Origin of the sequence: Streptomyces sp. NPDC059785 (assembly GCF_042732375.1) — a bacterium.
Taxonomy (GTDB): Bacteria; Actinomycetota; Actinomycetes; order Streptomycetales; family Streptomycetaceae; genus Streptomyces.
Genome location: NZ_JBHWHV010000024.1, coordinates 56108 through 113101, shown reverse-complemented (window position 1 = coordinate 113101; position 56994 = coordinate 56108). Strand labels below are relative to the sequence as shown.

The 56994-nt window shown below is 71.7% G+C and carries 51 protein-coding genes and 1 pseudogene (2 of these 52 only partly in view); 36 read left to right on the top strand and 16 right to left on the bottom strand.

Annotated features, from left to right (window positions below; genetic code table 11):
• On the top strand, nt 1-285 hold the 3' portion of the coding sequence (locus ACFV6E_RS19915; RefSeq protein ID WP_385463109.1) for a DUF4188 domain-containing protein. It extends 207 nt beyond the left edge of the window; only the last 285 of its 492 coding nucleotides appear in the window; its start codon lies beyond the left edge, outside the window; the stop codon is at nt 283-285.
• A 130-nt stretch (nt 286-415) separates the two neighbouring features.
• On the opposite strand, the gene ndgR is transcribed toward ACFV6E_RS19915, so the two are convergent.
• Entirely contained in the window at nt 416-1132 is a 717-nt protein-coding gene (gene ndgR / locus ACFV6E_RS19910; protein WP_010984119.1) for an IclR family transcriptional regulator NdgR, read from the bottom strand.
• Between the two features lie 190 nt (nt 1133-1322).
• Between ndgR and leuC the strand changes: the two genes are divergently transcribed.
• From leuC to ACFV6E_RS19890, 4 genes are all read left to right on the top strand, one after another.
• Nucleotides 1323-2753 carry a 3-isopropylmalate dehydratase large subunit gene (gene leuC, locus ACFV6E_RS19905; RefSeq protein ID WP_385170007.1) on the top strand — a complete coding sequence of 477 codons (1431 nt, stop codon included), beginning with the start codon at nt 1323-1325 and terminating at the stop codon, nt 2751-2753.
• Nucleotides 2754-2758: 5 nt separating this feature from the next.
• Complete coding sequence (gene leuD, locus ACFV6E_RS19900; protein ID WP_385170010.1) at nt 2759-3352, top strand: 3-isopropylmalate dehydratase small subunit; 594 nt, start codon at nt 2759-2761, stop codon at nt 3350-3352.
• Nucleotides 3353-3674: 322 nt separating this feature from the next.
• The gene (locus ACFV6E_RS19895) at nt 3675-3905 is read left to right on the top strand and encodes a hypothetical protein (RefSeq protein WP_385170014.1); all 231 of its coding nucleotides are present in this window, start codon (nt 3675-3677) and stop codon (nt 3903-3905) included.
• Nucleotides 3906-4043: 138 nt separating this feature from the next.
• Entirely contained in the window at nt 4044-4739 is a 696-nt protein-coding gene (locus ACFV6E_RS19890; RefSeq protein ID WP_385170017.1) for an HU family DNA-binding protein, read from the top strand.
• Nucleotides 4740-4826: 87 nt separating this feature from the next.
• Here ACFV6E_RS19890 and ACFV6E_RS19885 read toward each other — a convergent pair whose 3' ends face one another.
• Both ACFV6E_RS19885 and cofC read right to left on the bottom strand, forming a co-directional pair.
• Nucleotides 4827-5030 carry a hypothetical protein gene (locus ACFV6E_RS19885; protein WP_385170020.1) on the bottom strand — a complete coding sequence of 68 codons (204 nt, stop codon included), beginning with the start codon at nt 5028-5030 and terminating at the stop codon, nt 4827-4829.
• A 53-nt stretch (nt 5031-5083) separates the two neighbouring features.
• Nucleotides 5084-5737 (bottom strand): 2-phospho-L-lactate guanylyltransferase, encoded by a 654-nt coding sequence (gene cofC, locus ACFV6E_RS19880; RefSeq protein WP_385463106.1) that lies wholly within the window; start codon nt 5735-5737, stop codon nt 5084-5086.
• 142 nt (nt 5738-5879) lie between these two features.
• On the opposite strand from cofC, the gene ACFV6E_RS19875 reads away from it, so the two are divergent.
• The 3 genes from ACFV6E_RS19875 (at nt 5880) to ACFV6E_RS19865 (ending at nt 9120) form a co-directional block, all read left to right on the top strand.
• Nucleotides 5880-6650 carry a lysophospholipid acyltransferase family protein gene (locus ACFV6E_RS19875; protein ID WP_385463103.1) on the top strand — a complete coding sequence of 257 codons (771 nt, stop codon included), beginning with the start codon at nt 5880-5882 and terminating at the stop codon, nt 6648-6650.
• The gene (locus ACFV6E_RS19870; protein WP_385463100.1) at nt 6647-7657 is read left to right on the top strand and encodes an NAD(P)H-dependent glycerol-3-phosphate dehydrogenase; all 1011 of its coding nucleotides are present in this window, start codon (nt 6647-6649) and stop codon (nt 7655-7657) included. Before ACFV6E_RS19875 ends, ACFV6E_RS19870 begins: the two co-directional genes overlap by 4 nt.
• Before the next feature lie 305 nt (nt 7658-7962).
• Nucleotides 7963-9120: a D-alanine--D-alanine ligase family protein gene (locus ACFV6E_RS19865; RefSeq protein ID WP_385170031.1), complete on the top strand. Its 1158-nt coding sequence runs from the start codon at nt 7963-7965 to the stop codon at nt 9118-9120.
• Between the two features lie 48 nt (nt 9121-9168).
• Here the strand turns inward: ACFV6E_RS19865 and ACFV6E_RS19860 are convergent, their stop codons facing one another.
• Both ACFV6E_RS19860 and ACFV6E_RS19855 read right to left on the bottom strand, forming a co-directional pair.
• A complete protein-coding gene (locus ACFV6E_RS19860; protein WP_385170034.1) occupies nt 9169-9663 on the bottom strand; it encodes a DUF3515 domain-containing protein in 495 nt (164 codons plus the stop codon).
• A gap of 20 nt (nt 9664-9683) precedes the next feature.
• Complete coding sequence (locus ACFV6E_RS19855; protein ID WP_030612688.1) at nt 9684-9917, bottom strand: Lrp/AsnC family transcriptional regulator; 234 nt, start codon at nt 9915-9917, stop codon at nt 9684-9686.
• Nucleotides 9918-10123: 206 nt separating this feature from the next.
• Between ACFV6E_RS19855 and ACFV6E_RS19850 the strand changes: the two genes are divergently transcribed.
• Entirely contained in the window at nt 10124-11089 is a 966-nt protein-coding gene (locus tag ACFV6E_RS19850; protein WP_385170036.1) for a thiamine-phosphate kinase, read from the top strand.
• Nucleotides 11090-11193: 104 nt separating this feature from the next.
• Here the strand turns inward: ACFV6E_RS19850 and ACFV6E_RS19845 are convergent.
• Together ACFV6E_RS19845 and rpmB are read right to left on the bottom strand one after the other, a co-directional pair.
• A pseudogene (locus tag ACFV6E_RS19845) lies at nt 11194-12012 on the bottom strand (BTAD domain-containing putative transcriptional regulator); the annotation flags it as partial.
• 260 nt (nt 12013-12272) lie between these two features.
• Nucleotides 12273-12458: a 50S ribosomal protein L28 gene (rpmB, locus tag ACFV6E_RS19840; protein ID WP_003993230.1), complete on the bottom strand. Its 186-nt coding sequence runs from the start codon at nt 12456-12458 to the stop codon at nt 12273-12275.
• Between the two features lie 261 nt (nt 12459-12719).
• Here rpmB and ACFV6E_RS19835 point away from each other — a divergent pair, with 261 nt between their 5' ends.
• Nucleotides 12720-14444 carry a DAK2 domain-containing protein gene (locus tag ACFV6E_RS19835; RefSeq protein ID WP_385463097.1) on the top strand — a complete coding sequence of 575 codons (1725 nt, stop codon included), beginning with the start codon at nt 12720-12722 and terminating at the stop codon, nt 14442-14444.
• A 103-nt stretch (nt 14445-14547) separates the two neighbouring features.
• On the opposite strand, the gene ACFV6E_RS19830 is transcribed toward ACFV6E_RS19835, so the two are convergent.
• Nucleotides 14548-17877: a tetratricopeptide repeat protein gene (locus ACFV6E_RS19830; protein WP_385463094.1), complete on the bottom strand. Its 3330-nt coding sequence runs from the start codon at nt 17875-17877 to the stop codon at nt 14548-14550.
• On the bottom strand, nt 17874-19748 hold the full coding sequence (locus tag ACFV6E_RS19825) for an HSP90 family protein (RefSeq protein ID WP_385170050.1): 1875 nt from the start codon (nt 19746-19748) through the stop codon (nt 17874-17876). Before ACFV6E_RS19825 ends, ACFV6E_RS19830 begins: the two co-directional genes overlap by 4 nt.
• Before the next feature lie 173 nt (nt 19749-19921).
• Between ACFV6E_RS19825 and ACFV6E_RS19820 the strand changes: the two genes are divergently transcribed.
• From ACFV6E_RS19820 to mutM, 8 genes are all read left to right on the top strand, one after another.
• Entirely contained in the window at nt 19922-23152 is a 3231-nt protein-coding gene (locus tag ACFV6E_RS19820) for a helicase-related protein (RefSeq protein WP_385170053.1), read from the top strand.
• 100 nt (nt 23153-23252) lie between these two features.
• Nucleotides 23253-23840, top strand: a complete 588-nt coding sequence (gene rsmD, locus ACFV6E_RS19815; RefSeq protein WP_385170056.1) for a 16S rRNA (guanine(966)-N(2))-methyltransferase RsmD — start codon at nt 23253-23255, stop codon at nt 23838-23840.
• On the top strand, nt 23837-24346 hold the full coding sequence (coaD, locus tag ACFV6E_RS19810) for a pantetheine-phosphate adenylyltransferase (RefSeq protein ID WP_385170059.1): 510 nt from the start codon (nt 23837-23839) through the stop codon (nt 24344-24346). Before rsmD ends, coaD begins: the two co-directional genes overlap by 4 nt.
• 110 nt (nt 24347-24456) lie before the next feature.
• Nucleotides 24457-25536, top strand: a complete 1080-nt coding sequence (locus ACFV6E_RS19805) for an ATP synthase F0 subunit B (protein WP_385463091.1) — start codon at nt 24457-24459, stop codon at nt 25534-25536.
• Between the two features lie 131 nt (nt 25537-25667).
• Nucleotides 25668-26321 (top strand): YceD family protein, encoded by a 654-nt coding sequence (locus ACFV6E_RS19800; RefSeq protein WP_385463088.1) that lies wholly within the window; start codon nt 25668-25670, stop codon nt 26319-26321.
• Nucleotides 26322-26323: 2 nt separating this feature from the next.
• Nucleotides 26324-26497 (top strand): 50S ribosomal protein L32, encoded by a 174-nt coding sequence (gene rpmF, locus ACFV6E_RS19795; protein WP_028802425.1) that lies wholly within the window; start codon nt 26324-26326, stop codon nt 26495-26497.
• A gap of 19 nt (nt 26498-26516) precedes the next feature.
• Entirely contained in the window at nt 26517-27347 is an 831-nt protein-coding gene (gene rnc, locus ACFV6E_RS19790) for a ribonuclease III (RefSeq protein WP_385463085.1), read from the top strand.
• Between the two features lie 68 nt (nt 27348-27415).
• Nucleotides 27416-28276, top strand: coding sequence for a bifunctional DNA-formamidopyrimidine glycosylase/DNA-(apurinic or apyrimidinic site) lyase (gene mutM / locus ACFV6E_RS19785; protein WP_385463082.1), 861 nt, complete (start codon nt 27416-27418; stop codon nt 28274-28276).
• 3 nt (nt 28277-28279) lie between these two features.
• Here the strand turns inward: mutM and ACFV6E_RS19780 are convergent, their stop codons facing one another.
• On the bottom strand, nt 28280-28690 hold the full coding sequence (locus tag ACFV6E_RS19780; protein WP_385463079.1) for a winged helix-turn-helix transcriptional regulator: 411 nt from the start codon (nt 28688-28690) through the stop codon (nt 28280-28282).
• Nucleotides 28691-28844: 154 nt separating this feature from the next.
• The gene (locus ACFV6E_RS19775; protein ID WP_385162546.1) at nt 28845-29819 is read right to left on the bottom strand and encodes a CAP domain-containing protein; all 975 of its coding nucleotides are present in this window, start codon (nt 29817-29819) and stop codon (nt 28845-28847) included.
• Between the two features lie 143 nt (nt 29820-29962).
• On the opposite strand from ACFV6E_RS19775, the gene ACFV6E_RS19770 reads away from it, so the two are divergent.
• The 4 genes from ACFV6E_RS19770 to ACFV6E_RS19755 all read left to right on the top strand — a co-directional run bounded on the left by ACFV6E_RS19770 (nt 29963) and on the right by ACFV6E_RS19755 (nt 36360).
• Nucleotides 29963-30244, top strand: a complete 282-nt coding sequence (locus tag ACFV6E_RS19770; protein ID WP_385162547.1) for an acylphosphatase — start codon at nt 29963-29965, stop codon at nt 30242-30244.
• Between the two features lie 382 nt (nt 30245-30626).
• Nucleotides 30627-30830, top strand: a complete 204-nt coding sequence (locus ACFV6E_RS19765; protein ID WP_385162549.1) for a hypothetical protein — start codon at nt 30627-30629, stop codon at nt 30828-30830.
• A 207-nt stretch (nt 30831-31037) separates the two neighbouring features.
• Complete coding sequence (smc, locus tag ACFV6E_RS19760; RefSeq protein WP_385463076.1) at nt 31038-34628, top strand: chromosome segregation protein SMC; 3591 nt, start codon at nt 31038-31040, stop codon at nt 34626-34628.
• 313 nt (nt 34629-34941) lie between these two features.
• On the top strand, nt 34942-36360 hold the full coding sequence (locus ACFV6E_RS19755; RefSeq protein WP_385162552.1) for a sugar porter family MFS transporter: 1419 nt from the start codon (nt 34942-34944) through the stop codon (nt 36358-36360).
• 98 nt (nt 36361-36458) lie between these two features.
• Here ACFV6E_RS19755 and ACFV6E_RS19750 read toward each other — a convergent pair whose 3' ends face one another.
• Nucleotides 36459-37439 carry an LLM class flavin-dependent oxidoreductase gene (locus tag ACFV6E_RS19750; RefSeq protein WP_385463073.1) on the bottom strand — a complete coding sequence of 327 codons (981 nt, stop codon included), beginning with the start codon at nt 37437-37439 and terminating at the stop codon, nt 36459-36461.
• Between the two features lie 135 nt (nt 37440-37574).
• Nucleotides 37575-39041, bottom strand: coding sequence for a cytosine permease (locus tag ACFV6E_RS19745; protein ID WP_385463070.1), 1467 nt, complete (start codon nt 39039-39041; stop codon nt 37575-37577).
• 275 nt (nt 39042-39316) lie between these two features.
• On the opposite strand from ACFV6E_RS19745, the gene ftsY reads away from it, so the two are divergent.
• Nucleotides 39317-40525: a signal recognition particle-docking protein FtsY gene (gene ftsY, locus ACFV6E_RS19740; protein WP_385463067.1), complete on the top strand. Its 1209-nt coding sequence runs from the start codon at nt 39317-39319 to the stop codon at nt 40523-40525.
• A gap of 192 nt (nt 40526-40717) precedes the next feature.
• Here ftsY and ACFV6E_RS19735 read toward each other — a convergent pair whose 3' ends face one another.
• Nucleotides 40718-41380 carry a bifunctional DNA primase/polymerase gene (locus ACFV6E_RS19735; RefSeq protein ID WP_385162558.1) on the bottom strand — a complete coding sequence of 221 codons (663 nt, stop codon included), beginning with the start codon at nt 41378-41380 and terminating at the stop codon, nt 40718-40720.
• Nucleotides 41381-41828: 448 nt separating this feature from the next.
• Here ACFV6E_RS19735 and ACFV6E_RS19730 point away from each other — a divergent pair, with 448 nt between their 5' ends.
• The 5 genes from ACFV6E_RS19730 to ffh all read left to right on the top strand — a co-directional run bounded on the left by ACFV6E_RS19730 (nt 41829) and on the right by ffh (nt 49609).
• The gene (locus ACFV6E_RS19730; RefSeq protein ID WP_385162560.1) at nt 41829-43313 is read left to right on the top strand and encodes a hypothetical protein; all 1485 of its coding nucleotides are present in this window, start codon (nt 41829-41831) and stop codon (nt 43311-43313) included.
• Nucleotides 43314-43650: 337 nt separating this feature from the next.
• Nucleotides 43651-45009 (top strand): ammonium transporter, encoded by a 1359-nt coding sequence (locus ACFV6E_RS19725; RefSeq protein ID WP_385463064.1) that lies wholly within the window; start codon nt 43651-43653, stop codon nt 45007-45009.
• Nucleotides 45006-45344: a P-II family nitrogen regulator gene (locus tag ACFV6E_RS19720; protein ID WP_385162563.1), complete on the top strand. Its 339-nt coding sequence runs from the start codon at nt 45006-45008 to the stop codon at nt 45342-45344. The genes ACFV6E_RS19725 and ACFV6E_RS19720 overlap by 4 nt, the downstream gene beginning before the upstream one ends.
• A gap of 35 nt (nt 45345-45379) precedes the next feature.
• Nucleotides 45380-47836 carry a [protein-PII] uridylyltransferase gene (locus tag ACFV6E_RS19715; RefSeq protein WP_385463061.1) on the top strand — a complete coding sequence of 819 codons (2457 nt, stop codon included), beginning with the start codon at nt 45380-45382 and terminating at the stop codon, nt 47834-47836.
• A gap of 222 nt (nt 47837-48058) precedes the next feature.
• Nucleotides 48059-49609, top strand: coding sequence for a signal recognition particle protein (ffh, locus tag ACFV6E_RS19710; protein WP_385162566.1), 1551 nt, complete (start codon nt 48059-48061; stop codon nt 49607-49609).
• Here the strand turns inward: ffh and ACFV6E_RS19705 are convergent.
• Entirely contained in the window at nt 49599-50168 is a 570-nt protein-coding gene (locus ACFV6E_RS19705) for a hypothetical protein (RefSeq protein ID WP_385463058.1), read from the bottom strand. The genes ffh and ACFV6E_RS19705 overlap by 11 nt on opposite strands.
• Nucleotides 50169-50274: 106 nt before the next feature.
• On the bottom strand, nt 50275-51132 hold the full coding sequence (locus ACFV6E_RS19700; RefSeq protein WP_385463055.1) for an SAM-dependent methyltransferase: 858 nt from the start codon (nt 51130-51132) through the stop codon (nt 50275-50277).
• Between the two features lie 259 nt (nt 51133-51391).
• Between ACFV6E_RS19700 and proS the strand changes: the two genes are divergently transcribed.
• From proS to lepB, 8 genes are all read left to right on the top strand, one after another.
• Nucleotides 51392-52807: a proline--tRNA ligase gene (proS, locus tag ACFV6E_RS19695; RefSeq protein WP_385463052.1), complete on the top strand. Its 1416-nt coding sequence runs from the start codon at nt 51392-51394 to the stop codon at nt 52805-52807.
• 271 nt (nt 52808-53078) lie between these two features.
• Nucleotides 53079-53675 carry a hypothetical protein gene (locus ACFV6E_RS19690; RefSeq protein WP_385162572.1) on the top strand — a complete coding sequence of 199 codons (597 nt, stop codon included), beginning with the start codon at nt 53079-53081 and terminating at the stop codon, nt 53673-53675.
• Nucleotides 53676-54071: 396 nt separating this feature from the next.
• Nucleotides 54072-54500, top strand: coding sequence for a 30S ribosomal protein S16 (rpsP, locus tag ACFV6E_RS19685; protein WP_385162574.1), 429 nt, complete (start codon nt 54072-54074; stop codon nt 54498-54500).
• Between the two features lie 2 nt (nt 54501-54502).
• Nucleotides 54503-54742 carry an RNA-binding protein gene (locus ACFV6E_RS19680; protein ID WP_003973401.1) on the top strand — a complete coding sequence of 80 codons (240 nt, stop codon included), beginning with the start codon at nt 54503-54505 and terminating at the stop codon, nt 54740-54742.
• Nucleotides 54743-54870: 128 nt separating this feature from the next.
• Nucleotides 54871-55434, top strand: coding sequence for a ribosome maturation factor RimM (gene rimM, locus ACFV6E_RS19675; RefSeq protein WP_385162579.1), 564 nt, complete (start codon nt 54871-54873; stop codon nt 55432-55434).
• On the top strand, nt 55434-56282 hold the full coding sequence (gene trmD, locus ACFV6E_RS19670) for a tRNA (guanosine(37)-N1)-methyltransferase TrmD (protein WP_385162581.1): 849 nt from the start codon (nt 55434-55436) through the stop codon (nt 56280-56282). Before rimM ends, trmD begins: the two co-directional genes overlap by 1 nt.
• A gap of 134 nt (nt 56283-56416) precedes the next feature.
• Complete coding sequence (gene rplS, locus ACFV6E_RS19665) at nt 56417-56767, top strand: 50S ribosomal protein L19 (RefSeq protein WP_013000407.1); 351 nt, start codon at nt 56417-56419, stop codon at nt 56765-56767.
• A 45-nt stretch (nt 56768-56812) separates the two neighbouring features.
• On the top strand, nt 56813-56994 hold the 5' portion of the coding sequence (gene lepB / locus ACFV6E_RS19660; RefSeq protein ID WP_385463049.1) for a signal peptidase I. The gene runs 535 nt beyond the window's last position; only the first 182 of its 717 coding nucleotides appear in the window; the start codon lies at nt 56813-56815; its stop codon lies off the right edge, out of view.

The following is a 56994-nucleotide window of genomic DNA, read 5'->3' as shown; positions in this document are numbered from 1 at the left end:
ACGTACTACGTCGTCCAGTACTGGGAGTCGAAGGAGAGGCTCTACGCCTACGCGGCGGCGCCCGACATGTTCCATCACCGGGTGTGGGCGATCGTCAACCGCAAGCAGCGGGCGGGACAGCTCAAGCAGCACGTGGGCATCTGGCACGAGACGTACATCGCGCCCAAGGGCTCGTACGAGTCGGTGTACGTGGACATGCCGCCCTCGGGCCTTGCGGCGGCGACGGGGGTGCTGCCGGTGGAGCGGCGGGGGAGCCGGGCGGCGGAGCGGCTGGCGCACCGCTGAGCGCCCCGCAGGGGCGCAGGGGCGCGGGGAACTGTGCGACCAGCCACGACGGAGTCGCAGACACCCCGGGGCCGGTCCCGTCGCGGCGTTGAGGCGGGACCGGCCCCGGGGTGTGAGGGGGGAGAAAGGTTCAGCCCGTGCGCCGCAGCGCCTCGGACAGGCGGCCCGCGGCGTCGATGACCGCCTGGGCGTGCATCCGGCCCGGGTGGCGGGTCAGCCGCTCGATCGGTCCGGAGACCGAGACCGCGGCGACCACGCGGTTCGAGGGGCCGCGCACCGGCGCGGAGACCGAGGCGACACCCGGCTCGCGCTCGCCGATCGACTGGGCCCAGCCCCGGCGCCGTACGCCCGACAGGGCCGTCGCCGTGAAGCGGGCGCCCTGGAGGCCGCGGTGCAGGCGCTCCGGCTCCTCCCAGGCCATGAGGATCTGCGCGGAGGAGCCCGCCTTCATGGTGAGCGTGGAGCCCACCGGGACGGTGTCCCTCAGGCCCGACAGGCGCTCGGCCGCGGCGACGCAGATGCGCATGTCGCCCTGGCGGCGGTAGAGCTGGGCGCTCTCGCCCGTCACGTCGCGCAGATGTGTGAGCACCGGGCCCGCGGTGGCCAGCAGGCGGTCCTCGCCCGCCGCTGCGGCCAGCTCGGCCAGGCGCGGGCCGAGGATGAACCGGCCCTGCATGTCGCGCGCCACCATGCGGTGGTGTTCCAGTGCCACGGCCAGACGGTGGGCCGTGGGTCGTGCGAGCCCGGTGGCCGCCACCAGCCCTGCGAGGGTGGCCGGACCGGACTCCAGGGCGCTCAGGACAAGGGCTGCCTTGTCCAGGACGCCGACGCCGCTACTGTTGTCCATGAAACGATACTCGCGTCTCACTCTGTGAAACGCAAGTTCAATTTTCCGTGGAACGCGCCACTCTGGAACGCACGGTGCCCGCGGACCAACGGGCCCGGCGGACGACGTCCGGTACGAGGGGTACGTACGTCACCGCCCCCGAAATCTCGAGTTGGGCCGGCGCCACACGAAGCCGGCCGGAGGGAAAGCGATGGGTAGGACACTCGCGGAGAAGGTCTGGGACGACCACGTCGTCCGGCGCGCCGAGGGCGAGCCCGACCTCCTCTTCATCGATCTGCACCTGCTGCACGAGGTGACCAGCCCGCAGGCGTTCGACGGCCTCCGCAAGAGCGGGCGGAAGGTGCGCCGGCTCGACCTGACCATCGCCACCGAGGACCACAACACCCCGACCCTCGACATCGACAAGCCCATCGCCGACCCGGTCTCCCGGGTCCAGCTGGAGACGCTGCGCAAGAACGCCGCCGAGTTCGGCGTCCGGCTGCACTCGCTGGGCGACGTCGAGCAGGGCGTCGTCCACGTGGTCGGACCGCAGCTCGGCCTGACCCAGCCGGGCACCACCGTCGTCTGCGGCGACTCCCACACCTCCACCCACGGCGCGTTCGGCGCGCTCGCCTTCGGTATCGGCACCTCGCAGGTCGAGCACGTGCTGGCCACCCAGACGCTGCCGCTGGCCCGCCCGAAGACCATGGCCATCACGGTCGACGGCGAACTGCCCGAGGGCGTCACCGCCAAGGACCTGATCCTCGCGATCATCGCCCGCATCGGCACCGGCGGCGGCCAGGGCTACATCCTGGAGTACCGCGGCCCGGCCATCGAGAAGCTCTCGATGGAGGCCCGCATGACCATCTGCAACATGTCGATCGAGGCCGGCGCCCGCGCGGGCATGATCGCCCCCGACGCGACCACCTTCGACTACCTGAAGGGCCGTCCGCACGCCCCCGAGGGCGAGGAGTGGGACGCGGCGGTCGCGTACTGGAAGACCCTGAAGTCCGACCCGGACGCGGAATTCGACGCCGAGGTCGTCATCGACGCCGCCGCGCTCTCCCCGTTCGTCACCTGGGGCACCAACCCGGGCCAGGGCGCGCCGCTCTCCTCGGCCGTCCCCGACCCGGCCTCGTACGAGGACGCCTCCGAGCGCCTGGCCGCCGAAAAGGCGCTGGAGTACATGGGGTTGTCCGCGGGGCAGCCGCTGCGCGAGATCAAGGTGGACACGGTCTTCGTCGGTTCGTGCACCAACGGCCGTATCGAGGACCTGCGCGCCGCCGCCGGGATCGTCCAGGGCCGCAAAGTCGCCGACGGGGTACGGATGCTGGTCGTGCCGGGTTCCGCGCGCGTCGGTCTGCAGGCCGTCTCCGAGGGTCTGGACGTGGTCTTCAAGGAGGCCGGGGCCGAATGGCGGCACGCCGGCTGCTCGATGTGCCTGGGCATGAACCCCGACCAGCTCGCCCCCGGTGAGCGCTCCGCGTCGACCTCCAACCGCAACTTCGAGGGCAGGCAGGGCAAGGGCGGCCGCACCCATCTGGTGTCGCCGCAGGTCGCCGCCGCCACCGCGGTGCTGGGCCATCTGGCCTCGCCCGCCGACCTGTCCGACGCCCCCGCCGCCGTGCCCGCTGGAGTCTGAGAACCATGGAAGCATTCACCACGCACACCGGCCGGGCCGTTCCGCTGCGCCGCAGCAACGTCGACACCGACCAGATCATCCCCGCCCACTGGCTCAAGAAGGTGACCAGGGACGGTTTCGAGGACGGGCTGTTCGAGGCCTGGCGCAAGGACTCCTCGTTCATCCTCAACCAGCCCGAGCGCCAGGGCGCCACGGTCCTGGTCGCCGGACCCGACTTCGGCACCGGCTCCTCGCGCGAGCACGCCGTCTGGGCGTTGCAGAACTACGGCTTCAAGGCCGTCGTCTCCGCCCGCTTCGCCGACATCTTCCGGGGCAATTCGCTCAAGAACGGCCTGCTCACGGTGGTTTTGGAGCAGAAGATCGTGGACGCGCTGTGGGAGCTCACCGAGCGCGACCCGCAGGCCGAGGTGACGGTCGACCTGGAGGCCCGCGAGGTGCGCGCCGAGGGCATCACCGCCGCGTTCGAGCTCGACGAGAACGCCCGTTGGCGGCTGCTGAACGGGCTGGACGACATCTCCATCACGCTCCAGAACGAGGACGACATCGCCGCGTACGAGGCCAAGCGGCCCTCGTACAAGCCGAAGACGTTGCAGGTCTGACGCGGTGCCGGACCCCCGGTCCGGCACGCGCGCCTGACGGGCCTCCGGCACGGGTAGCCGACCGGCGTCAGGCAGGGGCTGTTTTCGGCCACCGCCGCATCACTCTGTACCCCCAATCGTGGACGGTTGGGGGTACAGCCATGTCTGGTCCCAAAACCGCGACCGAAGCCCGGCGGCAATGTCAACTCCGCAGGTTAAAGCGGTGGTTGAGGGGGTACGCGACCTTGGCGGCCGTGCTGTGCCGAGGCGTCCGGAAGGCCGCCGGAGGCCGCAGTTGCCCCCTGCGCAGGCGACAACTCGCCCCAGATGGCACAATCTGTGCATGGAACACGACGGCCAACTCGAGCTCTACGCGGCGGTCGCGGCCCAACTCAAGGAAGCGCACACACAAGTGCGCACACTGCAAGTCCCGGAGGGCGTACGGATGGCGCTGACCCGGAAGCTGCTGGTCATTACGGCCGCGGCCAAGCACGATCTCGCCGGTGCGACAAGGCGACTGGAGCGGTTCATGACGGACCTCGACGAGGGGCGATTCCCGGAAGAGGAACGCTGAGGAACTCCGCGACAGTCCGCGTTCGTTGCGGCACAAGGGTGATTAGCCCGTTTCGTGTTTGATTTGCGGTATATATCTGCCTAACGTGCGAAAAAGCTTGAACACTTTCGTTCTGGCAATGTCTCCGAAGGGGAAGACGTGAACAAGGCGCAGCTCGTAGAAGCGATTGCGGACAAGGTCGGTGGCCGGCAGCAGGCCGCCGACGCGGTCGACGCCGTACTGGACGCCATCGTCCGTGCCACCGTCGCGGGTGAGCGGGTGTCGGTCACCGGTTTCGGTTCTTTCGAGAAGGTGGAACGCCCGGCCCGTTACGCCCGCAACCCGCAGACGGGAGAGCGCGTTCGGGTCCGCAAGACCTCGGTGCCGCGCTTCCGTGCAGGTCAGGGCTTCAAGGACCTGGTGAGCGGCTCGAAGAAGCTCCCGAAGGGTGGCGAGGTGTCGGTCAAGAAGGCGCCCAAGGGCAGCCTTTCGGGCCCGCCGCCCACCATCGCGAAGGCCGCGGGCAAGAAGGCCGCCGCCAAGAAGACGACGGCGGCGACGGCGAAGAAGGCGGCCACGAAGAAGACGGCCGCCGCGAAGAAGACCACCGCGGCGAAGTCCGCGACCGCGAAGAAGACCACGGCCACCGCCGCCAAGAAGACCGCCACGGCGAAGAAGGCCACGCCCGCGGCGAAGAAGAGCACCGCGAAGAAGACCACGGCCACCGCCGCCAAGAAGACCGCCACGGCGGCGAAGAAGGCTCCGGCGAAGAAGGCGACGGCCAAGAAGGCCCCCGCCAAGAAGTCGACGGCGCGCAAGACCGCCACCGCGAAGAAGAGCACCGCCCGCAGGTAACGGGGCGTACGGGCAACTCACGCGCCGGGCCGGGCTCCCCTCGGGAGCCCGGCCCGCGGTGCGTCCGGGGGCGTGCCCGGACCCGCCTCAGAACGTCTGGAGCGTGACCAGGGTGATCCGGCGGGCCGCGCCCTCGCCCTCGACCTCGATGCGGACCCGCTGCCCGGGCCGCAGCAGCCGCAGGCCGCCCGCGTCGAACGCGGGTGCGTCGAACGGGACCGGGGTGCCGTCGTCGAGCAGCACCTGCCCGCTGCGGGTTCCGGGGTCGTATGTGTACGCGGTCGCTTGCATGAAGCGAAGGGTAGGCGCTTCGCGCCCCTGCCGGGGTGTTGCCCCTCGGGCCCCTACAGGGTGCCGCCGCTTGCGTCCGGGGTCAGTAGGCGGGCCGCGGCTTTCGCCGTGCGCGGGCCCACGCCCAGGGCGAGGGCCGCTCGTAGGTCGGCGCCGGTGTCCACGTCCTGTCGTACGGAATTCACCGAGTCCAGGGTCAGTTCCGCCGCCCCCGAGGCGCGGTGGCGGGCGCGGGACGCGGGGCCGAAAGCGGGCAGCAATTCCCGGCCGGGCGCGGCGGCCAGCAGAGTGGTACCGATTCCGGCGGCGTCGGCGAGAAAAGCGCGGGGGAATTCCGCGGCCGAGTCGAGTACCCGGGCCAATTCCGCGGACCGCAGTGCGGGGAGATCGGCGTTCAGGGCGGCGACGGCGCTTTCCGGGTGGCGGGCGCGTACGACGGCGGCCCCGTGGGCCAGGGCGGCGTTCAGGCCGCCGGCCGGCTCGTCCGGGACAATCCGGGCGCCCAGGGCGGCCAGCTCCCGCCCGGCCGCCGCGTCGTCCGTGACGACCGCCACATCACGTACCGCGGCGCACGCGAGGGCGGCGGCCACCGTGTCCTGCGCGAACGCGAGCGCGAGACCCGGACGCACTCCGTCCCCCGCGGTGTCCGAGAGCCTGCTCTTGGCCCGCGCCAGGGCTTTGAGGGGTACGACCAGGGTCCACTGCACGAGCGTTCCGTCCCTCCTTGTCGCGCCCATTGTGACCCGGACCCCGAGGCGCGCCGGTAACCGGGGCGTACGGTGTTCTCGACAGACAGGCGGCCTGGGGCGACACTTGTGCGGCCCACAGGCCCTAGAGGAAGGTGTCCGCGTGTACCGCCGCAGAATCGGCTTCTGGTACCGCTTCGCAGCGGTCTTGTGCAAACCGCCGCTGCTGGTTCTGATCAAGCGGGACTGGCGTGGAATGGAGAACATTCCGGCTGAGGGCGGATTCATCACCGCGGTGAACCACAATTCCCACGTGGACCCCTTCGCGTACGCGCACTACCAGTACAACACCGGACGTGTTCCGCGATTCCTGGCGAAGTCCGGGCTTTTCAAGAAGGGCTTCGTGGGCGCCGCCATGCGCGGCACCGGACAGATCCCCGTCTACCGCGAGAGCACCGACGCGCTGAGCGCCTTCCGCGCCGCGATCGACGCCGTGGAGCGGGGCGAATGCGTCGCCTTCTACCCCGAGGGCACCCTGACACGTGACCCCGACGGCTGGCCGATGACCGGCAAGACCGGCGCCGCGCGGGTCGCCCTGCAGACCAAGTGCCCGGTGATCCCGGTCGCCCAGTGGGGCGCCAACGAACTGCTGCCGCCGTACGCCAAGAAGCCCGACGTCCTTCCCCGCAAGACGCACCACGTGCTCGCGGGACCGCCCGTCGACCTGTCGCGCTTCTACGACAAGGAGATGAGCCCCGACCTCCTCAAGGAGGCCACCGAGGTGATCATGGCCGCCGTCACCGCGCAGCTCGAGCAGATCCGCGGGGAGAAGGCGCCCGCGACCCGCTACGACCCGCGCGAGGCGCGCATCCAGCAGCGCCGCAGGGCCGCAACACAGTCGAAGACCCAAGCGGAAGAAGGGCAGGGCGCGTGAGCGAGCCGGTCAAGGCGGCCGTCTTCGGAACCGGATCGTGGGGCACGGCCTTCGGCATGGTGCTGGCCGACGCCGGCTGCGACGTCACCCTGTGGGGGCGCCGCGCCGACCTCGCCGACGCGGTCAACTCCACCCGGACCAACCCCGACTACCTGCCGGGCGTCGAACTCCCCGGCAACCTGCGCGCCACCACGGACGCCGCCGAGGCGGCGAGCGGCGCGGACTTCACCGTGCTCGCCGTGCCCTCGCAGACGCTGCGCGCGAACCTCGCCGACTGGGCGCCGCTGCTCGCCCCCGACACCGTCCTGGTCTCCCTGATGAAGGGCGTCGAACTCGGCTCCGCGATGCGGATGAGCGAGGTCGTCGAGGACGTCGCCAAGGTCGGCCAGGACCGGATCGCCGTGGTCACCGGGCCCAATCTGGCGCGGGAGATCGCCGCCCGGATGCCGGCCGCCGCCGTGGTCGCCTGCCGCTCCGAGGCCGTCGCCCAGCGCCTCCAGACCGTCTGCCACACCCCGTACTTCCGCCCGTACACCAACACCGACGTCGTCGGCTGCGAGCTCGGCGGCGCGGTGAAGAACGTGATCGGGCTCGCCGTCGGCATCGCGGACGGGATGGGTCTCGGCGACAACGCCAAGGGCTCCCTGATCACCCGCGGGCTCGCCGAGACCACCCGGCTCGGGCTCGCCATGGGCGCCGACCCGCTGACGTTCTCCGGCCTCGCGGGCCTCGGCGACCTCGTCGCCACCTGCTCCTCGCCGCTGTCGCGCAACCACACCTTCGGCACCAACCTCGGCAAGGGCATGACCCTCCAGCAGACCATCGCGGTCACCAAGCAGACCGCCGAGGGCGTCAAGTCCTGCGAGTCCGTGCTCGATCTGGCGCGCCGCTACGGCGTCGACATGCCCATCACGGAGACGGTCGTGGGCATCGTCCACGAGGGCAAGTCGCCCGTGCTCGCGGTCAAGGAGCTGATGGGCCGCAGCGCCAAGCCGGAACGCCGCTGAACCCACCGGCCGTACGGCTGCCCGAGAATCCGGCTACAGGGCTGCCCGCGCCCCCGGCCGTACGACTGACCGTGTTCCCGGTCGTACGGTCGCCCGGTCCGCCGTCGTACGGCCGCCGGGTCCGCCGTCGTACGGAATGTGCCGCGCCGTTCGCCCGGGGCGGGCCGCCGGTCCCGCCGTCGCGACGCTGCGCTACCGCGGGTGCGACGCTCAGCGACGGCGGCCGGACGGAGCCGGACGATGCCGGGCCGAGGCCGCCGTGGGGCGCTGACGCACCGCCTACCAACGGGTACTCTCAACCCGATATGAGCACCGAGAACCTCTCCCAGAGCCCCGAGCAGCCGCCTCGCAAGCCGCGCGTGGCCGTCGTCTTCGGCGGCCGCAGCTCCGAACACGGGATCTCCGTGGTCACGGCCGGCGCCGTCCTGCGCGCCATCGACCGTACGAAGTACGACGTCCTGCCGATCGGCATCGCACGGGACGGCCGCTGGATGCTCACCGCGGACGAGCCGGAGCGGATGGCGATCGTCGACCGGCGGCAGCCGGACGTCGACCAGCTCGCCGAGTCCACCGAGGGCGGCGTGGTGCTCCCCGTCGACCCGTCCAACCGCGAAGTCGTCTACAGCGAGCCCGGTTCGGTGCCCAAGGCGCTGGGCGAGGTCGACGTCGTCTTCCCGGTGCTGCACGGCCCGTACGGCGAGGACGGCACCCTCCAGGGCCTGCTGGAACTCTCCGGGGTCCCCTACGTCGGCGCGGGCGTCCTCGCCTCGGCCGTCGGCCAGGACAAGGAGTACATGAAGCGGGTCTTCACCTCGTTCGGGCTCAAGGTGGGCCCCTACCTGGTGGTCCGGCCGCGCGAGTGGGAGCGCGACCAGGCCGGCGCCCGCCGCCGGATCGCCGACTTCGCGGGCGAGCACGGCTGGCCGCTCTTCATCAAGCCCGCGCGCGCGGGATCCTCGTTCGGCATCACGAAGGTCGACTCCTTCGAGGGCCTGGACGAGGCGATCGAGGAGGCCAGGCGCCACGACCCGAAGGTCATCGTGGAGGCGCTGCTGCGCGGCCGCGAGATCGAGTGCGGGGTCCTGGAGTTCGAGGACGGGCCGCGCGCGAGCGTGCCCGCCGAGATCCCGCCGGTGCAGTCCCACGACTTCTACGACTTCGAGGCGAAGTACATCGACTCCGCCCCCGGGATCGTGCCCGCGCCGCTCACCGAGGAGCAGACGGCCGAGGTGCGGCGGCTGGCCGTCGACGCCTTCGAGGCGGTCTCGTGCGAGGGACTCGTCCGCGCGGACTTCTTCCTCACCGAGGACGGCGAGTTCGTGATCAACGAGGTCAACACCCTGCCGGGCTTCACGCCGATCTCCATGTACCCGCGGATGTGGCAGGAGAGCGGGGTCAGCTACCCCGAGCTCGTCGACCTGCTGGTGCAGGCGGCCCTGCGCCGCTCGACCGGCCTGCGCTAGCGCCGCCGTACACGGAGAAGCACTGGCGCCACCGCACACGGAGAAGTTCTAGTCGGCGATCCCTTCGGGGATCGCCTTCTTCACGGGCTTCGCGAAGTCGACGAGCGCGCCGGCACCGCCCTGCTTCGCGTGCTCCTCGCTGATCCGCACTTCGACGTAGGCCCGGCGCAGACTCGTGGTGAAGACGTACGAGCCGTCGTCCTCCTCCTGCACCAGCCAGCCCACGCCGTTCACCTCGGTGGTGTCGGCGCCGGTGTCGAGCATCTCGGCGGGCTGTCCGACACCGCAGCGCAGTATGATCGCGCTGCCTCCCCAGCCCGCCGTCAGCGCGGACCGGGGCTCGGGATCCCTCCGTTCGAGACCGTCCACCTTCTCCGGCAGGACCTTGTCCAGGTCCTGGCACAGCTTGGTGACCGTCGCGTCCGGCTCGGGAACCGCGGCCTCGGTGCTGTCGTCTGCTGAGGAGCAGCCCGTGGCGGCGATCAGCAGGGCGACCACGGGCAGCCCGAACAAAGTGGTGTGCCGGTAACGGAAGACGTTCACCGGCTCAGGGTAGACGGGGGCTACAGGTGCACGACCGGGCAGGTCAGGGTGCGAGTGATGCCGTCCACTTGCTGGACCTTCGCGACCACCATGCGGCCGAGTTCGTCGACCGTGTCGGCCTGCGCGCGCACGATCACGTCGTACGGTCCTGTCACATCCTCGGCCTGGATCACCCCAGGGAGCTTGCTGATCGTCTCGGCGACGGTCGACGCCTTGCCGACCTCCGTCTGGATCAGGATGTACGCCTGTACCACGGAACCTCCAGGGCGGCCACGAGGATCATGTGGGGAAAAGGAACGCCACGGTATCGCGTCGCCGCTCGCCACGGGGAGACCCGCGGAGGCGGTGGCTTGCGCGCCGGAGTGCACGTACCGCACAAGTTGACGGTCGACTCGACCGTACCGAGGACAGAGACGGCTCGCGACCGGACACCGGCCGCGGCAGAGGGAGCAGCGCGACGATGAAGGGCACCGTGGGCGAGTTGGGGGAGTTCGGGCTCATCAGGGAGCTCACGTCGCGGCTCACCACCACCCCGGCGGTGCGGGTGGGGCCGGGCGACGACGCCGCGGTGGTCGCCGCACCCGACCGCAGGGTCGTGGCGAGCACCGACATTCTCGTCGAGGGACGGCACTTCCGCCGTGACTGGTCCACGGCGTACGACGTGGGCCGCAAGGCCGCCGCGCAGAACCTCGCGGACATCGCCGCGATGGGCGCCGTGCCGACCGCGCTGCTGCTCGGCCTGGTCGTCCCGGCCGAACTGCCCGCCACCTGGCCGACCGAGCTGATGGACGGGCTGCGCGACGAGTGCCAGGTCGCGGGCGCGGCCGTGGTCGGCGGCGACGTCGTACGCGGTGACGGCATCACCGTGGCGATCACCGCGCTCGGCGATCTGCGCAACAGCGAGCCCGTGACCAGGGGCGGGGCGCAGCCCGGTGACGTGGTCGCGGTGACCGGCTGGCTCGGCTGGTCGGCGGCCGGGTTCGCCGTCCTCTCGCGCGGGTTCCGCTCGCCGCGGGCCTTCGTCGAGGCGCACCGCCGCCCGGAACCGCCGTACCACGCGGGCCCCGCGGCCGCCGGGCTCGGCGCGACCTCGATGACCGACGTCAGCGACGGGCTGATCGCCGACCTCGGGCACATCGCCGAGGCCAGCAAGGTGCGCATCGACGTGCGCTCCGGGGACATCGACATCCCCTCCCAGATGAACGACATCGGACAGGCCGTCGGCGTCGACCCGATCCAGTGGGTGCTCAGCGGCGGCGAGGACCACGCGATCGTGGCGACCTTCCCGCCGGACGTGAAGCTGCCCGCCCGCTGGAAGGTGATCGGCGAGGTGCTGAACCCGTCGGCGCTGCCGCAGGTCACGGTCGACGGAGCGCCCTGGACCAGCAAGGGCGGCTGGGATCATTTCGGGGACATAGAGTCCTGACGGTTTTTACACGGCGATGGTGACCGGTCCGGCGGGCCCGGCGGCCCGGCGGACCGCGCGGACGGTGGCCGACCGGGCCGGCACCGGTCATGGGCACGGTTGCGGGCGAGCAGGTTCCCGACCCGGCGCAGCTCGGCGGCACGGCCCACGAAGCTGGTGAGCTGGGCCGGCGGGCGCCGCTCCGCGCCCGGCCCGGAGCCGGTGCCCCGCAACAGCTCGACGTGCAGCGCGGACAGCTCGGCCGACGGGTCCGCCCCGAGCTCGTCCGCGAGGGCGCGCCGCGCCTCCTCGTACACCGTGAGGGCCTCGGCGGTCCGCCCGCCCGCGTGCAGGGCCCGCATCAGCTGCCCGTACAGCCGCTCGCCGAGCGGCCGCGCCGCGAGCAGCGCCCGCAGCTCCGCCACGAGCTCCGGGCCGCCGCCGAGCGCGAGATCCGCGTCCACGCGGTCCTGTACGGCGGTCAGCCGCAGCTCGTCGAGCCGGGCGAGGCGGGGGTGCGCGTCCGGCAGATCGGTGAGGGCCGGGCCGCGCCACAGGGCGAGCGCCTCCCGCAGCAGCGCCGCGGCCTCCGGGTGCTCGCCCCGGATCAGGGCCGTGTGCCCGTCGCGGGCCAGCCGCTCGAAGCGGTGGGCGTCGACGGAGTCCGCGGGGACGGCGAGGCGGTAGCCGGTCGGGGTCGCCGCTATCTCCGCGTGCGGGGCGAGGCGCCGGCGCAGCCGGGAGATCTGGGACTGAAGGGCGTTGGCGGCTCCGGCGGGCGGCCGGTCGCCGTACAGCCCGGCGGTGAGCCGGTCCGTCGGGACGGCGTGCCCGGCGTCCAGGAGCAGCAGTGTCAGCAGGGCACGGGGGCGCGGTCCGCCGGGGTCCAGCGGAGTGCCGTCCGCGGTGCGGATGTCCAGGGGTCCGAGAATGCCGAAGCGCACCCGGCCGATACTGGCAGTCGGCGGAGACGGCCGCCGAGGCCTGTGGACAACGCCTTCCGCAGGCCGGCTAAACCTGTGGAAAACGGCTTCGGCGACTTGTGGACAACGCCTTCCGCAGCCCGGTGGGACGGCGGCGGGCCGTCCGGAGACAGCAAAAAGCCGGTCCACTGTGAGTGGACCGGCTCAGAGCAGCGAACCAGCAGTGGCCGCGTCTGATGGGGTTCCCTTCCCGGCCTGGGCCGGGACAACAGGGAATGGCGTCAGCGCGAGACCTTGCCGGCCTTGATGCACGAGGTGCAAGCGTTCACGCGCTTCGGCGTCCCGCCGACCACGGTACGGACGCGCTGGATGTTCGGGTTCCAGCGACGGGACGTACGGCGGTGCGAGTGCGAGATGTTGTTGCCGAAGCCCGGCCCCTTGCCGCAGACGTCGCAGTTGGCAGCCACGGGTCACTCCAAAGACTTCAGATGCTCTTACGGGTTGATCCCGGCATGCCGGGATCAAGATCTAGGATCTGAGTGGCGGTGCCAGGGGGAAGGCCCGATCGGATCGGGCAACCGGAGCAGCATACAACGACTGCGTCCGTACAACGAAACTACCATGACGGCCCGGCGGCCCGCCGCCGAGCCCGCCGCGGCCCTCTGCCGACGGGGCCCCGGCCTGGGTCTACGCTGCGGTCCCACGTCCAGCAGCTCGAGGAGGCACAGGTGCCGCAGGTGCCGCAGATATTGGACGCATCCGCGGTGCGGACCTGGTGCGGTCTCGCTCTCGGGGCGCTCGGGCGGGCGCGCGAGGAGATCGACGCCATCAACGTCTATCCGGTGGCCGACGGGGACACCGGGACGAACCTCTATCTGACGGTGGAATCGGCGGTCACGGCGGTCGAGGCGGTCTTCGCCGGACACGGCGCGATGCCCGATAACGTCACGGCGCCGGGACGGCCCACGCTCGCCGAGGTGTCGCGGGCGATGGCGCACGGGGCGCTGATCGGCGCGCGGGGGAACTCGGGGACGATCCTCGCCCAGCTCCTGCGCGGCATGGCGCAGGTGCTCGCCGCCGGGGGTGACACCTCTCACACCGACGGGCCGGGGCTGCGGCTCGCGCTGCGGCACGCCGCCGACGCCGCACGGCAGGCCGTCGCGCACCCCGTCGAGGGCACGGTGCTCACCGTCGCCGCCGCGGCGGCCGACGCCGCGGACGGGGTCGAGGGCGACTGCGGCGAGGTGGCCCGCGCGGCGTACGAGGGCGCCCGGTCCGCGCTCGCCGCGACGCCCCGGCAATTGGCCGTGCTGGAGCGGGCGGGTGTGGTCGACGCGGGCGGCCGGGGCCTGGTCGCGGTTCTCGCGGCCCTGGTGGAGACGCTGACCGGGCACGCGCGCGTGGACCACGGCACGGGTGGCACCGCCCACGCGCGCGTGCGGCACGAGCAGGACGGCGCCCTCGCACGCGTGGCCGCCGACGCGGGAGCGCGGCCCGGGGAGTGCGGGGACGGGGCGGCCGCCGGGGACGGCCCCGCGTTCGAGGTGATCTATCTGCTGGAGGCGGAGGACGAGGCCGTGGCACGGCTGCGGACCCGCCTCGACGGGCTGGGGGACTCCCTCGTGGTGGTCGGCGGGGACGGCCTGTGGAACGTCCACGTGCACGTCGACGACGCCGGCGCCGCCGTCGAGGCGGGCGTCGAGGCGGGACGGCCGTACCGGATCCGGATCACGCACTTCGGGGCCGGGGACGTCCACACGGGCGGGGCCGGGCGTCCGCCGCGCGAGCGGGCCCAGCGGGCCGTCGTCGCGGTCGTCCCCGGGGAGGGCCTGGCCGGGCTGTACACCGAGGCCGGGGCGACCACCGTGCTCGCGCGGCCCGGGGAGCCGCCCGCGAGCGGCGAGCTGGTCGAGGCGGTACGGCGGGCCCACGCGCGCGAGGTGGTGCTGCTGCCGAACGACGCGGAGCTGCGGCACACCGCGGCCGCGGCCGCCGAGCAGGCCCGCACGGAGGGCGTCCGGGTCGCGCTGATCCCGACCAGGTCCGCCGTGCAGGGCATCGCCGCGCTCGCCGTGCACGAACCCGACCGCCGCTTCGACGAGGACGTCGTCGCCATGACCTCCGCGGCGGGCGCCACCCGGTACGCCGAACTGACCGTCGCGGAGCGCCAGTCCTGGACCATGGCGGGCATCTGCCAGGCCGGGGACGTGCTCGGCCTCATCGACGGCGACGTCGCGGTCATCGGCTCGGACGTCACGGCCACCGCCGAGACCGTCCTGGACCGGATGCTCTCCGCCGGCGGCGAGATGGTCACCCTGGTCCTGGGCGACGACGCGTCCGACACGATCGCCGCCCACCTCGAAGCACGGGTCCGTGAGTCCTATCTGGCGGTGGACACGGTCGTCTACCGGGGCGGACGGCAGGGGGCGCTGCTGCTGATCGGGGTGGAGTGACGGGACGACGCCGTCGTCCCCGACACCGCCCGTCACTCGTCCCCGACACCGCCCGTCACTCGTGCCCGACACCCCTGGGAGGGGCGTTCCCGGCCGGGTGTTCCTAGTTCACCCGGCTGTCGTCCGCCGCCCGCCGCTCCATCAGCCGCAGCAGCTGTCCGGCCTCCGCGCGGCGGTTCTCCGCGGTTTCGCCCGTCGCACCGTCGTACGCGGAGAGCACCCCACGCGCGCGTGCCGATGCCGCGTCGGGACGGTCGAGGTCGGCCTCCAGCCAGGCCGCCGACAGCTCGGCGCCGGTACGGCCGTCGAGGGCGGCGTCCCCGAGAGGGGTGAAGACGGCGATCGCCCGGGTGGCGTGGTCCAGCGCCTCCTCGCGCGCGGCCCGCATCGGCTCCGGTTCCGTGTCGTCGGAGACGGACTGGCCGATCAGGTTCGCGAACTGGCGGTGGGTGTGGCCGAGTTCGTCCGCCAGCCCGTCCCGGACCTCCGCGTCGCCCTCCCCGTCGAGCGCCTGCTCGCACACGCGCACCGCCTCCGCCATGAGCTGCCGGCCACGGTCGCGCCCCGCGTCCTCCTGGCGCACAGCGATCCAGGCGCCCGCGCGCAGTGAGCGGATCAGACCGGGGACGTTGCCCAGTTCGCGCCAGAGCTCGCCGGCGCGGACGTACGCCTGCTCGGCCTGGGCGGAGAGCCCGGCGCGGCCGAGTGACTCGGCGGCGAGGTGGGCGAGCATCGCGTGGTCGTCCTGCTCGGGCCAGTGCCGGGCGATCTCGGCGGCCTGGAGCCGGCGCTCGGCGGCCTCCCGGTGCTCACCGAGCTCGCCGAGGCAGTCGCCGAGCCACCACAGGGTCTGCACGACCGCCCCGTCACCGTGCGTCTGTGGCGTCAGGTCGGGCAGCGCGGACTCCAGCACCTCCGCCGTCTCCGCCCAGCGCCCCTGGCGCAGCAGGAAGCCGCCGAGCCGGTGCCGCGCCCAGGCGCCGAGCGTGGTCCCCTCGCCGGCCTCGTCCGCCCAGTGCGCCGCGTCCAGGGCCTGCTCGGCCGCCTCGGCGAAGCCTCCGGTGGCGGCCAGCGTGTCGGCCAGCTGCAACCGCAGCTGGGCCTGCCCGACGGGCTCCAGATACGGGCCGCCGTGCTCCAGCGCGGCCCGTACCGCGCGCTCCGCCGTCTCCGCGTCGCCGAGGTGCCGGGCGATCTGGGCGAGCCGGGACTGGTACTGCACGGCGAACCAGGGCAGTCCGGCCGCCGTGAACGCCTCCGACGCCTGCGCGAACAGTCCGGCCGCCGTCTCCGCGTCCCCGCGGTGCGCGGCCAGCTCCGCGAGCATCGCCCGCGCCTCGGCGGCCCGCGCGGCGAGCCGTACGTCGCCGGTGTGCGGCTCGGCCAGGCCGAGCAGCTCCGTGACGGCCGCCTCGGCGTCCGCCTGGACGTACGCGGCGTCGTGCGCGTCCGGGCCGTCCCCGGTGCCGGACGCGTTTCCGGCACGCTCCTGTGTCCCGGCGTTCCCGGCGGTGCGCCGAGGCCCGGCGTCCGTCACGGTCCCCGCCTCGGCGTCCGCCTGGACGTGCGCGGCGTCGTGCGCGTCCGGGCCGTCCCCGGTGCCGGACGCGTTTCCGGCACGCTCCTGTGTCCCGGCGTTCCCGGCGGTGCGCCGAGGCCCGGCGTCCGTCACGGTCCCCGCCTCGGCGTCCGCCTGGACACGCGCGGCGTCGGGCGCGGACGGTTCGTCACCGGCGCCGGACGCCTCCCCGGGGTGCTCCTGCGGCCCGGCGCCCCCGGCGGTCTCCGCCGCCTCGTCGGAAGTCCCGTCCGCCGTCTCGTGCACGCGCTGCATCAGGATCCGGGCCCGGGCCACCAGCACGGACGCCGTCTGGCGCACCCCCGTGCCGTCCGCGGCGAGGAGGGCGAGCGCCTCCTCGTACGGCTGCCGGACGGCGGCCAGGGCCGCGCCGGTCCCCTCGGACTCCGCGCGTGCGTACGCTCCACGCGCGCGTGCCGCGAGGGCCTCCCCGGGGTCGCCCGCCTCCGCGTACCAGCGGGCGGCGCGTTCGAAGAGCGCGGCACCCTCGGCGCCGCCGAGGACCATGGCCTCGTGGTCCGCGATCTCCGCGCGGTCGTGGGCGGCCAGCTCCCGGCCGTCCGCCGCGCGGGCCACCGCCGCCCACGCCTCGGGCGCGTCGGCGGCCATCGACTCCGACAGCTGCCGCGCCCTGGCCAGCAGCGCGGGCAGCTCCGCCTCGGCCGCTCCCTCGGCCCCGCCCGGCGCCGCGGCCGACTCCTGAGCCACGGGCGGCTTCGGGGCGGCCACAGGACGCGTCGTGCGGGTTCTGACGCCCAGGGGCAGCCGGTCCACCAGCGGCTGCCGGTCCATCCGGGCCCGGGTGCGGTCCCCGACGTACGAGGTGCCGTTGCGCTCGTCGAAGCGCGCGGCCAGCGACAGCGCCTCCTCGCGCGCGTGGAGGGCGAGTTCGCGGGCGGTCCAGACCCGGCCGGCCGGTCCCGGCACCGTCTGCCCACCGAGCCCCAGCCCGGTCAGGCGGTCCATCAGCAGGGCCACGACGGCCAGGAACTCGAGCTTGCTGCGCGGCTCCCCGGAGTCCGTGAAATAGGCGGGCCGCTCGGCCAGCAGCTCCAGGGCACGCGCCTCGTTGCCGGTCAGCGCGCAGAACTCGACGTGGTCCGCGTACGCGTCGCGCATGCTCTCCATGGGGCGCACCAGCCGGAAGCCGCGCAGATGACAGGCGCGCGCCTCGTCGAGGCGGCCGAGCCGCAGCAGCGGGAGCAGCGCGGACGCCAGCACCGTGTGCGGTTCGTGGGCGCAGGTGTACTCGCCCTCCAGGACCGGCCGCCACAGCTCCAGCGCTTCCGCGTCCGACTGCCGCTCGGTCTGCCACCAGCCCTGGTCGTGCAGCTCGCAGGCGTGGCAGTCGGCCATGCTGTCCCGGTCTGCGGCCAGCCACGCCTCGTACGCGCGTCCGGCGCGCGCCAGGTCCCCGATGTGGTGGGCCACGCTGAACTCGGCGCTGCGCACAGCCCGTTCGGAGTGACCGGCCAGACGGTAGCGGCGCTCCATCTCGCCGAGCCACTTCTCTATGGAGGCCAGCGGGATGTGGGGCTGGCCGAGCATGCCCGCCGACATCCACTTGAAGACCCAGTGCAGCGTATGGATCTCGTACTCGTCGAAGTCCTCGGGGCGCTCGTCCCACATGCGCAGCAGGCGCGCGAAGGGGACGAACATCTTGTCCTTCTCGGAGCTGTAGTTGTAGACCTTCAGCTGGTGTCCGAGCGCCTCGATCACGGCGAGCGGGATGTCCAGCTTCTCGGCATCGGCGAGGAGCTGCTCCGCGCGCGCGTTGCGGGCGGGGCCCTCCGGCTGGTCGTAGTTCTCCGCCATCGCCCGGCGGAGCGAGTCGAAGTCGGTGATGGCGGTCATCGGCGGCCGTCCTCTTCGGTGGTGGGGTGGGTGGCCCATTCGAGGAGGCCGATGAACGCCCGGTTGAGGAGCGCGGAGTCCGCGGGCCGCAGTGGCCGCTGCGCCATCAGCAGGGCCTGCCCGTACAGGGACTCCGTGGCCGTGCCGATCAGCTCCGGGTCGCTGAGCGAACTGATGCGGCGGATCAGCGGGTTGAGGTGGTTGAGCACCAGCCGCGCGCGCGGGGCGCTGCCCCGCAGCGAGCCCAGGATGCCCGCCCACAGGTCGTCGGCCTGCTCCTCGGCCTCCGCGCGGGCCTGCTCGTGCCGGGCCGCCCGGTCGTCCAGGTGCAGCGCGGGCACGGACAGCGGGTGGAAGGCGCGCAGCACCACGTCGCACCCCAGGGCGTCGAGCCTGGCGCGAGCGGCCCCAAGGAAGGCCGACAGCGCCAGCTCCTCGGCCGGGTCCACCGTGTCGAGGTGCGCCGTGACGGTGTCCGCGTCCAGCTCGGCGACGACCGTGCCGGGGCGCACCGAGGGCAGTGCCTCGACGAGCTCGCTGTCGTAGGTGTAGCCGCCGTTCACGACGCCGACGCCCTGCGCCGACGCGATGGGCGCGACCTGCCGGTACTCCTCCACGGTGCGGGTGAAGTGCACCACCGGGTGGCGCTGCGCGAACTCCTCCAGGGACAGCCGCCCGTCGGTGGTCTCGAAGGGCAGCCACGGCAGCATCGTGCGCAGCATCTCGGTGTCGTGCCTGGCCAGCGACTTCACGCCCAGGTAGTGCACCGACAGGAAGGCCGCCAGCCGCTCCGGATCGCCCGCGGCGAGCCCGGTCAGCCAGGACCGGATCCGCTCGCCCAGCGCTTCCCGTACGGCGGCCAGGGTCTCGTCCTCGTACAGCGACTCCCGGGACGCGGTGGGCCGCAGGCTGTCGGTGTCCAGGACGCAGCGCACGAAGAACGCCCAGTCCGGGAGGAGCTGTTCGGCCCGCTCGGTCAGCAGCATGCCCTTGAGGTGGACGCGGTGCCCGGCCCGCTGCGCGGGGCTGACCGACGACGGCAGCACGTACGCGACCCCGCGGATCCCGGCGAGCGGCACGTCCAGGTCGATCGAGTCCAGCGGCGCGAAGCCGAACAGGTCCTGGCAGTGCCGCGCCAGGGCCACCCGGCGCGCCGCCGGGCCCGGGTACGCGCGGTCCCAGGGCGCGGGCAGATCGGTGATCGCCTCGTCGCCCACCCGGACGTCGTACGGCAGCAGCGAGCCGAAGTCCCGGGCCAGGGACGTCACCCGCTCCTCGGTGAGCCACTCGCCCGCACCGGCGCGCGCCACCAGGTGGACGGTGGTGCCGGGTTCGCGGCGGGCCTCCTGCGGCAGCGTCCGTACGGTGTACGAACCGTCGTCGGTCGCGGTCCACTCCACGGGCGGCGCGTCGGGCGTGCGCGCGCTGCGGCTGACGACCCGGATCCGCTCGGCGACGACGAAACAGGCCAGCAGCCCGATGCCGAACTGGCCGAGGAAACCGGAGCGCGCGGACTCCAGGCCCTCGCCCCGTTTGGAGCTGCGGCCGATGGTCGCCAGGAGGTTGTGCACGTCCGACTCGGTGAGCCCCACGCCGGAGTCCTCCACGCGCAGGGCGCCCGGCGCGCCGCTTTCCACGGTCAGCCGGACGGTGGCCGGCGCGTCCGGGTCCTCCGCGCGCCGCGCGGTGATGGCGTCCACCGCGTTCTGGAGCAGTTCGCGCAGGTAGACACGGGGACTGGAGTACAGGTGATGGGAGAGCAGGTCCACCAGACCGCGCAGGTCGACCTGGAAGGTGTGAGGTGACTCGGAGGCCGGATTCGTCCGAGACGCCTGGGACGGCTGGGAAGGCTGTGAAGTCGAGGAGTCCATCGTCGCTGCGCCGGTGGGGGGACGGGCGACGGCGCGGGGTCGGGCGGTCCCGGCGGACGGTGACCGCGAACAGGAGGTGGCGCGTCATCCTAGGCCCCGAGCGAGCCGCCTGACCAGCGGATTCCCCCGGAACTTGGCTGACCTGTACGGCATTGTCAGTGCGGTGGTGTGCAATGGATCTCGTGCCCGCGCTCGATGAACCACTGAAGAAGGTGCTCGGACCCGCCACCGCGAAGGTGATGGCCGAGCATCTCGGCCTGCACACCGTCGGCGACCTGCTCCACCACTACCCGCGCAGATACGAGGAGCGCGGGCAGCTCACGCACCTCGCCGACCTGCCCATGGACGAGCACGTCACCGTCGTCGCCCAGGTCGCCGACGCCCGCCTGGCCACCTTCGCCTCGGCCAAGGCGCCCCGGGGCAAGGGCCAGCGCCTCGAAGTGACCATCACGGACGGCAGCGGCCGCCTCCAGCTCGTCTTCTTCGGCAACGGCGTGCACAAGCCCCACAAGGAGCTGCTGCCCGGCACGCGCGCGATGTTCTCGGGCAAGGTCTCCGTCTTCAACCGCCGCCTCCAGCTCGCCCACCCGGCGTACGAGCTGTTGCGCGGCGACGACGCGGCCGAGGCGGTCGACAGCTGGGCCGGAGCCCTCATCCCGATCTACCCGGCCACCGCCAAGCTGGAGTCCTGGAAGCTCGCCAAGGCGGTCCAGACGGTGCTGCCGAGCGTCCAGGAGGCGGTCGACCCGCTGCCGGCCCAGCTCCAGGAGGGCCGCGGCCTCGTCCCCCTGCCCGAGGCGCTGCTGAAGATGCACCGCCCGCACACCAAGGCGGACATCGAGGACGCCCGCGCCCGCCTCAAGTGGGACGAGGCGTTCGTCCTCCAGGTCGCCCTGGCCCGCCGCCGGTTCGCGGACGCCCAGCTCCCCGCCGTCGCCCGTGTCCCGGCCGCCGACGGCCTGCTCACCGCCTTCGACGCCAAGCTGCCCTTCACCCTGACCGAGGGCCAGCGCAAGGTCTCCAAGGAGATCTTCGACGACCTGGCCACCGAACACCCGATGCACCGCCTCCTCCAGGGAGAGGTCGGTTCCGGGAAGGCCCAGCCTCTTGACTCGCTCGTTCTCACACCTGCCGGTTTCCGCCGTATGGGGGACCTGAGAGTGGGGGGCGAAGTGGTGGTGCCGGACGGGGAGATCGCGCTGATCGACGGTGTTTTCCCGCAAGGCGAGCGGGACGTCTGGCGCTTGGTCCTGTCCGATGGAAGCTCCGTCGAATGCGACGACGAGCATCTCTGGATCGTGGGCACGAGCTGCGGATGGCACCGGGGCCAGCCGCCCAAGGTCATGACCACTCGCGAGATCCGCGCGGACACCTTCAAGTCGAACGGCTCCTCGAAGTGGTACATCCCGGCTGCTGCCCCCGTCGACCTCGGAGATGACGGCGGCCTGCCTCTCGACCCGTACTTGTTCGGTCTGCTCCTCGGAGACGGCTCGTTCCGGCACAACCTGCGGCTGTCCACGATCGACGACGAGATTCGCGACGCCGCGGCGTCGGTGGTCGGGCCCGAATGTCACCTCGTGCCGGTGAAGAATTCACGCTGCGACTACACCATTCAGCTGGCACGACGTGCCGGAGGCGTCCGCAATCCAGTGATCCAGGTTCTGCGGGCCATGAACCTTTGGGGCGTTACGTCGCATGGCAAGTTCGTCCCCGACGAGTTCAAGAACACATCGATCAAGAACCGTCTTGCTCTGCTGCAAGGGCTCCTGGATACCGATGGCACCGTTCACGCCAACGGGATGGACGTTTCTTTCTGCTCGGCTTCGCGCAGGCTCGCGGAAGATGTCGCGTGGCTCGTACGTTCCCTCGGCGGCCGTGCGCGAGTCCTGTCGAAGAAAGCCGCCTACAACGTCTCGGTGGCGCTGCCCGACGAGTGTCCCCCGTTCAGGCTCTCGCGAAAAGCAGCACGTGTACGGCCGAGGCCGAAGTACAACACGTTCCGGCGAGGCATTCGAGCGGTCGAGTACGTGGGGCGGAAGCCCGTTCAGTGCATCAGCGTGGCTCATACGAGTCACGCCTATGTCACCGACCACTTCACGGTGACCCACAACACGATGGTCGCGCTGCGCGCCATGCTCGCCGTCGTCGACGCGGGCGGGCAGGCCGCGATGCTCGCGCCCACCGAGGTCCTCGCCCAGCAGCACCATCGGTCGGTCACGGAGATGATGGGCGAGCTGGCCGAGGGCGGCATGCTCGGCGGCGCCGAGCACTCCACCAAGGTGGTGCTGCTCACCGGCTCGATGGGGGCCGCCGCACGCCGGCAGGCGCTGCTCGACCTGGTCACCGGCGAGGCCGGCCTCGTCATCGGCACGCACGCGCTGATCGAGGACAAGGTCCAGTTCCACGACCTCGGCCTGGTCGTCGTGGACGAGCAGCACCGTTTCGGCGTGGAGCAGCGCGACGCCCTGCGCGGCAAGGGCAAGCAGCCGCCGCACCTGCTCGTCATGACCGCCACGCCCATCCCGCGCACGGTCGCGATGACCGTCTTCGGCGACCTGGAGACCTCCGTCCTGGACCAGCTCCCGGCCGGGCGTTCGCCGATCGCCAGCCATGTCGTCCCCGCCGCCGACAAGCCGCACTTCCTGGCCCGAGCCTGGGAGCGGGTCCGCGAGGAGGTCTCGAACGGCCATCAGGCGTACGTGGTCTGCCCGCGCATCGGCGACGAGGACGACGCTCCGGGCAAGGGCAGGAAGAAGCAGTCCCCTCAGGGCGGCGCCGACGCGGAGAAGCGGCCGCCGCTCGCCGTGCTCGAGATCGCCGACCAGCTCTCGGCGGGCCCGCTCCAGGGGCTCCGCGTGGAGGTGCTGCACGGGCGCATGCAGCCCGACGACAAGGACGCGGTCATGCGCCGTTTCGCGGCCGGCGAGACGGACGTCCTGGTCGCGACGACGGTGATCGAGGTGGGCGTCAACGTGCCCAACGCCACCGCGATGGTGATCATGGACGCCGACCGCTTCGGCGTCTCCCAGCTCCACCAGCTCCGCGGCCGGGTCGGCCGCGGCTCCGCCCCCGGCCTCTGCCTCCTGGTCACCGAGATGCCGGAGGCGAGCGCCGCCCGCCAGCGGCTGAACGCGGTCGCCTCGACGCTCGACGGCTTCGAGCTGTCCCGGATCGACCTGGAGCAGCGCCGCGAGGGCGACGTCCTCGGCCAGGCCCAGTCCGGCGCGCGCACCTCCCTGCGGGTCCTCGCCGTCATCGACGACGAGGAGATCATCGCCGAGGCCCGCGAGGAGGCCACCGCGGTCGTCGCCGCCGACCCGGACCTCACCGGCCTGCCCGGCCTGCGCACGGCCCTGGACGCCCTGCTGGACGACGAGAGGGAGCAGTACCTGGAGAAGGGCTGAGGCCGGCGCCCCGAGCCGCTGCGAGAAAGTGGGCAGCCCCGCGGCCTGCGAGACTGGTCCCCGGACGACATCCCCGGACGAGGAACGGACAGGACCCCACATGACCCGCGTGATCGCCGGCGCAGCCGGCGGACGCCGCCTGGCCGTTCCGCCGGGCACCGGCACCCGCCCCACCTCCGACCGCGCGCGCGAGGGCCTCTTCTCCACCTGGCAGTCCCTGCTCGGCGGCCCGCTGGACGGCGAGCGGGTCCTCGACCTGTACGCCGGTTCGGGCGCCGTCGGCCTGGAGGCCCTGTCCCGTGGCGCCGCTCACACCCTGCTCGTGGAGGCCGACGCCCGCGCCGCCCGCACGGTCCGGGAGAACGTCCGGTCCCTGGGCCTGCCCGGCGCCGAGGTCAGGGCGGGCAAAGCGGAACAGATCATCCAGGGGCCGGCCCCCGAAACCCCGTACGACCTGGTCTTTCTCGATCCTCCGTATGCCGTCGCGGACGGCGATCTTCGGGAGATCCTGCTCACACTCCGCACCGGGGGCTGGCTCGCGGCCGACGCCCTCGTCACCGTGGAACGCAGCACCAGGGGCGGGGACTTCCGGTGGCCGGACGGCTTCGAGGAGCTGCGGGCGCGCCGGTACGGCGAGGGAACGTTTTGGTACGGTCGCGCCGCCTCTACGTGCGAAGACGCACGATGACCGGACCGGAGAGCGAGGGACCTCAGTTGCGCCGCGCCGTCTGTCCCGGGTCGTTCGACCCGATCACCAACGGACATCTCGACATCATCGCCCGCGCCTCCAGGCTGTACGACGAGGTGTACGTCGCGGTGATGATCAACCAGTCGAAGAAGGGCCTCTTCGAGATCGACCAGCGGATCGACCTGATCCGCCAGGTCACCGCCGAGTTCGGGAACGTACGGGTGGAGTCGTTCCACGGACTGCTCGTCGACTTCTGCAAGCAGCGCGACATCCCCGCCATCGTCAAGGGCCTGCGCGCGGTCAGCGACTTCGACTACGAGTTGCAGATGGCCCAGATGAACAACGGCCTGTCGGGAGTCGAGACGCTTTTCGTCCCGACGAACCCCACGTACAGCTTCCTGTCCTCCTCCCTCGTCAAGGAGGTGGCGGCCTGGGGCGGCGACGTCTCCCACCTGGTACCGCCGCTGGTCCTGGAGGCCCTCGGGGAACGCCTCGCGAAGGGCTGATCCGGACACCGTGGCCTGACTGCCCGTCACCCGGTGTCGGCCGTGACGGAAGTGGTCGTACAGTCGACCCGTCCGTCTCCAACACAGCTGTAGAGAGTGGCGAGCACACGGTGGACGTGCAGAAGAAGCTCGATGAGATCGTCTCGGCGGTCGGCAGCGCCCGGTCCATGCCCATGTCGGCCTCGTGCGTGGTCAACCGCGCGGAGCTGCTCTCGATGCTCGAGGAAGTGCGCGAGGCGCTGCCCGGCTCCCTGGCCCAGGCCCAGGAGCTGATCGGCGGCCGCGAGCAGATGGTCGAGCAGGCCCGGCAGGAGGCCGAGCGGATCATCGAGACCGCGCACGCCGAGCGCGGCTCCCTGATCTCCGACACCGAGGTGGCCCGCCGCTCGCAGAACGAGGCGGACCGGATCGTCGCCGAGGCCCGCCAGGAGGCCGAGGAGATCCGCGCCGAGGCCGACGACTACGTCGACTCGAAGCTGGCCAACTTCGAGGTCGTCCTCACCAAGACCCTCGGCTCCGTGGGCCGCGGCCGCGAGAAGCTCCTCGGCACCGGACCCGGCGTCGACGAGCACGGCTACGAGGACGAGGACGCCCCCGAGCGCAGCCACGACCCCGAGACCCTGCGCCGCGACGCCGACGCGTACGTCGACGTCAAGCTCGGCGCCTTCGAGGCGGTCCTGGCCAAGACCCTGGAGGCAGTCGGCCGCGGCCGGCAGAAGCTGCACGGCCGGATCGCCACCGACGACCTCGGCTCCCTCGCGGACGACGGCTCTGCCGACCGGCACACCACCGACGCGGACTACCTCGCGGGCCTCGCCGAGCTCGCGGACCCGCAGGAGCCCCAGCAGCCGCAGCAGCCCGCCCAGAGCCCCGAGGTCCCGGCCCAGCCGTCCTACGGGCAGCAGGAGGTCTACGCCTACCAGCAGCAGGCCGACCCCTACGGCTACCAGCAGCAGTACGCCCAGCAGGACGCGTACGGCTACCAGCAGGCCGATCCGTACGCCGCCTACCCGCAGCAGGGCTACGACCAGCAGCCCGTCTACGACGGCGGCCAGCAGCAGGGCTATCCGCAGCAGCAGCAGCAGGCGCAGCAGCAGCCGCAGGCGCTGGACGAGACGAGTCTCTTCGACACCAGCATGATCAGCGCGGAGCAGCTGCGGGCCTACGAACAGGGGCGGGGCGGCCACTGACGGCCGTCGCGGCACCGGATTGGGCCGAGAGCGAAAGGTCCAGTATCCTGGCTCTTCGGTCGCGTGTACCGCGATCACCGCTGCCCGGACTCCAGGGCGGCGCCCCCACGCATCGAAGATCGAAAGCAGGAATGGCTCTGAACGCCCGCCTCGACCACCGCAACCCTCTCGTGTTCGACACACACGAGCTGGGGCGGCGTCCTGGTGCGCTCCAGCGCCTGACCCGCACGATCGAAGCTCCCCGGGACCTCGGTCTCCAGGGAGTCGTCGGAGTGCCGGAAGGCGCTCCGGTGGAGCTCGACCTCCGCCTCGAGTCGGTCATGGAGGGGGTGCTCGTCACAGGCACCGCCCGTGCGTCGGCCGAGGGGGAGTGCGTAAGGTGTCTGGAGCCGCTCGGCCTCGAGGTCGAAGCGGAATTCCAGGAGATGTTCTCGTACCCTGACGCCGACGACCGTGGCCGTGTGAAAGCGGAACCGGCCGACGACGCCGAGGAAGACGAGGACAGGCTCTTTCTCGAGGACGGCCTGTTCGACCTCGAGCCCGTGCTGCGTGATGCGGTGGTGCTCGCACTGCCGATGCAGCCGGTGTGCCAGGACGACTGCCCCGGCCTCTGCTCCGACTGCGGAGCACGCCTCGCGGACGACCCGGACCACCACCACGACGCCGTCGACATCCGTTGGGCGGCTTTGCAGGGACTCGCCGGTTCACTCGAAGATGGCGAGAAGGACGAGATGAGTGGCGAAGCGCCTCGATCGGTGCGCGCCAACGAGAAGCAGGAGAAGTAGCCGTGGCTGTTCCGAAGCGGAAGATGTCGCGCAGCAACACGCGCCACCGCCGGTCGCAGTGGAAGGCTGCGGTCCCCACCCTGGTTGCGTGCGAGCGCTGCCACGAGCCCAAGCAGCAGCACATCGCGTGCCCCGCTTGCGGCACCTACAACAAGCGCCAGGTCCTCGAGGTCTGAGCGGCTGGTGAGAGGTCTGATGTCTGACGCCAAGGCGGAAGCGCACGCCAAGAAAAAGGCGGACACAGCCTCGTCCCACACGCTTCTGGAAGGGCGGCTCGGCTACCAGCTCGAGTCCGCCCTTCTGGTGCGTGCGCTGACGCACCGTTCCTACGCGTACGAGAACGGCGGTCTGCCGACCAACGAGCGCCTGGAGTTCCTCGGGGACTCCGTCCTCGGCCTCGTGGTCACGGACACGCTGTACCGCACCCACCCCGACCTGCCCGAGGGCCAGCTGGCCAAGTTGCGGGCCGCGGTGGTCAACTCGCGTGCGCTGGCGGAGGTGAGCCGCGGGCTCGACCTCGGCTCCTTCATCCGGCTGGGCCGGGGCGAGGAAGGCACGGGCGGCCGGGACAAGGCATCCATTCTCGCCGACACCCTCGAAGCGGTGATCGGCGCGGTCTATCTCGACCAGGGCCTCGAAGCGGCGGGCGAGCTCGTCCACCGGCTCTTCGACCCGCTGATCGAGAAGTCTTCGAACCTGGGCGCCGGCCTGGACTGGAAGACCAGTCTCCAGGAGCTCACCGCGACCGAGGGGCTCGGTGTCCCCGAGTACCTGGTCTCGGAGACGGGCCCGGATCACGAGAAGACCTTTACTGCTGCCGCCCGCGTCGGAGGCGTCTCGTACGGCACCGGCACCGGCCGCAGCAAGAAGGAAGCGGAGCAGCAGGCCGCGGAGTCCGCGTGGCGCTCCATCCGCTCCGCCGCGGACGAACGTGCGAAGGCGGCGGCGGAAGCCGCCCAGGCCGTCCAGGCGGCCGAGGCCCAGCACGCCGAGGGGCCCGCCGACGCCCCCTCGGCCTCCGCCTGAGAGAAGAACATCCCGAGCGCCCGCCCCGATGACCGGGGCGGGCGCCGCGGTGCGTGAGGGAGCGCGAAGTGCCCGAGTTGCCCGAGGTGGAGGTCGTCCGCCGTGGTCTGGAGCGCTGGGTCGCCCACCGGACCGTCAGCGAGGCCGAGGTGCGCCATCCGCGCGCCGTACGGCGGCACGTCGCGGGCGGTGGCGACTTCGCCGAGCGACTCAGGGGACAGCGCGTCGGCACGCCGAGCCGGCGCGGGAAGTACCTCTGGCTGCCGCTGGAGACGACCGGCACCGCGATCCTGGCCCACCTCGGCATGAGCGGCCAGCTCCTGGTGCAGCCGCACGACGCCTCCGACGAGAAGCACCTGCGCATCCGCGTCCGGTTCGCCGACGCCCTCGGCACCGAACTCCGCTTCGTCGACCAGCGCACCTTCGGCGGGCTCTCGCTGCACGACACCACGCCCGACGGCCTGCCCGACGTCATCGCGCACATCGCCCGCGACCCCCTGGACCCGCTCTTCGACGACGCCGCGTTCCACGACGCGCTGCGCCGCAAGCGCACCACCGTCAAGCGCGCGCTGCTCGACCAGTCGCTGATCAGCGGCGTCGGCAACATCTACGCGGACGAGGCGTTGTGGCGCGCCCGGATCCACTACGAGCGCCCGACGGCGAGCTTCACGCGCCCGCGGACCGCGGAACTCCTCGGCCACGTCCGGGACGTGATGAACGCGGCCCTCTCGGTGGGCGGCACCAGCTTCGACAGCCTCTACGTCAACGTCAACGGGGAGTCCGGCTACTTCGACCGGTCCCTGGACGCGTACGGGCGCGAGGGGCTGCCGTGCCGGCGGTGCGCCACCCCGATGCGCCGGCGGCCGTGGATGAACCGGTCCAGCTACTACTGCCCGAAATGCCAGCGCCCGCCGCGCGCCAACGGGTAGTGCTCAGGCGGAGGCCCGCGCCTCGTCGTAGCGCTCGCGGGAGGCCAGGACGTCGTCCATACGGCCCTCGACGAAGCGGATGAGGGTCAGCAGGCGCTCGGCGACCTCGTGCCCCAGCGGGGTCAGCCGGTAGTCCACGCGCGGCGGGTTCGTCGGCTGGGCCTCGCGGTGCACCAGACCGTCCCGCTCCAGGGCGTGCAGCGTCTGGGAGAGCATCTTCTCGCTCACGCCGTCCACCCGGCGGCGCAGCTCGTTGAACCGGAACGACCCCTCGTGCAGCGCGCCCAGCGTGAGCGCGCCCCAGCGTCCGGTGACGTGCTCCAGCGTTCTCCGCGACGGGCAGCCGCGGGCGAACACGTCGTACGGGAGGTCCGCGTCGCTCTCCGCGTCCTCGGTGTGCGCGATGGTTTCCATGAGATCACCATACGCGCGCGCAGCGCCGACCAGAAGATTGCGCTAACCATCAGTTAGCGCACGTCGGCGCGGTCTGTGCGGGGCCCACGCGCGCGTGGACCGTACCGGCGGCCGCCGGGCAACGTCACCTGCGGCCGCCGTGCCTGTGGGTGGTTCAGTAACCGAAGTCCTGCGTCCACCAGGGGCCGCCCGAACCGAAGTGCGCGCCGACGCCGAGGGTCTTGAAGTCGCAGTTCAGTATGTTGGCGCGGTGGCCGGGGCTGTTCATCCAGGCCTCCATGACCGCCGCGGCGGTGGCCTGGCCGCGGGCTATGTTCTCGCCGCCCAGGCCCGTGATGCCGGCCGCGGCCGCCCGGTCCCAGGGGCTGGCGCCGTCCGGGTCGGTGTGGTCGAAGAAGTCGCGGGCGGCCATGTCCTCGCTGAACGCGGCGGCCAGCGACGCCAGCGCGCTGTTCGCCGCCACCGGGCTGCACCCGACCTTGGCGCGCTCCTCGTTGACGAGCTTCAGCACCTCGGCCTCGGCCGCCGTCTCGGCGGAGATGGACACCGAAGGCGTGGTCTTCGGCGCCTTCGTGGCGGTGCTCGGCTCCTCGGTCTCCTGCGACGAGCCGGCGGAGCCCGACGAGTCCGACGCCTGCGACGACGACTCGTCGGAGGGCGTCGCCGAGGGCTTCTTCGCCGTCTTCGACGGTGCCGGCGTGGGCGACTGCGTCCGCTCGGCGTCGCGGCTGGTCGACTCGGAGCCGCGCTCCTCGGCGGCGCCGGCCGAACCGCCCTGCTGGGTCTCCAGACCGGACGGCGAGGCCGCGGCCTGGACGTTGTCCGAGCCGTTCCCGCCGCCGACGGAGTAATTGTCGCTGCCCGGCAGCACCCCGGTGGCCACCGCTACGGTGCCCAGGGCGACGGCCGCGGACACGCCCAGCAGGCCCGTGCGCACCGGGGTCGCGGCCTTCTTCTTGCGGTGCGAACGAGCGGCCGTGGACGGCAGGTCAGCCACCGCCGCATAGCCGTACAGGTTCTCCGGTCCGTAGCTCTCCGTGCTCGCCCAGTGGGCCTGGTGTGTATCCGTGGTCCCGGTGGCGCGGCCGGTGGCGGCGCGGCCGGCGGCGGAGCGTCGGTGGCGTCCCATCTCCTGGCCTTCCTCAGTCTTGCGGTCAGCGTGTGTTCACTCGATGGAGTGAGTTTCACATGAGACTCATTGGGTCGGGACGGTACCGCATGCCGCGAGTGGAGGAAGTGCCCACCGAGACATTGTCCGGTTAGCGTGCACCCATGAACGAGGATGTACGGCTCGTCGCATGGGTGCGGGGCAAGGTCCAGGGCGTGGGTTTCCGCTGGTTCACGCGTGCCAGGGCGCTGGAGATCGGCGGGCTGAGTGGCTTTGCTCTCAATCTCGACGACGGACGGGTCCAAGTGGTCGCCGAGGGCCCTCGCGGCGGTTGCGAGGCACTGCTGGAGTGGCTCCGCGGGGACGACACACCCGGGCGGGTGGACGGTGTCACTGAGATATGGGACACGCCCCGCCGGATCTATGACGGCTTCGCGATCCGCTGACGGCACCGCCGCCGGACGCCCGCGGCCGGGCGCCGGGGCATGCCGCAAGCACCTGCCGGAAGTGGAAACGACCAGGTGGTTGCCAGAAGCAGCCAGTCGTGGCAGGCTCCGCGGATAAGGATGATCTCCACGCCCCAGGGGCCCCGCAGGAGTCGCCGCGCCGCCCGCTCCGGGCCGCGCGCCCCCGGGTTGCCCACCGATACGGGGCGTGATCGTGTTGACCGTCAAACTTTTTGGTGAGACGCTGAAACCCCCGCGCACCTTAGCTGTTTGGCATGTGGCAACGCGCAGCAAGAACTTAAAAGTGTCAAGCATCGCGGGTGCGATTCCCTCACGACCCACACCGCTTCGGTCGGTCACTCAGTGTGGAGGACCATCCATCATGGCAAAGGCGCTTCTCGGTTACGTCGGCGGTTCCGACCCGCGACTCATCGCCGAGATGCGACGGCTTCAGCAGCGTGTACAGGACCTCGAATCCGAGCTCGTACGGATTCAGGCCGAGAACGACGCGCTCGCGGCTGCCGCTTCTCGCGACTCGCTTCTCGAGAGCATCGACGTACCCCAGGCGGAGCCTGCGCTCACCTGATCGCTGCACCGCACTACGGCAGCAGCGGCTGAACAGCCCGCGTCAGCCGCTGACTCGTCAGATTCGCAAGGGACGCCGCTCAGGCGTCCCTTCTCTTTTCCCCGTGCTTTTGTCACTCTCTTCAACGGATGGTGTGCCCTGCGCGTTCATGGGTGAAACCGCGCGTTCATGGAGTGAGACGAGCCCCGAAAGGTAGAGTCCAGCGGCGTGCACCTCAAGGCCCTGACCCTGCGGGGGTTCAAATCGTTCGCCTCGGCGACCACGCTGAGGTTCGAGCCGGGCATCACGTGTGTCGTCGGCCCCAATGGCTCGGGCAAGTCCAATGTCGTGGACGCCCTGAGCTGGGTCATGGGCGAACAGGGTGCCAAGTCGCTGCGCGGCGGCAAGATGGAGGACGTCATCTTCGCCGGCACCACCGGGCGCCCGCCGCTCGGCCGCGCCGAGGTCTCCCTCACCGTCGACAACTCCGACGGCGCCCTGCCCATCGAGTACGCCGAGGTCACCATCACGCGGATCATGTTCCGCAACGGCGGCAGCGAGTACCAGATCAACGGTGACACCTGTCGCCTCCTCGACATCCAGGAGCTGCTGTCCGACTCCGGCATCGGCCGCGAGATGCACGTCATCGTCGGACAGGGCCAGCTCGACTCCGTCCTGCACGCCGACCCCATGGGCCGCCGGGCCTTCATCGAGGAGGCCGCGGGCGTCCTCAAGCACCGCAAGCGCAAGGAGAAGGCGCTGCGCAAACTGGACGCGATGCAGGCCAACCTCGCCCGCGTCCAGGACCTCACCGACGAACTGCGGCGCCAGCTCAAGCCGCTCGGCCGGCAGGCCGCGGTGGCGCGCAGGGCCGCGGTGATCCAGGCCGACCTGCGGGACTCCCGGCTCAGGCTGCTCGCCGACGACCTCGTGACGCTGCGCGGGGCACTGCGGGCCGAGATCGCCGACGAGGCCGCGCTCAAGCAGCGCAAGGACACCGCCGAGGCCGAGCTGAGGAAGGCACTGGGACGCGAGGCACAGCTCGAGGACGAGGTCCGCAGGCTCTCGCCGCGCCTCCAGCGCGCCCAGCAGACCTGGTACGAGCTGTCGCAGCTCGCGGAGCGGGTGCGCGGCACCGTCTCGCTCGCCGACGCACGCGTCAAGAGCGCGACCTCCGCGCCCGCCGAGGAGCGGCGCGGACGCGACCCCGAGGACATGGAGCGCGAGGCCGCCCGGATCCGCGAGCAGGAGGCCGAGCTCGAAGCGGCCCTGGAGGCGGCCGAGCGCGCCTTGGAGGACACCGTCGCCCACCGCGCCGAACTGGAGCGCGGACTCGCCGCCGAGGAACGCCGCCTCAAGGACGTCGCCCGCGCCATCGCCGACCGCCGCGAGGGACTGGCACGTCTCAACGGGCAGGTCAACGCCGCCCGCTCGCGGGCCGCCTCCGCACAGGCGGAGATCGACCGGCTGGCCGCCGCCCGGGACGAGGCCCAGGAACGCGCCGTCGCCGCCCAGGAGGAGTACGAACAGCTCAAGGCCGAGGTCGACGGGCTCGACGCCGACGACGCGGACCTGGCGGACCGTCACGAGCTGGCCAAACGCGCGCTCGCCGAGGCGGAGACGGCGCTCACCGCCGCGCGGGAGGCGGCCACGGCGGCCGAACGCGCCCGCGCCGCCACCCAGGCCAGGCACGAGGCGCTGGCCCTCGGACTGCGCCGCAAGGACGGTACGGGCGCGCTGCTCGGAGCCAGGGACCGGCTGACCGGCTTGCTCGGACCCGCGGCCGAACTGCTGACGGTCACTCCCGGTTACGAGGTCCCGCTCGCCGCCGCCTTCGGCGCGGCCGCCGACGCCGTCGCCGTGACCACCCCCGCCTCGGCCGCCGAGGCCATCCGGCTGCTGCGCAAACAGGACGCGGGCCGGGCCGCCCTGCTGCTCGAGGGGGCGCCCGAGAAGGAGCATGACGTGAGTCCCGCGGGCGCCGACGACGGGCTCTCATCGCAGGAACGCCCGGACGGGTCCCCGTACGCCGCCGATCTCGTCCGGGGGCCCGCCGAGCTGATGCCCGCCGTGCGGCGGCTGCTGCGCGGCATCGTCGTCGTGGGGACGCTGGAGGACGCCGAGGACCTCGTCTACGCGCGGCCCGGACTGACCGCGGTCACCGCCGAGGGCGACCTGCTGGGCGCGCACTTCGCGCACGGCGGGTCCGCCGGGGCGCCGAGCCTCATCGAGGTGCAGGCGTCCGTCGACGAGGCCGCCGCGGAACTCGAAGAGCTGGCCGTACGGTGCGCGGAGCTGGCCGAGGAGCAGCGGCTGGCCGCCGAGCGGCGGGCGGAGAGCGCCGCGCTCGTCGAGGAGACGGGGGAGCGGCGCCGGGCGGCCGAGCGGGAGAAGTCGTCCGTGGCACAGCAGCTCGGGCGCCTCGCCGGGCAGGCGCGGGGCGCCGCGGGCGAGGCCGAGCGCAGCACCGCCGCCGCCGCGCGGGCGCAGGAGGCGCTCGACCGCGCCCTGGAGGAGGCGGAGGAACTGGCCGAACGGCTCGCCGTCGCCGAGGAGCTGCCGGCCGAGGAGGAGCCCGACACCTCCGTACGCGACCGGCTCGCCGCCGACGGTGCCAACGCCCGGCAGACCGAGATGGAGGCCCGGCTCCAGGTACGTACGCACGAGGAGCGGGTCAAGGGGCTCGCGGGGCGGGCCGACGGCCTGGACCGGGCGGCGCGTGCGGAACGCGAGGCACGCGCGCGTGCCGAGCAGCGCCGGGCCCGGCTGCGCCACGAGGCGGCCGTCGCGGAGGCCGTCGCCTCCGGCGCGCGGCAGCTCCTGTCCCACGTGGAGGTCTCCCTCGCGCGGGCCGACGCCGAGCGCGCCGCCGCCGACGAGGCCAGGGCGCGGCGCGAGCAGGAGCTGGCGCGGGCGCGTACCGAGGGCCGCGATCTCAAGGCCGAGCTGGACAAGCTGACCGACTCCGTGCACCGGGGCGAGGTCCTGGGCGCCGAGAAGCGGCTGCGGATAGAGCAACTGGAGACGAAGGCGCTGGAGGAGCTGGGCGTCGAGCCGGCGGGCCTGGTCTCCGAGTACGGCCCCGACCAGCTCGTCCCGCCGTCGCCGCCGGCCGAGGGTGAGGAGCTGCCCGAGGACCCGGAGCACCCGCGCAACCGGCCCCGGCCCTTCGTACGGGTGGAGCAGGAGAAGCGGCTGAAGGCCGCCGAACGGGCGTACCAGCAGCTCGGCAAGGTCAATCCGCTGGCCCTGGAGGAGTTCGCCGCGCTGGAGGAACGCCACAAGTTCCTCAGCGAGCAGCTGGAGGACCTGAAGAAGACGCGTGCCGATCTGCTTCAAGTGGTGAAGGAGGTCGACGAGCGGGTCGAGCAGGTCTTCACCGAGGCGTACCGGGACACCGCCCGCGAGTTCGAGGGGGTGTTCAGCCGGCTCTTCCCCGGCGGGGACGGGCGGCTGATCCTGACCGATCCGGACAACATGCTCACCACGGGCGTGGACGTCGAGGCCCGGCCGCCGGGCAAGAAGGTCAAGCGGCTCAGCCTGCTCTCGGGCGGCGAGCGGTCGCTGACCGCGGTGGCGCTCCTCGTGTCCATCTTCAAGGCCCGGCCCAGCCCCTTCTACGTGATGGACGAGGTCGAGGCCGCGCTCGACGACACCAACCTTCAGCGGCTGATCCGGATCATGCAGGAGCTCCAGGAAGCCTCGCAGCTCATCGTGATCACGCACCAGAAGCGCACGATGGAGGTCGCCGACGCGCTGTACGGCGTCTCGATGCAGGGCGATGGGGTGTCCAAGGTCATCAGCCAGCGGCTGCGCTGACCGTTTCTCCCGCGCGGCGCCCTCGCGCCCCGGCTACTCCCACGCGGCGCCCTCGCGCCCCGGCGCTTCCCGGCGTGCGCTCCTGATCTCGGGGTACACGGTTCATGTCAACGAGTTGTGTTCAACTTTTGAATGCAAGCGCGACACTCAAGGTCTGATTGCTCACAATAAAAGATTCTTGACTTCGAGACTTGAAGGCATAGTCTTCCCAACGTTGCTTTTACCTTCAGGTGGTGGGCGGCGTGAAGTTGTGCGCCACTGGAAGGGCTCGCCCTTACCCCCGGCAGCGAGGCCGGTGGCCCGAGGAGTACACGTGACCAGCACAGCGCAGGCACCTCAGTCAGGAGCCAGGTCGGCTCATCCCGAACATCTCGGGCATGTCATCTTCATCGCCGCGGCGGCGGCGATGGGCGGTTTCCTGTTCGGCTACGACAGCTCCGTGATCAACGGTGCGGTCGAGGCGATCCGGGACCGTTACGACATCGGCTCGGCGGCGCTGGCCCAGGTGGTGGCCATCGCGCTGATCGGTTCCGCGATCGGCGCGGCCACCGCGGGCCGGATCGCCGACCGGATCGGCCGGATCCGCTGCATGCAGATCGCCGCGGTGCTGTTCACCATCAGCGCGATCGGCTCGGCGCTGCCCTTCGCGCTGTGGGACCTGGCGTTCTGGCGCATCGTCGGCGGTTTCGCGATCGGCATGGCCTCGGTGATCGGCCCGGCCTACATCGCCGAGGTCGCGCCGCCCGCCTACCGGGGCCGGCTCGGCTCCTTCCAGCAGGCCGCGATCGTGGTCGGCATCGCGGTCTCGCAGCTGGTCAACTGGGGCCTGTTGAACGCCGCCGGCGGCGACCAGCGCGGCACGCTGATGGGCCTGGAGGCCTGGCAGGTCATGCTCGGCGTGATGGTCGTCCCGGCCGTCCTGTACGGGCTGCTGTCCTTCGCCATCCCCGAGTCCCCGCGCTTCCTGATCTCGGTGGGCAAGCACGACCGCGCCCGCGAGATCCTCGAAGAGGTCGAGGGCAAGAACGTGGACCTCAACGCCCGGGTCACCGAGATCGAGACGGCCATGCGGCGCGAGCACAAGTCGTCCTTCAAGGACCTGCTCGGCGGCACCTTCTTCTTCAAGCCGATCGTCTGGATCGGCATCGGGCTGTCGGTCTTCCAGCAGTTCGTCGGCATCAACGTGGCGTTCTACTACTCCTCCACGCTGTGGCAGTCGGTCGGCGTCGACCCGTCGGATTCCTTCCTGTACTCGTTCACCACGTCGATCATCAACATCATCGGCACCGTGATCGCGATGATCTTCGTGGACCGGATCGGCCGCAAGCCGCTGGCCCTGATCGGCTCCGTCGGCATGGTCGTCGGCCTCGCCTTCGAAGCGTGGGCCTTCTCCTACGACCTGGTCGACGGCAAGCTGCCCGCCACCCAGGGCTGGATCGCCCTGATCGCCGCCCACGTCTTCGTCCTCTTCTTCGCCCTCTCGTGGGGCGTGGTGGTCTGGGTCTTCCTCGGCGAGATGTTCCCCAACAAGCTCCGCGCCGCCGCTCTCGGCGTGGCCGCATCCGCGCAGTGGATCGCCAACTGGGCGATCACCGCGAGCTTCCCGTCGCTGGCCGACTGGAACCTGTCCGCGACCTACGTGATCTACACGGTCTTCGCCGCCCTCTCCATCCCCTTCGTGCTCAAGTTCGTGAAGGAGACCAAGGGCAAGGCCCTGGAGGAGATGGGCTAGCCCGCTCCCGCCCCGAACTCGGGGAGAAGGGCCAAGTCCCCGCTGCCCCTCTCCCCGTATCCGTGAGCCGTACTGCCCCGTCCCGGACCCAGGCCCTCTCAGGCCGGAAGGTCCCGGAAGCGGGGCAGTACGGCTTCGCAGTACAGCTTGAGGCCGCGCCAGCCCTCGTCCACCGGCATGCCGCCGGCCAGCGGGTGCAGTACGTGGTGGTCCAGGCCCTGGCCGAGGCAGTCGTCGGGCGTCAGGATCCGGTAGACGCCCTCGGCGCGCAGTTCGTCCACCGTACGGGCCGCCGACCGCACCGCCGAGCGGATGTCCCCGGACTGCCAGGAGGCATAGGTCCGTGCCTCGTGCAGCAGGTGCTCGCCGTACCGCTCCCAGGACCGGTCGGGATCCTCGGACAGGTGCAGCAGCGGGGTCTCGGCCGCGGGCATCATCGTCCAGCCCTCGGTGCCGTACTCGGTGAGCCGCTCCTTGTAGTACGCCTCCAGGTCCGGCAGGTGCGCGCTGGGGAAGAACGGCAGGCCGAGGCGGGCGGCCCGGCGCGCCGCCGCCTTCGAGGAGCCGCCGACCAGCAGCAGCGGATGCGGATCCGAGTACGGGCGCGGGGTGACGCGCGCCGTACGGCCCCGGTAGGTGAACTCCTCGCCCGTCCATGCCTTGAGCAACGTCTCCAGGAGCTCGTCCTGGAGTCTGCCGCGCCGGTGCCAGTCCACGCCGAAGAGGGCGTACTCCTCCGGCCGGTAGCCGATGCCCGCGACCGTGACGAGCCGGCCGCCGCTGAGCAGATCGAGCACGGCGATGTCCTCGGCGAGCCGCAGCGGGTCGTGCAGCGGGCCGATCACGGCGGAGACGGTCACCGCGATGTTCTTCGTCGCCCCGAGGACGGCGCCCGCGAAGGTGAACGGCGAGGGCAGCCAGTTGTCGGCGACGCCGTGGTGCTCCTCGGTCTGCACGGTGGAGATCCCGCGCTCGTCCGCGTACGCGGCCATCTCTACCGCGGCCCGGTAGCGGGCGCTCAGCGACGCGGGTGTGGCACCGGGCTCGACGAGGTTGAGACGTACGACGGTCACGGGCATGGCGGAGCCCCCTTCACCGGGCGGACGGACGGGCGGACGCACGGGGTGCCGGTGAAGGGGGACATTAGCTGACGATGCGTCAGGTAACCAGGGTTGCGGCGCGGCGGGGGTGTCAGGCGGCGGTGCGGTGGGATGTCAGACGGCGGCGGGGGCCGGGTCCTCGGCGGCGGCCGGGACCGGGGCGACCGCCGGCTTCGGCAGGACCGTGTACAGCAGGAAGGCGATCACGACGGTGGCGACCCAGCCGAGGCCGTACTCGCCGACCGGGTTGTTCGCGGCCAGCGGCCCGGTGAACCAGTCGGACGTGGTGAACAGCAGCCCGCCCCCGAGCGCCACCGCCCAGGCCGCGACGGCGGCGGGGGAGACGCCGCCGCGGTACCAGTAGGCGCTGGTGCGCGTGGTGTCGACCAGCGCAGCGGGGTCGTACTCCTTGCGGCGCAGCATGTCCGCGCCGAAGACGCCGACCCAGGCCGAGAACGCGACCGCGAGCAGCGACAGGAAGGCGATGAAGGACCCCAGGAAGGAGGTCGCGGCCAGCATCAGGATGCCGCCGAAGACCAGCGAGATCACGGCGTTCACCGAGACCGCCCAGTGGCGCGGGACGCGGAAACCGAGGGTCTGCGCGGTGAAGCCCGCCGAGTACATCGACATCGCGTTGATCAGCAGCATGCCGACCAGGGCGATGAGGAGGTAGGGCACCGCGATCCACAGCGGCAGGATCTCGCCGAGGAAGGAGACCGGGTCGGCCGCCGAGGCCAGGTCCGGCGTGGAGACCGCCATGACCGCGCCCATCAGGACCATGGGCAGCACCACGATGCCGGCCCCGCCGATCGAGTTCCGCACGATCGCCGCCGACGACGCCGTACGCGGCAGGTAGCGCGTGAAGTCCGGCGACGACGGCACCCAGCTGATGCCGCCCGCGGCGATCATCCCCACACCGGTGATCATCATCGACGTCGAGCCCGCCGACCCGCCGAAGACCCGCCCCCAGTCCGTGTCCACGACCAGATAGCCGAGCACGAGCACGGAGAAGGCGCCGAAGAGGTACGTCGCCCACTTGTTGCATCTGCGCACGGCGCCGATCCCGAGACCCGAGATGGCGAACGTCGTGATCACGAAGAGCAGCAGGGTGACGACGATCAGGAACGTGTTGCTGTGCACGCCGAAGAGGATGTCCAGGACAGTGAGCAGGGCGTACGCGCCGGTCACCGCGTTGATCGTCTCCCAGCCCCAGCGGGCCACCCAGATCAGCGCCCCGGGCAGCAGATTCCCGCGCTGCCCGAAGACCGCCCGGGACAGCGCCATCCCGGGCGCGCCACCGCGCTTGCCCGCGATCCCGATCAGCCCGACCAGCCCGTACGACACGACCGGCGCCGCGACGCCGACCACGAGCGACTGCCAGAAGTTCAGTCCGTAGCTGACCGCCAGGCTCGCGCCCATGGTCAGCAGCAGCACGCTGATGTTGGCGGCGACCCAGGTCGGGAACAGCTCCCGGGTCCGCGCGGTGCGCTCGGCGTGCGGGACGGGTTCTATGCCACGGGTTTCGAGGCCGCCGTCGTGCGACGCGGTGGTGCTCGCGTTCGTGCTCTCGGTGGTGCTCATGGAGGGGGGATCCGTACCTCTCGATCGGCCCGGCGGGGGAGAGCCGGTGGGGGAAGCCGAAGGGGAGTAATCATCGTACTTTAAGACGAGTAGTGGCCCCTCGTGCCCTTATGTTCCTCGTCGGAAGCCACAAGGAGCCGTTTACGGGAGTCGTGGGACGCCCGCTGTGGAAGCCGCGAGCCGGGCCCGCTTGTGCACAGGCTCCACAGGCTCCACGGGCTTCTGTCCACAGGCTCCACAGGCTTCGCGCGCCCATGGCCGATACTGGGGGCGTTATGGAAACCGTCATCCTTGCTGTAGTCATCGCCGTGGTCGTGCTCGGCGCGATCGGCGGGCTCGTCATCGGCAGCCGCCGGCGGAAGCCGCTGCCCCCGCCGCCCCCGTCGACCCCCGACATCACCGCCCCCCCGGCCGAGCCGCACGTCGGCGACGAGGCCGAGACGCCGCGCGACGAAACGCGCAGATCGATCGAGGAGGTGGACCTCCCGGACGCGACGGCGCCGGCGCCCGTCGCCGTCGAGGAACCGCCCGTCGTCGAGGCACCCCCGATCGAGGTCCCGGAGCCGACCGCCGGGCGCCTGGTGCGCCTGCGCGCCCGCCTCTCCCGCTCGCAGAACGCCCTCGGCAAGGGGCTGCTCACGCTCCTCAGCCGCGAGCACCTGGACGATGACACCTGGGAGGAGATCGAGGACACGCTGCTGACCGCCGACGTCGGCGTGCAGCCCACCCAGGAGCTGGTCGATCGGCTGCGCGAGCGCGTGAAGGTGCTCGGCACCCGCACCCCCGAGGAGCTGCGCGGCCTGCTGCGCGAGGAGCTGCTCACGCTCCTCGTGCCCGAGTTCGACCGTGCCGTCAAGACCGACTCGAACCTGGACACCCCGGGCATCGTGATGGTCGTCGGGGTCAACGGCACCGGCAAGACCACCACCACCGGCAAGCTCGCGCGCGTGCTCGTCGCCGACGGCAGGAACGTGGTGCTCGGCGCCGCCGACACCTTCCGCGCCGCCGCCGCCGACCAGCTCCAGACCTGGGGCGAGCGCGTCGGCGCCCGCACCGTGCGCGGTCCCGAGGGCGGCGACCCCGCCTCGATCGCCTTCGACGCGGTCAAGGAGGGCATCCAGGAGGGCGCGGACGTCGTCCTCATCGACACCGCCGGACGGCTGCACACCAAGACCGGCCTCATGGACGAGCTCGGCAAGGTCAAGCGCGTCGTGGAGAAGCACGCGCCGCTGGACGAGATCCTGCTCGTCCTCGACGCCACCACCGGGCAGAACGGTCTGGTGCAGGCCCGCGTCTTCGCCGAGGTGGTCGACATCACCGGCATCGTGCTGACCAAGCTCGACGGCACCGCCAAGGGCGGCATCGTCATCGCCGTCCAGCGCGAGCTGGGTGTGCCGGTCAAGCTGGTGGGTCTGGGCGAGGGCGCCGACGACCTGGCGCCGTTCGAGCCCGAGGCGTTCGTGGATGCGCTCATCGGCGAGTAGCGGCGGCCGCCGCCGTCCCGCCCGGCGCCACGACGCGCGACAGGTACGACAGGTACGACAGCACGGACGCAGAGCCCCGCACCCGGGTACGACCGGGGGCGGGGCTCTGCGATGAGGGATGCCTCTTCGCGTGCCGGATGACCCCCGTCCACCCGGCACGCGAAGAGACCGGCCGCGCGGGCCGGACGCGGTCTACGCGCGCGAGCGGTGCGCCACGTAGGCCAGCGTCCCCAGCAGCAGCCGGGCCTGGGGAGGTCGCGTCGCCGAGTCGAGCGCCGGCGGACGCAGCCAGCGGACGGGGCCGAGCCCGCCGCGGTCGGAGGGCGGAGCCGTGACGAACGCGCCGGCGCCGAGGGCGTGCAGATCCAGGGCCGCGCCGTCCCAGCCCGTCCGGTACAGCAGCTCGGTCAGTCCGGCCGCGACACCCGGGGCGACGAAGAAGTGGGCGCGGCCGTCGGGCGTCGCCGACACCGGGCCCAGCGGGAGCCCCATCCGCTCGAGGCGGACGAGCGCGCGCCGCCCTGCGGGCTCGGCGACCTCGATCACGTCGAACGCGCGCCCCGCGGGGAGCATCACCGCCGCGCCGGGGAACTCGTCCCAGGCCCGTGTCACCTGATCCAGGGTGGCGCCGGCCGGGACGGTCGGAGCGAAGTCCAGGGGATGGGCGCCCGGTGCCCGGCAGTCGGCCTTGCCGCAGGAGCACACCCCGGCCGCGGCCCGGGCGCCGGGCACCACGTCCCAGCCCCACAGTCCGGTGAACTCGGCCACGGCGGTGCACTCCGAGGCGCGGCCGCGGCGCCGCGCGCCCGGCCGGATCTCGCGGATCCCCCGAGTGCCGCCGATCGTGAAGCCCATGCCCCCTCCAACGGGTCCAGCGCGCCGGTGGTTACGAAGCGGATGCTTGCTGTAACTCTCTGTTTCCGGCTTCCCTGAAGTCACGTGCGTCAGGCAGCGCGTAGAGGTGCCGCAGGTGGTGCGCATCGCTCCGTGCGCCCTCGCGTGCATCGTTTCGCTCGCCCCTGACTGCGCTGTGTCAAGTGAATCGCGTGATGGCCGCCGTGAGTTCATTCGAAGGGGTGGCGAATGGTGGCGTTTCCCGGATCGCCGTGGCTGCGTGCGTGATCGTAGGATTACTTTGAGTGCACGGGTCCTGGGGGCGCACGCACTTGTGGGTATGCCGGAGGCAACGCGGGTTCCCGTTCGAAGGGTGAGAACCACCGGACGCACGGCCGCGATCACCGGCATTCTGATAGGGCTTGGGCGCACACAGCGTGCAAGTGGTTTCAGGGATGGGGGCGTTCCAGTGGGCGGCAACGGCACAAGCACGGCGAACGCGGTGAACGCTGAGAAGCGCCCCAATCAATTGCTGGGCTCGTGGTTCGTCCGCAGCGGTTGGTCCAAGGGCGAGCTGGCCCGCCAAGTGAACCGCCGGGCGCGGCAGTTGGGCGCCAACCACATCTCCACGGACACCTCCCGCGTGCGCCGCTGGCTGGACGGCGAGAACCCGCGGGAGCCGATCCCGCGCATCCTGTCCGAGCTGTTCTCCGAGCGCTTCGGCTGCGTCGTGGCCGTCGAGGACCTGGGGCTGCGGGCCGCCCACCAGTCACCGTCCGTGTCCGGCGTCGACCTGCCCTGGACGGCCCCTCAGACGGTCGCGCTCATCAGCGAGTTCTCGCGCAGCGACCTCATGCTGGCCCGGCGCGGCTTCCTCGGCAGCTCACTCGCCCTCTCCGCGGGCCCCACCCTGATCGAACCGCTCCAGCGCTGGCTCGTGCCCGCACCCGCCGCCCCGGCGAGCGAGCCGGAGCCGCCCGCTTCCGCGCGCCGCGGCGGCCGGCTCTCCAAGCCCGAGCTCGACCTCCTCGAGTCCACCACCGTGATGTTCCGTCAGTGGGACGCGCAGTGCGGCGGCGGCCTGCGCCGCAAGGCCGTCGTGGGCCAGCTCCACGAGGTGACCGACCTGCTCCAGGAGCCCCAGCCGGAGGCCACCACCAAACGCCTCTTCAAGGTCGCCGCCGAACTGTCCGAGCTGGCCGGCTGGATGAGCTACGACGTGGGCCTCCAGCCCACCGCGCAGAAGTACTTCGTCCTCGCCCTGCACGCCGCCAAGGAAGCCGGCGACAAACCGCTCGGCTCGTACGTCCTGTCCAGCATGAGCCGGCAGATGATCCACCTCGGCCGGCCCGACGACGCCCTGGAACTCATCCACCTCGCCCAGTACGGCAGCCGCGACTGCGCGAGCCCGCGCACCCAGGCCATGCTGTATGCGATGGAGGCCCGCGCCTACGCGAACATCGGACAGCCCGGCAAATGCAAGCGCGCCGTCCGGATGGCCGAGGACACCTTCGCCGACGTCGGCGAGTGGGACGACCCGGACCCCGACTGGATCCGCTTCTTCTCCGAGGCCGAGCTGTACGGCGAGAACTCCCACTCCTTCCGCGACCTCGCCTACGTCGCGGGCCGCAGCCCCACCTACGCCTCCATGGCCGAACCCCTGATGCGCAAGGCCGTCGACCTCTTCGCCAAGGACCCCGAGCACCAGCGCTCGTACGCGCTGAACCTCATCGGCATGGCCACCGTGCACCTGCTCCAGCGCGAGCCCGAGCGCAGTACGGATCCGGCCAGGGAGGCCATGGTGATCGCCAAGAGAGTCCGGTCCGAGCGCGTGAACACCCGTATCCGAAAGACGGTCGACACGGCCGTCCGTGACTTCGGCGACCTCGGAGAGGTCATGGACCTGACCGACCAGCTCGCCGTCGACCTGCCCGAGACCGCCGAGGCGGTCTGACCCGGGGCCGCCGACGCGGCCCCCACCAGTACGCCGGCCGTGGCCGGCCGTCCCGAACTGCCCGACTCGGCTCCCCCATGCCAGGTCATCGGACGGCCCGCCGCGGCCGGTCCTTGTCTCCCCGCGGCAGGTTGCGCCACGATAACGATCGCTCCGCCCGGTATCAGGCAGTTCATGGACGCGTAACACGCACGGTGCCTTCGTCACTGCGGCGAAACATCGAGGGGCGTCGACGGAAACGGCGCTGCGCCAATCTCGTGGCGCATAACCGGCCCACCCCTCACATCCCGCTCAGGCTTCGCCCGCACGGGGCCGTACCAACGACGAGGAGACGCCGATGGCACCAGCCATCACGCTTGCCGCGGACGCACCCACGCTGTCCGCCGCCAACACCGGCTTCATGCTGATCTGTTCCGCCCTGGTGATGCTCATGACGCCGGGTCTGGCCTTCTTCTACGGAGGCATGGTCCGCGTCAAGAGCACCCTGAACATGCTGATGATGAGCTTCATCAGCCTGGGCATCGTCACCATCCTGTGGGTGATCTACGGCTTCTCGATCGCCTTCGGCACCGACAGCGGCTCGGTCGTCGGCTGGTCGTCCGACTTCGTCGGCTTCAGCGGCATCGGCAAGGTCGAGCTCTGGGACGGCTACACCATCCCGATCTACGTCTTCGCCGTCTTCCAGCTCATGTTCGCGATCATCACACCCGCCCTGATCAGCGGCGCCCTCGCGGACCGGGTCAAGTTCACCGCCTGGGCGCTGTTCATCGCCCTGTGGGCCACCATCGTCTACTTCCCGGTCGCGCACTGGGTCTGGGGCGCCGGCGGCTGGGCCTTCGACCTCGGCGTCATCGACTTCGCCGGCGGCACGGCCGTCCACATCAACGCCGGCGCCGCGGCCCTCGGCGTCATCCTCGTCATCGGCAAGCGCGTCGGCTTCAAGAAGGACCCGATGCGCCCGCACAGCCTCCCGCTGGTCATGCTCGGCGCCGGGCTGCTCTGGTTCGGCTGGTTCGGCTTCAACGCCGGCTCCTGGCTGGGCAACGACGACGGCGTCGGCGCGCTGATGTTCGTCAACACCCAGGTCGCCACCGCCGCCGCCATGCTCGCCTGGCTCGCCTACGAGAAGATCCGGCACGGCGCGTTCACCACCCTCGGCGCCGCCTCCGGCGCGGTCGCGGGCCTGGTCGCCATCACCCCGTCCGGCGGCGCGGTCTCCCCGCTCGGCGCGATCGCCGTCGGCGCCATCGCCGGTGTCCTGTGCGCCATGGCCGTCGGCCTCAAGTACAGGTTCGGCTACGACGACTCGCTCGACGTGGTCGGCGTCCACCTGGTCGGCGGCGTCGTCGGCTCCCTGCTCATCGGCTTCTTCGCCAGCGGCGGAGGCCAGTCCGACGTCAAGGGCCTCTTCTACGGCGGCGGCCTGGACCAGTTCTGGAAGCAGTGCGCCGGTGTCTTCGGCGTCCTCGCCTACTCCCTGGTCGTCTCCGCGCTCCTCGCCTTCGTCATCGACAAGACGATGGGCATGCGGGTCACCGAGGACGAAGAGGTCGCCGGTATCGACCAGGCGGAGCACGCCGAGACCGCATACGACTTCAGCGGCGCCGGCGCCGGCGGCGGCGCGGCCCGCACCGCCACGACCGCCCCGGCCCAGGAGAGCGCGAGCAGCAGCGCGAGCAAGAAGGTGGACGCATGAAGCTCATCACCGCCGTCGTCAAGCCCCACCGGCTCGACGAGATCAAGGAAGCCCTCCAGGCCTTCGGAGTGCACGGCCTCACCGTCACCGAGGCCAGCGGCTACGGCCGCCAGCGGGGACACACCGAGGTCTACCGTGGCGCCGAGTACACCGTCGACCTGGTACCCAAGATCCGTATCGAGGTACTGGCCGAGGACGACGACGCCGAACAGCTCATCGATGTCGTGGTGAAGGCCGCCCGCACGGGCAAGATCGGTGACGGCAAGGTCTGGTCCCTCCCGGTCGACACGGCCGTGCGCGTCCGGACCGGCGAGCGCGGCCCGGACGCGCTGTAAATCGAACCGAGGATGACGGAACAGGGAGTCGCCGGGTGACGAGTACGGACAGGCCCACCGAAGCAGAGGGCTCGGAACCCGGCGGCTACGCGGCGGCCCGGCTGCGCCTCCTCCAGGAGAAGGCGCGGTCCGGGCCGCCGCGCCGTACCGCTCTCGCGGGGCTCACCGACGACTGGCTCGCCGGCCTCTTCGACGCCGGCGCCGCAGGGCTCCGCGGCATCTCCCTGATCGCCGTCGGCGGCTACGGCCGCGGCGAACTCTCCCCGCGCAGCGACCTCGACCTGCTGCTCCTGCACGACGGCTCCGACACCGCCGCCGTCGCCGCCCTCGCCGACCGCCTCTGGTACCCCGTCTGGGACCTCGGCCTCGACCTCGACCACTCCGTCCGCACACCCGCCGAGGCCCGCAGAACCGCAGGCGAGGACCTCAAGGTCCAGCTCGGCCTCCTCGATGCCCGCCACCTCGCCGGCGACCTCGGACTCACCGCCGCACTGCGCACCGCCGTCCTCGCCGACTGGCGCAACCAGGCACCCAAACGCCTGCCCGAACTCCAGGAACTCTGCGCCGCGCGAGCCGAACGCCAGGGCGAACTGCAATACCTCCTCGAACCCGACCTCAAGGAGGCCCGCGGCGGACTGCGCGACGCCACCGCACTGCGCGCCGTCGCCGCCTCCTGGCTCGCCGACGCACCCCGCGAAGGACTCGCCGACGCCCGGCGCACCCTTCTCGACGTCCGCGACGCCCTCCACCTGACCACCGGCCGCGCCACCGACCGCCTCGCCCTCCAGGAACAGGACCAGGTCGCCGCCGAACTCGGCCTCCTCGACGCCGACACCCTCCTGCGCCAGGTCTACGAGGCCGCCCGCGTCATCTCGTACGCCAGCGACGTCACCTGGCGCGAGGTCGGCCGTGTCCTCAGGGCGCGCGCCGTGCGACCCCGGCTGCGCGCGCTCCTCGGCGGCGCCAAACCCACCCCCGAGCGCTCCCCGCTCGCCGAAGGCGTCGTCGAACAGGACGGCGAGGTCGTCCTCGCCCGCGCCGCACGCCCCGAACGCGACCCCGTGCTCCCGCTGCGCGCCGCCGCCGCGGCCGCCCAGGCCGGGCTGCCGCTCTCCCTGCACGCCGTCCGCCGGATGGCCGCCGCCGTCCGCCCGCTGCCCACCCCCTGGCCCGCCGAGGCCCGCGAGCAGCTCGTCACCCTGCTCGGCTCGGGCCGCCCGACCGTCGACGTCTGGGAGGCGCTGGAGGCCGAAGGGCTCATCACCCGGCTGCTGCCCGACTGGGAACGGGTGCGCTGCCGGCCGCAGCGCAACGCCGTGCACATCTGGACCGTCGACCGCCACCTGATCGAGACCGCCGTCCGCGCCTCCGAGCTGACCCGCCGGGTCGGCCGCCCCGACCTCCTGCTTGTCGCCGCGCTGCTGCACGACATCGGCAAGGGCTGGCCCGGCGACCATTCCGTCGCCGGCGAGATCATCGCCAAGGACGTCGCCGCCCGCATCGGCTTCGACCGCACCGACGCCGCCGTCCTCGCCACCCTCGTCCGCCACCACCTGCTGCTCGTCGAGACGGCCACCCGGCGCGACCTGGAGGACCCCGCCACCGTCCGCTCCGTCGCCGAGGCCGTCGGCACCCAGAGCGCCCTCGAACTGCTGCACGCCCTGACCGAGGCGGACGCGCTGGCCACCGGACCGGCCGCCTGGTCGTCCTGGCGCGGCTCCCTCGTCGCCGACCTGGTCAAACGCGTCTCCGCCGTCCTCGCGGGCGACGACCCCGGCACCCCCGATACGGCCGCCCCCACCGCCGAGCAGGAACGGCTCGCCATCGAGGCGTTCCGCACCGGCGGACCCGTACTGGCGCTGCGGGCGCAGACCGAACCGCCCCTCGAACCGCCCGCCGAACAGCCACCGGGCGGACCCGAGCCGCTCGGCGTGGAACTGCTGATCGCCGTCCCCGAGCAGGCCGGCGTGCTGCCCGCCGTGGCAGGCGTCCTCGCCATGCACCGGCTGACCGTGCGCACCGCCGAGCTGCGCGTCCTCGACCTGCCCGACGGCGTCCGCGGCTCCGTCCTGCTGCTCAACTGGCGGGTCGCCGCCGAGTACGGCTCCCTGCCGCAGGCGGCCCGGCTCCGCGCCGACCTCGTCCGCGCCCTCGACGGGTCGCTGGACGTCGCGGGACGGCTCGCCGAGCGCGACGCCGCCTACCCCCGGCGCCGCGGGACGGTCGCGCCGCCGCCCCGGGTCACCGTCGCGCCGGCCGCCTCACGGCACGCCACGGTCATCGAGGTACGCGCCCAGGACGCCCCCGGACTGCTCTTCCGCATCGGCCGCGCACTGGAGGAGGCGAAGGTACGGGTACGGAGCATGCACGTCTCCACGCTCGGCGCCAACGCCGTGGACGCCTTCTACGTCACCGGCCCCGAGCCCGGCCCACTGCCGGGCGAGGAGGCGGTGACGGTGACACGGGCACTGGAGGAGACGCTGCGGGCGTGACCTGGTGACCTTGCGAGTCGTTGAGCCGCGTGTTTCTCCGCCCTCTGCGGAGATGGTCCACCGGCGCAGCACGTGCTGAAGATGGGCAATGACCGCTCCCCACGCATGTGGGGCTGGCCCTCGCCGCGATAGTTCCACCGGCGGGGGCCGACTTGTTGCCGCGGCCGGATACTCTGGAGGGCAACCCAGACTGCCCCCGACCTTCGAGGACCGACGAGCGCCGTGTTCGATACCCTCTCCGACCGCCTCAGCGCGACTTTCAAATCTCTCCGCGGGAAAGGCAGGCTCTCCGAGGCTGACATCGACGCCACCGCGCGCGAGATCCGTATCGCGCTGCTCGAGGCCGACGTGGCGCTCCCTGTCGTCCGCGCGTTCATCAAGAACGTCAAGGAGCGTGCCCTCGGCGCCGAGGTGTCCCGCGCGCTGAACCCCGCCCAGCAGATCGTCAAGATCGTCAACGAAGAGTTGATCACGATCCTGGGCGGCGAGACCCGTCGGCTGCGCTTCGCCAAGAACCCGCCCACCGTGATCATGCTCGCGGGTCTCCAGGGTGCCGGTAAGACCACCCTGGCGGGCAAGCTCGGCCGGTGGCTGAAGGAGCAGGGCCACTCGCCGCTCCTCGTCGCCGCCGACCTCCAGCGCCCGAACGCGGTGAACCAGCTCAGCGTCGTCGCCGAGCGCGCGGGCGTCGCCGTCTACGCCCCGGAGCCGGGCAACGGCGTGGGCGACCCGGTCAAGGTCGCCAAGGACTCCATCGAGTTCGCGAAGACCAAGGTCCACGACATCGTGATCGTGGACACCGCCGGCCGCCTGGGCATCGACCAGGAGCTGATGCGGCAGGCCGCGGACATCCGTGACGCGGTCTCGCCGGACGAGATCCTCTTCGTCGTCGACGCGATGATCGGTCAGGACGCGGTCAACACCGCCGAGGCCTTCCGCGACGGCGTCGGCTTCGACGGCGTCGTGCTGTCGAAGCTCGACGGTGACGCTCGCGGTGGTGCCGCGCTGTCGATCGCCTCGGTGACCGGCAAGCCGATCATGTTCGCGTCGAACGGCGAGAAGCTCGACGACTTCGACGCGTTCCACCCCGACCGGATGGCTTCGCGCATCCTCGACATGGGTGACCTGCTCACCCTGATCGAGCAGGCGGAGAAGACGTTCAGCCAGGAAGAGGCCGAGAAAATGGCCTCCAAGCTGGCGTCCAAGAAGGGTCAGGACTTCACGCTCGACGACTTCCTGGCCCAGATGGAGCAGGTCAGGAAGATGGGCAGCATCAGCAAGCTGCTCGGCATGCTCCCCGGCATGGGCCAGATCAAGGACCAGATCCAGAACCTGGACGAGCGCGACGTCGACCGCACGGCCGCGATCATCAAGTCGATGACCCCGGCCGAGCGCCAGGAGCCGACGCTCATCAACGGCTCGCGCCGTGCCCGTATCGCCAAGGGTTCCGGCGTCGAGGTCAGCGCCGTGAAGAACCTGGTGGAGCGGTTCTTCGAGGCCCGCAAGATGATGTCCCGCATGGCCCAGGGCGGCGGCATGCCGGGGATGCCCGGGATGCCGGGCATGGGCGGCGGACCCGGCCGGACCAAGAAGAAGCAGAAGCAGGCCAAGGGCAAGCAGCGCTCCGGCAACCCGATGAAGCGCAAGCAGCAGGAGCAGGAGGAGGCCGCCCGCCGCGAGAGCGCGGGCCAGGGCGGCAACGCCTTCGGCCTGCCGCAGCAGGGCGCCCAGGACTTCGAACTCCCCGACGAGTTCAAGAAGTTCATGGGCTGACCGGACCTCCCGTTCCGGACCGTGCCGTACGCCGCTGGGGGCGCCCCTTCGAAGGAAGGGGCGCCCCCAGCGCATGTACGGGTGCCCGCGCGGGGGCCGCTTCCTGCTTGACGGCGAACTTCCAGATGTAGGGCTCGCCGCCCTCCTCGGACCAGTGCACCTCGACGGACTTCGTGTCCGGGGGCACCAGGTACGCCCCGCAGAAGACGTGGCTCTCGCCCTGCTTCCAGCTGCTGATGTCGTACTGGTCCTCGCAGCCCTCGGTGTCCGCCTCGGGGGAGCCGATGCAGGTCGCGCTGCGCCCGCCGTCGGTGCAGATCTCGGTGCCGCCGTACGTGCGGGACCCGGCCGTGAGGTTCGGACCGCTGCTGTGCGTGAACTTCACGTGGGCGATGGCGAGCGCCTTGCCCTTGGCGGCCTCCTTGTTCCGCATCAGTTGCCGAGCGTCGGCCTCGGTGCCGAGGTCGGCCTTCTCGGCGGCGATCTCGTAGGTGACTTCGCCGTCGGCCTCCTGGACCTTCCCCGTGACGCTCTCGCCGGTGTCCAGCGCCGCCCCCATCCCGGCGGCCTCGGCCTGTGACGTCTCGGCTTCGGGCTCGACGTCGCCGTCGCGTCGGCGTGTTTCTGTGGATGCCGGTCCGGTACGGGCCGAGGAACGCCGGCGCTCAGGGCGTCCGGGCGATCAGGTACCGGAAGACGTTGGTCATCCACACCGTCCCGTCCTTGCGCACGTACGCGTGGAGGGACTCCTTGAGCTCCTTGTCGACCTGCGACTGGTCGGTCGCCGTGATCGCCGCGTCGAACAGCCCCGTCGACAGCAGTCCCCGGACCGCGCTGGCGATGTCGGCGTAGCCGAAGGGGCAGGCGACGCGTCCGGAGCCGTCCGGTTTGAGACCGGCCCGCTGGGCGATGTCCTCGAGGTCGTCGCGGAGCGCGGGATGCCAACTGCCCGCTCCCCGCAGCGGAACGGCCAGTTTGGTGGCGATCCGCAGCACCGACGAGGTGGCGCAACGTTCCGGCGGACCCCAGCCGGCCAGCACGACGGGCGCGCCGCGCCGGGCGAGCGGTGCCGCCGCCGTCAGGAGGTCCCCGAGCTTTTCCGAGTCCCGTGCCGCGCAGCCGATCGGCTCGAAGGCGGTCACGACGGTGTACGCGGGAGCGTCGGGATCGGTCAGATCCGTCGGCTTGCCCTCGACGATGCGGGCGTCCCCGCGCGCCGGCGTGCGCCATGCCTCCGGCAGCACCCGCGTCCGCGCGAGCGCCAGCCGCTCGGGCGCCGAGGCGTCGAGCCCGGTGACCGAGGCGCCCCGCGACGCCGCCATCAGCAGGGCGAGCCCCGAACCGCAGCCGAGGCCGAGCAGCCGGGTTCCCCTGCCCACTTCCAGCCGGTCGTAGACGGCCTCGTAGAGCGGAACCAGCATCCGCTCCTGGATTTCGGACCAGTCACGCGCGCGTGCACACTGATCCACGCGAGGGGTGTGTCCCGCGTGAGCCGGTTGCTGCCGCACGAGCGTTGGTGTCATCGAAAGTGCCCCAATCCGCCGAGAGTTGCCGCTGTGCCCTGATCCTTGGCCCCCCGTGCAGTGCGCCGCACTTCCCCCGTATGCCAGGTAACTGCGCGCCAGTCGTGGAGTCCAGAGGTTCTGGGCATCCGCTTGCGGGCTGTCCAGAGGTTGTGCGCGTCCGCTCGCGCGCTGTCCGGACATGGCGCCGCGCGCCGAGGGGTGCGCGGGCGCGGAAAGTGCCGCGCGGCACGGGGGCCGCACCCGTACCATGCGCGGCATGGCAAAGGCCCCTGTCCTCACGCCTCGGGCGGACGACTTCCCACGCTGGTACCAGGACCTGATCACCAAGGCCGAACTGGCCGAGAACGGACCGGTGCGCGGCACCATGGTCATCCGGCCGTACGGGTACGGGCTGTGGGAGCGGATGCAGCAGGAGCTGGACGCCCGGATCAAGGCGGCGGGCGCCCGTAACGCGTACTTCCCGCTGTTCATCCCGCAGTCGTACCTGACGCGGGAGGCCGAGCACGTCGAGGGCTTCGCCCCGGAGCTCGCGGTCGTCACCCACGGCGGCGGCAAGAGGCTGGAGGAGCCGGTCGTCGTCCGCCCCACCTCCGAGACGATCGTCAACGAGTACTTCGCCAAGTGGGTGCAGAGCTACCGAGACCTGCCGCTGCTGATCAACCAGTGGGCGAACGTGGTGCGCTGGGAGATGCGCCCGCGCGTGTTCCTGCGCACCACGGAGTTCCTCTGGCAGGAGGGGCACACCGCGCACGCCACCTACGAGGACGCCCGGGACTACGCGGCCCGTATCCACGAGCGGGTGTACGCGGACCTCATGGTGAACGTGCTGGGCATCGACGTGGTCCTGGGGCGCAAGACGCGCGCCGAGCGGTTCGCGGGAGCCGTCAACACCCTGACGCTCGAGGCCATGATGGGTGACGGCAAGGCCCTCCAGATGGGCACGAGCCACGAACTCGGCCAGAACTTCGCCCGCGCCTTCAACACCCGCTATCTGTCCCGGGACGGCGGTCAGGAGCTGGTCTGGCAGACCTCCTGGGGCGCCTCGACCCGCATGGTGGGTGGCCTGATCATGTCGCACGGCGACGACAGCGGGTTGCGGGTGCCGCCGCGCCTGGCCCCCGTGCAGGCCGTGGTCCTCGCGATCAAGGGGGACGAGGCGGTTCTGGCCAAGGTCCGCGAGATCGGCGACCGGCTGGCCGCGGCGGGCGTACGCGTCGAGGTGGACGACCGCACCGACACCCCCTTCGGCCGCCGCGCCGTCGACTGGGAGCTCAAGGGCGTGCCCGTCCGGGTCGAGGTCGGGCCGCGTGACCTGGAGAGCGGGACGGTGATGCTCGCGCGGCGGATCCCCGGGGGCAAGCAACCCGTCGCCGCCGACGCGCTCGCCGCCTTGCTGCCCGCCGTCCTGGAGGAGGACCAGGCGCTGCTGCTGCGGCAGTCACGGGAGCGCCGCGAGTCCCGTACGGCGGACGTCGCGACGGTCGGGGAGGCCGTCGAGGCGGCCTCGGCCGGCGGCTGGGCCCGCATTCCGTGGTCCGACCTGGGCGAAGCCGGGGAGGCCCGACTGGCCGAACACGCCGTGACCGTACGGTGTCTCGTGGCCGAGGACGGGTCGGTCCCGGAGGCCGACGACGCACCCGGTAACGTCGCCGTCGTGGCGCGCTCCTACTAGGCGGACCCGTGGCTCGGCCGGGGCGCGCGGAGGGCGGCCGAAACGCCTCTTGCGCGTCCGATGACTCCACTCGCCCCGGCGCGCGGACCCCGGATACGCGCGGGGGCGTACGAGTGGCTACGTACCGGCTGGGTGCGAACTGTGAGGCTTCTCCGCAGATCAGCGCACCCGCCCTCGTCAGGACGCATCAGCGACAACTGACGGGTACGTGCAAATTATTTGGGATGCCCCGGAATAGGAACACAGAGGCACCCCGGCTCGTTGTCACGACGTGAGCACGACACCACCTGTTCTCGCCGCAGAGCTGGCAGGGGCGTGGGCCGACATTCAGCGGCACCACCCCGAGCTGCCCGATCTTGCCGCGCCAGAGTCCCTGATCGGGGAATCGTCGTCCGCCTGCGGACACGAGCTCTCCTTCGAACGGCTGCTTCACGAAGCAGTCCACGGCATCGCCGCCGCCCGTGGCATCCGCGACACCTCACGGGCAGGCCGCTACCACAACCGCAGATTCCTCGCGATCGCCGAGGAGCTGGGCCTTGACCATCCGGACGAGCCGCATCCCAGCAGCGGCTTCTCCCTGGTCTCGCTCAACCCCGAGGCGAAGCGGCGCTACCGCCCGACGATCGAGCGCCTGCAGCGCGCCCTGAAGGCGCACACCGCGGCGACGGCCTCCGACACGGGCCGCAGCTTCCGCGGTCCGGCCGCCCGGCACGGCTCCTCCGGAGGAGGTGTCCGGGTCAAGGCGGTCTGCGACTGCGGGCGCAACGTCCGGGTCGTCCCGTCGGTGCTGGCACAGGCGCCGATCGTGTGCGGGGGATGCGGCAAGCCCTTCCGGATCCCGGAGGTGGTGGGCGCGGCGGCAGGCTGAGGTGCGGCTGCTCGTGGCAGCCGTACCCGGCCGGCCGGGTCGGGGGATCCGGCCGAGGCCGAATCGCGCCGGAAGGGCACGAGGGGGAGGGGGACACAAGGGGGATCAAGGGGGACGGGGGATACGCACACGAGAGCGGTACCCGTGAGCGCCGGGCGGCAGCTGTGCCCGGGGGCCGGCGCCGGGTGCCGCCGAGGCGTGCGCGGGAGTGCGGGCGGGGGCCCGGGCGGGTGAAGGCGCCCCGCCGGGATGTGGCACAATGGCTAGCTGTACTCGACAGCCGCACAGGACCCCTCTCTCCTCCGGCTGACGCGTCCATCGGGCACTCGGGTACCGCAACCCCACGCGGCCATCTCGCCGTGCCCAACCACGTCAAGACCAGGAGACACCACTCCCGTGGCAGTCAAGATCAAGCTGAAGCGTCTGGGCAAGATCCGTTCGCCTCACTACCGCATCGTCGTCGCCGACTCCCGTACCCGCCGTGACGGCCGGGCCATCGAGGAGATCGGTCTGTACCACCCGGTGCAGAACCCGTCGCGCATCGAGGTCGACGCGGACCGCGTCGCCTACTGGCTGGGTGTCGGCGCGCAGCCGACCGAGCCCGTGCTCGCGATCCTCAAGAAGACCGGCGACTGGCAGAAGTTCAAGGGCGAGCCCGCCCCGGCTCCGCTGCTCGTCGCCGAGCCCAAGGCCACGCGCCCGTCGTTCGACGCCCTGGGCGGCGACGACGAGGGCAAGGGTGAGGCCATCACCCAGAAGAAGAAGGCCGAGAAGAAGGACGACGCTGCGGCCGAGTCCTCCTCGTCTGAGTCGACCGAGGCCTGAGCATGCTCGAGGAGGCTCTCGAGCACCTCGTGAAGGGCATCGTCGACAACCCCGACGACGTGCAGGTCGCCTCGCGCAACCTGCGCCGTGGACGCGTGCTCGAGGTCAGGGTCCACCCCGACGACCTCGGCAAGGTGATCGGCCGCAACGGCCGCACCGCGCGCGCCCTGCGTACCGTCGTAGGGGCCATCGGCGGCCGCGGCGTCCGTGTCGACCTCGTCGACGTGGACCACGTTCGCTGACGTAGCAGACAGCACCGGCTCGGGCCGGGGAAGGCTTGCGAGCCCTCCCCGGCCCGCAGTCGTCTGCGCGCCCGTTCCGGCGGTTCGGGATGTAATGCCGGTAGGCACACGACAGGAGATCAAGCACAGTGCAGCTGGTAGTCGCTCGCGTCGGCCGCGCCCACGGCATCAAGGGCGAGGTCACCGTCGAGGTACGCACCGACGAGCCGGAGCTCAGGCTCGGCCCCGGCGCCGTCCTGGCCACGGACCCCGCCTCGGCCGGTCCGCTGACCATCGAGACGGGCCGCGTGCACAGCGGCCGTCTGCTCCTGCGCTTCGAGGGCGTACGGGACCGCAACGGCGCCGAGGCGCTGCGCAACACCCTGCTCATCGCCGACGTGGACCCGGACGAGACGCCCGAGGACCCGGACGAGTACTACGACCACCAGCTCATGGACCTCGACGTCGTCACGGCCGACGGCACCGAGGTCGGTCGGATCACCGAGATCTCGCACCTGCCCTCGCAGGACCTGTTCGTGGTGGAGCGGCCCGACGGCAGCGAGGTGCTGATCCCCTTCGTCGAGGAGATCGTCACCGGGATCGACCTCGCGGAGCAGCGCGCGGTCATCGACCCGCCGCCCGGCCTGATCGACGACCGCGCCGAGGTCGCCTCCGCGCGCGACGCGGAGGAAGCCCCCGAGGGCGGCGCCTGATGCGGCACGCCACCCTCCGGGTAGACGTGGTCACCATCTTTCCCGAGTACCTGGAACCCCTGAACGTCTCGCTCGTCGGCAAGGCACGCGCGCGTGGGCAGCTCGATGTGCGCGTGCACGACCTGCGGCAGTGGACCTACGACCGGCACAACACGGTCGACGACACCCCGTACGGCGGCGGTCCCGGGATGGTCATGAAGACCGATCCCTGGGGCGACGCCCTGGACACCGTCCTGGCGGACGGTTACGAGACGGGCTCCCGGGGACCCGCTCTGGTGGTGCCCACGCCCAGTGGGCGCCCCTTCACCCAGAAACTCGCCGTGGAGCTCTCCGAGCGTCCCTGGCTGGTCTTCACGCCCGCCCGCTACGAGGGCATCGACCGCCGCGTCATCGACGAGTACGCCACCCGGATACCCGTCTACGAGGTGTCCATCGGCGACTACGTGCTGGCCGGCGGTGAGGCGGCCGTCCTGGTCGTCACGGAGGCCGTGGCGCGGCTGCTGCCCGGCGTCCTCGGCAACGCGGAGTCCCACCGGGACGACTCGTTCGCCCCCGGGGCCATGGCCAGCCTCCTGGAGGGGCCCGTCTACACCAAGCCGCCCCGGTGGCGCGGCCGTGAGATCCCCGAGGTGCTGCTCAGCGGCCACCATGGGAAGATCGCGCGCTGGCGCCGTGACGAGGCGCTCAGGCGCACCACCGCGAACCGTCCGGACCTCATCGAGCGCTGCGATCCGGCGGCCTTCGACAAGAAGGACCGCGAGATGCTCTCGATCCTCGGCTGGGCGCCGGATCCCGAGGGTGCCCCGCACGGTCGATTTTGGCGCAGGCCGGAGGCCGTGGAAGAATAGACCGCTGTTGTACGTCGTCCGGCGTGCGCCCCTGCCACAGGGGGACACGACGCCCGTCCCGACGAGGACAGCACATTTCCTGGAACACCGACTTCCGTCGATGACCTGTGGCATCGCCGAAGAAAGCAGACGACATGTCTCACCTTCTCGACTCCGTCGACAGCGCTTCGCTGCGCAGCGACATCCCGGCCTTCCGCCCGGGTGACACCGTCAACGTCCACGTGCGCGTCATCGAGGGCAACCGCTCCCGTGTGCAGCAGTTCAAGGGTGTTGTCATCCGCCGCCAGGGCGCCGGTGTCCGCGAGACCTTCACGGTCCGCAAGGTCTCGTTCTCCGTCGGCGTCGAGCGCACCTTCCCGGTGCACACCCCGATCGTCGAGAAGATCGAGCTCGTCACCCGCGGTGACGTCCGTCGCGCCAAGCTGTACTACCTCCGTGAGCTGCGCGGCAAGGCCGCGAAGATCAAGGAGAAGCGCGACAACTGAGTCAGCGCACGGCGTCCTGATCCGGCCGGATAACATCTGGCCGCGATGGACACCGAAGCACAGCACGTGGAACGCGACCGTTCCTCCCGCCCATCTGTGTCCGAGGAGATCTCGGACACAGAGGGTTCGGAGGGGCGGTCGCGTTCTGCGTTGGTACAGCGGCTCGCCGACCGTCTCCCGGGCGGGCGCATCACTCTCACCCTGCTGGTCTGCCTGCTGTTTCTCTT

Excerpts from the sequence above, each read along its gene's own strand:
- ndgR (WP_010984119.1), bottom strand. The coding sequence starts at position 1,132 with ATGGACAACAGTAGCGGCGTCGGCGTCCTGGACAAGGCAGCCCTTGTC.
- leuC (WP_385170007.1), top strand. The coding sequence starts at position 1,323 with ATGGGTAGGACACTCGCGGAGAAGGTCTGGGACGACCACGTCGTCCGG.
- leuD (WP_385170010.1), top strand. The coding sequence starts at position 2,759 with ATGGAAGCATTCACCACGCACACCGGCCGGGCCGTTCCGCTGCGCCGC.
- ACFV6E_RS19895 (WP_385170014.1), top strand. The coding sequence starts at position 3,675 with ATGGAACACGACGGCCAACTCGAGCTCTACGCGGCGGTCGCGGCCCAA.
- ACFV6E_RS19885 (WP_385170020.1), bottom strand. The coding sequence starts at position 5,030 with ATGCAAGCGACCGCGTACACATACGACCCCGGAACCCGCAGCGGGCAG.
- ACFV6E_RS19865 (WP_385170031.1), top strand. The coding sequence starts at position 7,963 with ATGAGCACCGAGAACCTCTCCCAGAGCCCCGAGCAGCCGCCTCGCAAG.
- ACFV6E_RS19850 (WP_385170036.1), top strand. The coding sequence starts at position 10,124 with ATGAAGGGCACCGTGGGCGAGTTGGGGGAGTTCGGGCTCATCAGGGAG.
- ACFV6E_RS19830 (WP_385463094.1), bottom strand. The coding sequence starts at position 17,877 with ATGACCGCCATCACCGACTTCGACTCGCTCCGCCGGGCGATGGCGGAG.
- ACFV6E_RS19825 (WP_385170050.1), bottom strand. The coding sequence starts at position 19,748 with ATGGACTCCTCGACTTCACAGCCTTCCCAGCCGTCCCAGGCGTCTCGG.
- ACFV6E_RS19820 (WP_385170053.1), top strand. The coding sequence starts at position 19,922 with ATGGATCTCGTGCCCGCGCTCGATGAACCACTGAAGAAGGTGCTCGGA.
- rsmD (WP_385170056.1), top strand. The coding sequence starts at position 23,253 with ATGACCCGCGTGATCGCCGGCGCAGCCGGCGGACGCCGCCTGGCCGTT.
- coaD (WP_385170059.1), top strand. The coding sequence starts at position 23,837 with ATGACCGGACCGGAGAGCGAGGGACCTCAGTTGCGCCGCGCCGTCTGT.
- ACFV6E_RS19800 (WP_385463088.1), top strand. The coding sequence starts at position 25,668 with ATGGCTCTGAACGCCCGCCTCGACCACCGCAACCCTCTCGTGTTCGAC.
- rnc (WP_385463085.1), top strand. The coding sequence starts at position 26,517 with ATGTCTGACGCCAAGGCGGAAGCGCACGCCAAGAAAAAGGCGGACACA.
- ACFV6E_RS19780 (WP_385463079.1), bottom strand. The coding sequence starts at position 28,690 with ATGGAAACCATCGCGCACACCGAGGACGCGGAGAGCGACGCGGACCTC.
- ACFV6E_RS19775 (WP_385162546.1), bottom strand. The coding sequence starts at position 29,819 with ATGGGACGCCACCGACGCTCCGCCGCCGGCCGCGCCGCCACCGGCCGC.
- ACFV6E_RS19770 (WP_385162547.1), top strand. The coding sequence starts at position 29,963 with ATGAACGAGGATGTACGGCTCGTCGCATGGGTGCGGGGCAAGGTCCAG.
- ACFV6E_RS19765 (WP_385162549.1), top strand. The coding sequence starts at position 30,627 with ATGGCAAAGGCGCTTCTCGGTTACGTCGGCGGTTCCGACCCGCGACTC.
- ACFV6E_RS19750 (WP_385463073.1), bottom strand. The coding sequence starts at position 37,439 with ATGCCCGTGACCGTCGTACGTCTCAACCTCGTCGAGCCCGGTGCCACA.
- ACFV6E_RS19745 (WP_385463070.1), bottom strand. The coding sequence starts at position 39,041 with ATGAGCACCACCGAGAGCACGAACGCGAGCACCACCGCGTCGCACGAC.
- ftsY (WP_385463067.1), top strand. The coding sequence starts at position 39,317 with ATGGAAACCGTCATCCTTGCTGTAGTCATCGCCGTGGTCGTGCTCGGC.
- ACFV6E_RS19735 (WP_385162558.1), bottom strand. The coding sequence starts at position 41,380 with ATGGGCTTCACGATCGGCGGCACTCGGGGGATCCGCGAGATCCGGCCG.
- ACFV6E_RS19725 (WP_385463064.1), top strand. The coding sequence starts at position 43,651 with ATGGCACCAGCCATCACGCTTGCCGCGGACGCACCCACGCTGTCCGCC.
- ACFV6E_RS19720 (WP_385162563.1), top strand. The coding sequence starts at position 45,006 with ATGAAGCTCATCACCGCCGTCGTCAAGCCCCACCGGCTCGACGAGATC.
- ACFV6E_RS19705 (WP_385463058.1), bottom strand. The coding sequence starts at position 50,168 with ATGGGGGCGGCGCTGGACACCGGCGAGAGCGTCACGGGGAAGGTCCAG.
- ACFV6E_RS19700 (WP_385463055.1), bottom strand. The coding sequence starts at position 51,132 with ATGACACCAACGCTCGTGCGGCAGCAACCGGCTCACGCGGGACACACC.
- proS (WP_385463052.1), top strand. The coding sequence starts at position 51,392 with ATGGCAAAGGCCCCTGTCCTCACGCCTCGGGCGGACGACTTCCCACGC.
- ACFV6E_RS19680 (WP_003973401.1), top strand. The coding sequence starts at position 54,503 with ATGCTCGAGGAGGCTCTCGAGCACCTCGTGAAGGGCATCGTCGACAAC.
- trmD (WP_385162581.1), top strand. The coding sequence starts at position 55,434 with ATGCGGCACGCCACCCTCCGGGTAGACGTGGTCACCATCTTTCCCGAG.
- rplS (WP_013000407.1), top strand. The coding sequence starts at position 56,417 with ATGTCTCACCTTCTCGACTCCGTCGACAGCGCTTCGCTGCGCAGCGAC.